General features: G+C 62.2%; 66 protein-coding genes, 1 tRNA gene and 1 other RNA gene (1 of these 68 running past the window's edge). 35 read left to right on the top strand and 33 right to left on the bottom strand.

Features of this window, described 5'->3' with window-relative positions:
• Positions 1–1146, top strand: a 1146-nt coding sequence (gene hflX, locus JWQ24_RS04050; protein ID WP_299804673.1) for a GTPase HflX, incomplete at its 5' end; no start/stop codon positions are given.
• A 169-nt stretch (positions 1147–1315) separates the two neighbouring features.
• On the opposite strand, the gene mazG is transcribed toward hflX, so the two are convergent.
• Positions 1316–2155: a nucleoside triphosphate pyrophosphohydrolase gene (gene mazG, locus JWQ24_RS04055; RefSeq protein WP_299804675.1), complete on the bottom strand. Its 840-nt coding sequence runs from the start codon at positions 2153–2155 to the stop codon at positions 1316–1318.
• A gap of 118 nt (positions 2156–2273) precedes the next feature.
• Here mazG and queC point away from each other — a divergent pair, with 118 nt between their 5' ends.
• Both queC and JWQ24_RS04065 read left to right on the top strand, forming a co-directional pair.
• Positions 2274–2990 (top strand): 7-cyano-7-deazaguanine synthase QueC, encoded by a 717-nt coding sequence (gene queC, locus JWQ24_RS04060; RefSeq protein WP_299804678.1) that lies wholly within the window; start codon positions 2274–2276, stop codon positions 2988–2990.
• Between the two features lie 137 nt (positions 2991–3127).
• A complete protein-coding gene (locus tag JWQ24_RS04065; RefSeq protein ID WP_366521410.1) occupies positions 3128–3832 on the top strand; it encodes a hypothetical protein in 705 nt (234 codons plus the stop codon).
• A 73-nt stretch (positions 3833–3905) separates the two neighbouring features.
• On the opposite strand, the gene JWQ24_RS04070 is transcribed toward JWQ24_RS04065, so the two are convergent.
• On the bottom strand, positions 3906–4595 hold the full coding sequence (locus JWQ24_RS04070) for a hypothetical protein (protein WP_299804684.1): 690 nt from the start codon (positions 4593–4595) through the stop codon (positions 3906–3908).
• Positions 4596–4948: 353 nt separating this feature from the next.
• The gene (locus tag JWQ24_RS04075; protein ID WP_299804687.1) at positions 4949–5719 is read right to left on the bottom strand and encodes an SDR family oxidoreductase; all 771 of its coding nucleotides are present in this window, start codon (positions 5717–5719) and stop codon (positions 4949–4951) included.
• Between the two features lie 218 nt (positions 5720–5937).
• Between JWQ24_RS04075 and JWQ24_RS04080 the strand changes: the two genes are divergently transcribed.
• The 3 genes from JWQ24_RS04080 to JWQ24_RS04090 all read left to right on the top strand — a co-directional run bounded on the left by JWQ24_RS04080 (position 5938) and on the right by JWQ24_RS04090 (position 10634).
• Positions 5938–6957 carry a TRAP transporter substrate-binding protein gene (locus JWQ24_RS04080; protein WP_299804690.1) on the top strand — a complete coding sequence of 340 codons (1020 nt, stop codon included), beginning with the start codon at positions 5938–5940 and terminating at the stop codon, positions 6955–6957.
• Between the two features lie 120 nt (positions 6958–7077).
• A complete protein-coding gene (locus JWQ24_RS04085; RefSeq protein ID WP_299804866.1) occupies positions 7078–8862 on the top strand; it encodes a TRAP transporter large permease subunit in 1785 nt (594 codons plus the stop codon).
• Positions 8863–8984: 122 nt separating this feature from the next.
• A complete protein-coding gene (locus tag JWQ24_RS04090; protein WP_299804692.1) occupies positions 8985–10634 on the top strand; it encodes an acyl-CoA synthetase in 1650 nt (549 codons plus the stop codon).
• 172 nt (positions 10635–10806) lie between these two features.
• On the opposite strand, the gene JWQ24_RS04095 is transcribed toward JWQ24_RS04090, so the two are convergent.
• The 7 genes from JWQ24_RS04095 to JWQ24_RS04125 all read right to left on the bottom strand — a co-directional run bounded on the left by JWQ24_RS04095 (position 10807) and on the right by JWQ24_RS04125 (position 18065).
• Positions 10807–11604, bottom strand: a complete 798-nt coding sequence (locus JWQ24_RS04095; RefSeq protein ID WP_299804695.1) for an MBL fold metallo-hydrolase — start codon at positions 11602–11604, stop codon at positions 10807–10809.
• Positions 11601–12392: a TatD family hydrolase gene (locus tag JWQ24_RS04100; RefSeq protein ID WP_299804698.1), complete on the bottom strand. Its 792-nt coding sequence runs from the start codon at positions 12390–12392 to the stop codon at positions 11601–11603. Before JWQ24_RS04100 ends, JWQ24_RS04095 begins: the two co-directional genes overlap by 4 nt.
• 7 nt (positions 12393–12399) lie before the next feature.
• Entirely contained in the window at positions 12400–13962 is a 1563-nt protein-coding gene (gene metG, locus JWQ24_RS04105; RefSeq protein ID WP_299804701.1) for a methionine--tRNA ligase, read from the bottom strand.
• A gap of 85 nt (positions 13963–14047) precedes the next feature.
• Positions 14048–15097 carry a DNA polymerase III subunit delta' gene (locus JWQ24_RS04110; RefSeq protein ID WP_299804704.1) on the bottom strand — a complete coding sequence of 350 codons (1050 nt, stop codon included), beginning with the start codon at positions 15095–15097 and terminating at the stop codon, positions 14048–14050.
• Positions 15094–15780: a dTMP kinase gene (gene tmk, locus JWQ24_RS04115; RefSeq protein WP_299804707.1), complete on the bottom strand. Its 687-nt coding sequence runs from the start codon at positions 15778–15780 to the stop codon at positions 15094–15096. Before tmk ends, JWQ24_RS04110 begins: the two co-directional genes overlap by 4 nt.
• A 2-nt stretch (positions 15781–15782) precedes the next feature.
• Positions 15783–17042, bottom strand: a complete 1260-nt coding sequence (locus JWQ24_RS04120; protein ID WP_299804710.1) for a D-alanyl-D-alanine carboxypeptidase family protein — start codon at positions 17040–17042, stop codon at positions 15783–15785.
• Between the two features lie 96 nt (positions 17043–17138).
• A complete protein-coding gene (locus tag JWQ24_RS04125) occupies positions 17139–18065 on the bottom strand; it encodes a septal ring lytic transglycosylase RlpA family protein (RefSeq protein ID WP_299804713.1) in 927 nt (308 codons plus the stop codon).
• 303 nt (positions 18066–18368) lie between these two features.
• On the opposite strand from JWQ24_RS04125, the gene JWQ24_RS04130 reads away from it, so the two are divergent.
• Positions 18369–18533 carry a Flp family type IVb pilin gene (locus tag JWQ24_RS04130; RefSeq protein WP_299804715.1) on the top strand — a complete coding sequence of 55 codons (165 nt, stop codon included), beginning with the start codon at positions 18369–18371 and terminating at the stop codon, positions 18531–18533.
• A gap of 111 nt (positions 18534–18644) precedes the next feature.
• Positions 18645–18851 (top strand): hypothetical protein, encoded by a 207-nt coding sequence (locus JWQ24_RS04135; protein ID WP_299804718.1) that lies wholly within the window; start codon positions 18645–18647, stop codon positions 18849–18851.
• A gap of 74 nt (positions 18852–18925) precedes the next feature.
• Here the strand turns inward: JWQ24_RS04135 and JWQ24_RS04140 are convergent, their stop codons facing one another.
• Both JWQ24_RS04140 and ssrA read right to left on the bottom strand, forming a co-directional pair.
• Complete coding sequence (locus tag JWQ24_RS04140) at positions 18926–19165, bottom strand: hypothetical protein (RefSeq protein WP_299804721.1); 240 nt, start codon at positions 19163–19165, stop codon at positions 18926–18928.
• Positions 19166–19319: 154 nt separating this feature from the next.
• Positions 19320–19643: a transfer-messenger RNA gene (gene ssrA, locus JWQ24_RS04145) on the bottom strand.
• A gap of 209 nt (positions 19644–19852) precedes the next feature.
• On the opposite strand from ssrA, the gene JWQ24_RS04150 reads away from it, so the two are divergent.
• The gene (locus JWQ24_RS04150) at positions 19853–20008 is read left to right on the top strand and encodes a hypothetical protein (RefSeq protein ID WP_299804723.1); all 156 of its coding nucleotides are present in this window, start codon (positions 19853–19855) and stop codon (positions 20006–20008) included.
• A gap of 101 nt (positions 20009–20109) precedes the next feature.
• A complete protein-coding gene (locus tag JWQ24_RS04155) occupies positions 20110–20688 on the top strand; it encodes a hypothetical protein (protein WP_299804726.1) in 579 nt (192 codons plus the stop codon).
• 134 nt (positions 20689–20822) lie between these two features.
• Here JWQ24_RS04155 and JWQ24_RS04160 read toward each other — a convergent pair whose 3' ends face one another.
• The gene (locus JWQ24_RS04160) at positions 20823–21170 is read right to left on the bottom strand and encodes a hypothetical protein (protein WP_299804728.1); all 348 of its coding nucleotides are present in this window, start codon (positions 21168–21170) and stop codon (positions 20823–20825) included.
• Between the two features lie 136 nt (positions 21171–21306).
• On the opposite strand from JWQ24_RS04160, the gene JWQ24_RS04165 reads away from it, so the two are divergent.
• From JWQ24_RS04165 to JWQ24_RS04225, 13 genes are all read left to right on the top strand, one after another.
• Positions 21307–21396 (top strand) — tRNA-Ser (locus tag JWQ24_RS04165).
• 165 nt (positions 21397–21561) lie between these two features.
• Positions 21562–22788: an integrase arm-type DNA-binding domain-containing protein gene (locus JWQ24_RS04170; RefSeq protein WP_299804730.1), complete on the top strand. Its 1227-nt coding sequence runs from the start codon at positions 21562–21564 to the stop codon at positions 22786–22788.
• Between the two features lie 493 nt (positions 22789–23281).
• Positions 23282–23575, top strand: coding sequence for a helix-turn-helix domain-containing protein (locus JWQ24_RS04175; RefSeq protein WP_299804732.1), 294 nt, complete (start codon positions 23282–23284; stop codon positions 23573–23575).
• A gap of 63 nt (positions 23576–23638) precedes the next feature.
• Entirely contained in the window at positions 23639–23980 is a 342-nt protein-coding gene (locus tag JWQ24_RS04180; RefSeq protein WP_299804734.1) for a hypothetical protein, read from the top strand.
• A complete protein-coding gene (locus JWQ24_RS04185; RefSeq protein WP_299804736.1) occupies positions 23977–24270 on the top strand; it encodes a PC4/YdbC family ssDNA-binding protein in 294 nt (97 codons plus the stop codon). The genes JWQ24_RS04180 and JWQ24_RS04185 overlap by 4 nt, the downstream gene beginning before the upstream one ends.
• Before the next feature lie 116 nt (positions 24271–24386).
• On the top strand, positions 24387–26042 hold the full coding sequence (locus JWQ24_RS04190; RefSeq protein WP_299804738.1) for an AAA family ATPase: 1656 nt from the start codon (positions 24387–24389) through the stop codon (positions 26040–26042).
• A gap of 750 nt (positions 26043–26792) precedes the next feature.
• Positions 26793–26963 carry a hypothetical protein gene (locus tag JWQ24_RS04195; protein ID WP_299804740.1) on the top strand — a complete coding sequence of 57 codons (171 nt, stop codon included), beginning with the start codon at positions 26793–26795 and terminating at the stop codon, positions 26961–26963.
• The gene (locus JWQ24_RS04200) at positions 26960–27667 is read left to right on the top strand and encodes a hypothetical protein (RefSeq protein WP_299804743.1); all 708 of its coding nucleotides are present in this window, start codon (positions 26960–26962) and stop codon (positions 27665–27667) included. Before JWQ24_RS04195 ends, JWQ24_RS04200 begins: the two co-directional genes overlap by 4 nt.
• Positions 27664–27876, top strand: a complete 213-nt coding sequence (locus JWQ24_RS04205) for a hypothetical protein (RefSeq protein ID WP_299804746.1) — start codon at positions 27664–27666, stop codon at positions 27874–27876. The genes JWQ24_RS04200 and JWQ24_RS04205 overlap by 4 nt, the downstream gene beginning before the upstream one ends.
• A gap of 155 nt (positions 27877–28031) precedes the next feature.
• Complete coding sequence (locus tag JWQ24_RS04210) at positions 28032–28367, top strand: hypothetical protein (RefSeq protein ID WP_299804748.1); 336 nt, start codon at positions 28032–28034, stop codon at positions 28365–28367.
• Positions 28364–28567: a hypothetical protein gene (locus tag JWQ24_RS04215; RefSeq protein ID WP_299804750.1), complete on the top strand. Its 204-nt coding sequence runs from the start codon at positions 28364–28366 to the stop codon at positions 28565–28567. The genes JWQ24_RS04210 and JWQ24_RS04215 overlap by 4 nt, the downstream gene beginning before the upstream one ends.
• Positions 28568–28685: 118 nt before the next feature.
• A complete protein-coding gene (locus JWQ24_RS04220; RefSeq protein ID WP_299804752.1) occupies positions 28686–29189 on the top strand; it encodes an HNH endonuclease in 504 nt (167 codons plus the stop codon).
• 51 nt (positions 29190–29240) lie between these two features.
• Positions 29241–30917 carry a hypothetical protein gene (locus JWQ24_RS04225; RefSeq protein WP_299804754.1) on the top strand — a complete coding sequence of 559 codons (1677 nt, stop codon included), beginning with the start codon at positions 29241–29243 and terminating at the stop codon, positions 30915–30917.
• An 80-nt stretch (positions 30918–30997) separates the two neighbouring features.
• Here the strand turns inward: JWQ24_RS04225 and JWQ24_RS04230 are convergent, their stop codons facing one another.
• Both JWQ24_RS04230 and JWQ24_RS04235 read right to left on the bottom strand, forming a co-directional pair.
• Positions 30998–31657 (bottom strand): hypothetical protein, encoded by a 660-nt coding sequence (locus JWQ24_RS04230; RefSeq protein WP_299804756.1) that lies wholly within the window; start codon positions 31655–31657, stop codon positions 30998–31000.
• A complete protein-coding gene (locus JWQ24_RS04235; protein ID WP_299804758.1) occupies positions 31654–31947 on the bottom strand; it encodes a hypothetical protein in 294 nt (97 codons plus the stop codon). Before JWQ24_RS04235 ends, JWQ24_RS04230 begins: the two co-directional genes overlap by 4 nt.
• Positions 31948–32085: 138 nt before the next feature.
• Here JWQ24_RS04235 and JWQ24_RS04240 point away from each other — a divergent pair, with 138 nt between their 5' ends.
• Positions 32086–32334 (top strand): hypothetical protein, encoded by a 249-nt coding sequence (locus tag JWQ24_RS04240; RefSeq protein ID WP_299804760.1) that lies wholly within the window; start codon positions 32086–32088, stop codon positions 32332–32334.
• Positions 32327–32806, top strand: a complete 480-nt coding sequence (locus JWQ24_RS04245; RefSeq protein WP_299804763.1) for a hypothetical protein — start codon at positions 32327–32329, stop codon at positions 32804–32806. Before JWQ24_RS04240 ends, JWQ24_RS04245 begins: the two co-directional genes overlap by 8 nt.
• Positions 32807–32823: 17 nt before the next feature.
• Here JWQ24_RS04245 and JWQ24_RS04250 read toward each other — a convergent pair whose 3' ends face one another.
• The gene (locus tag JWQ24_RS04250) at positions 32824–33237 is read right to left on the bottom strand and encodes a hypothetical protein (protein WP_299804765.1); all 414 of its coding nucleotides are present in this window, start codon (positions 33235–33237) and stop codon (positions 32824–32826) included.
• A 323-nt stretch (positions 33238–33560) separates the two neighbouring features.
• On the opposite strand from JWQ24_RS04250, the gene JWQ24_RS04255 reads away from it, so the two are divergent.
• A complete protein-coding gene (locus JWQ24_RS04255) occupies positions 33561–33767 on the top strand; it encodes a hypothetical protein (protein WP_299804767.1) in 207 nt (68 codons plus the stop codon).
• Between the two features lie 19 nt (positions 33768–33786).
• Here JWQ24_RS04255 and JWQ24_RS04260 read toward each other — a convergent pair whose 3' ends face one another.
• Positions 33787–34614, bottom strand: a complete 828-nt coding sequence (locus tag JWQ24_RS04260) for a hypothetical protein (protein ID WP_299804770.1) — start codon at positions 34612–34614, stop codon at positions 33787–33789.
• A gap of 372 nt (positions 34615–34986) precedes the next feature.
• Here JWQ24_RS04260 and JWQ24_RS04265 point away from each other — a divergent pair, with 372 nt between their 5' ends.
• Together JWQ24_RS04265 and JWQ24_RS04270 are read left to right on the top strand one after the other, a co-directional pair.
• Complete coding sequence (locus tag JWQ24_RS04265; RefSeq protein ID WP_299804772.1) at positions 34987–35766, top strand: hypothetical protein; 780 nt, start codon at positions 34987–34989, stop codon at positions 35764–35766.
• A gap of 542 nt (positions 35767–36308) precedes the next feature.
• Positions 36309–36554 carry a hypothetical protein gene (locus JWQ24_RS04270; protein ID WP_299804775.1) on the top strand — a complete coding sequence of 82 codons (246 nt, stop codon included), beginning with the start codon at positions 36309–36311 and terminating at the stop codon, positions 36552–36554.
• On the opposite strand, the gene JWQ24_RS04275 is transcribed toward JWQ24_RS04270, so the two are convergent.
• The 10 genes from JWQ24_RS04275 to JWQ24_RS04320 form a co-directional block, all read right to left on the bottom strand.
• On the bottom strand, positions 36513–36674 hold the full coding sequence (locus JWQ24_RS04275) for a hypothetical protein (protein ID WP_299804778.1): 162 nt from the start codon (positions 36672–36674) through the stop codon (positions 36513–36515). The two genes, JWQ24_RS04270 and JWQ24_RS04275, sit on opposite strands and share 42 nt — an antisense overlap.
• Positions 36675–36823: 149 nt before the next feature.
• The gene (locus tag JWQ24_RS04280) at positions 36824–37168 is read right to left on the bottom strand and encodes a nucleotidyltransferase domain-containing protein (protein WP_299804781.1); all 345 of its coding nucleotides are present in this window, start codon (positions 37166–37168) and stop codon (positions 36824–36826) included.
• A gap of 15 nt (positions 37169–37183) precedes the next feature.
• On the bottom strand, positions 37184–37369 hold the full coding sequence (locus tag JWQ24_RS04285; protein WP_299804784.1) for a hypothetical protein: 186 nt from the start codon (positions 37367–37369) through the stop codon (positions 37184–37186).
• Between the two features lie 1416 nt (positions 37370–38785).
• Positions 38786–39067: a hypothetical protein gene (locus tag JWQ24_RS04290; RefSeq protein WP_299804787.1), complete on the bottom strand. Its 282-nt coding sequence runs from the start codon at positions 39065–39067 to the stop codon at positions 38786–38788.
• Positions 39068–39516: 449 nt separating this feature from the next.
• A complete protein-coding gene (locus JWQ24_RS04295; protein ID WP_299804790.1) occupies positions 39517–40041 on the bottom strand; it encodes a carboxymuconolactone decarboxylase family protein in 525 nt (174 codons plus the stop codon).
• 13 nt (positions 40042–40054) lie between these two features.
• Positions 40055–40972, bottom strand: a complete 918-nt coding sequence (locus JWQ24_RS04300; protein WP_299804793.1) for a branched-chain amino acid ABC transporter permease — start codon at positions 40970–40972, stop codon at positions 40055–40057.
• A complete protein-coding gene (locus JWQ24_RS04305) occupies positions 40969–41829 on the bottom strand; it encodes a branched-chain amino acid ABC transporter permease (protein ID WP_299804796.1) in 861 nt (286 codons plus the stop codon). The genes JWQ24_RS04300 and JWQ24_RS04305 overlap by 4 nt, the downstream gene beginning before the upstream one ends.
• Positions 41829–42530 carry an ABC transporter ATP-binding protein gene (locus JWQ24_RS04310; RefSeq protein ID WP_299804799.1) on the bottom strand — a complete coding sequence of 234 codons (702 nt, stop codon included), beginning with the start codon at positions 42528–42530 and terminating at the stop codon, positions 41829–41831. The genes JWQ24_RS04305 and JWQ24_RS04310 overlap by 1 nt, the downstream gene beginning before the upstream one ends.
• Before the next feature lie 23 nt (positions 42531–42553).
• Positions 42554–43312, bottom strand: coding sequence for an ABC transporter ATP-binding protein (locus JWQ24_RS04315; protein WP_299804802.1), 759 nt, complete (start codon positions 43310–43312; stop codon positions 42554–42556).
• Positions 43313–43316: 4 nt separating this feature from the next.
• Positions 43317–44537 carry an ABC transporter substrate-binding protein gene (locus JWQ24_RS04320; protein ID WP_299804804.1) on the bottom strand — a complete coding sequence of 407 codons (1221 nt, stop codon included), beginning with the start codon at positions 44535–44537 and terminating at the stop codon, positions 43317–43319.
• A gap of 492 nt (positions 44538–45029) precedes the next feature.
• Between JWQ24_RS04320 and JWQ24_RS04325 the strand changes: the two genes are divergently transcribed.
• Positions 45030–46409 (top strand): LLM class flavin-dependent oxidoreductase, encoded by a 1380-nt coding sequence (locus JWQ24_RS04325; protein ID WP_299804806.1) that lies wholly within the window; start codon positions 45030–45032, stop codon positions 46407–46409.
• A gap of 163 nt (positions 46410–46572) precedes the next feature.
• Positions 46573–46830, top strand: a complete 258-nt coding sequence (locus JWQ24_RS04330) for a hypothetical protein (protein WP_299804808.1) — start codon at positions 46573–46575, stop codon at positions 46828–46830.
• Here JWQ24_RS04330 and JWQ24_RS04335 read toward each other — a convergent pair.
• Positions 46827–47141 (bottom strand): hypothetical protein, encoded by a 315-nt coding sequence (locus JWQ24_RS04335; protein WP_299804810.1) that lies wholly within the window; start codon positions 47139–47141, stop codon positions 46827–46829. The two genes, JWQ24_RS04330 and JWQ24_RS04335, sit on opposite strands and share 4 nt — an antisense overlap.
• A gap of 286 nt (positions 47142–47427) precedes the next feature.
• Complete coding sequence (locus JWQ24_RS04340; RefSeq protein ID WP_299804812.1) at positions 47428–47718, bottom strand: ribbon-helix-helix domain-containing protein; 291 nt, start codon at positions 47716–47718, stop codon at positions 47428–47430.
• Between the two features lie 292 nt (positions 47719–48010).
• Between JWQ24_RS04340 and JWQ24_RS04345 the strand changes: the two genes are divergently transcribed.
• Positions 48011–48256, top strand: a complete 246-nt coding sequence (locus JWQ24_RS04345; protein ID WP_299804813.1) for a hypothetical protein — start codon at positions 48011–48013, stop codon at positions 48254–48256.
• A 170-nt stretch (positions 48257–48426) separates the two neighbouring features.
• The gene (locus JWQ24_RS04350; protein WP_299804815.1) at positions 48427–49233 is read left to right on the top strand and encodes an outer membrane protein; all 807 of its coding nucleotides are present in this window, start codon (positions 48427–48429) and stop codon (positions 49231–49233) included.
• A 67-nt stretch (positions 49234–49300) separates the two neighbouring features.
• Here the strand turns inward: JWQ24_RS04350 and JWQ24_RS04355 are convergent, their stop codons facing one another.
• A complete protein-coding gene (locus JWQ24_RS04355; RefSeq protein ID WP_299804817.1) occupies positions 49301–49528 on the bottom strand; it encodes a hypothetical protein in 228 nt (75 codons plus the stop codon).
• 198 nt (positions 49529–49726) lie between these two features.
• Here JWQ24_RS04355 and JWQ24_RS04360 point away from each other — a divergent pair, with 198 nt between their 5' ends.
• Together JWQ24_RS04360 and JWQ24_RS04365 are read left to right on the top strand one after the other, a co-directional pair.
• Positions 49727–49915, top strand: a complete 189-nt coding sequence (locus JWQ24_RS04360; protein ID WP_299804820.1) for a hypothetical protein — start codon at positions 49727–49729, stop codon at positions 49913–49915.
• A 558-nt stretch (positions 49916–50473) separates the two neighbouring features.
• Positions 50474–51328 carry a LysR family transcriptional regulator gene (locus JWQ24_RS04365; RefSeq protein ID WP_299804823.1) on the top strand — a complete coding sequence of 285 codons (855 nt, stop codon included), beginning with the start codon at positions 50474–50476 and terminating at the stop codon, positions 51326–51328.
• 31 nt (positions 51329–51359) lie between these two features.
• On the opposite strand, the gene JWQ24_RS04370 is transcribed toward JWQ24_RS04365, so the two are convergent.
• From JWQ24_RS04370 to JWQ24_RS04380, 3 genes are all read right to left on the bottom strand, one after another.
• A complete protein-coding gene (locus tag JWQ24_RS04370) occupies positions 51360–51614 on the bottom strand; it encodes a hypothetical protein (RefSeq protein ID WP_299804825.1) in 255 nt (84 codons plus the stop codon).
• A gap of 124 nt (positions 51615–51738) precedes the next feature.
• Positions 51739–51933, bottom strand: coding sequence for a hypothetical protein (locus JWQ24_RS04375; protein ID WP_299804827.1), 195 nt, complete (start codon positions 51931–51933; stop codon positions 51739–51741).
• Between the two features lie 66 nt (positions 51934–51999).
• Entirely contained in the window at positions 52000–52722 is a 723-nt protein-coding gene (locus tag JWQ24_RS04380) for a Spy/CpxP family protein refolding chaperone (RefSeq protein WP_299804830.1), read from the bottom strand.
• Between the two features lie 189 nt (positions 52723–52911).
• On the opposite strand from JWQ24_RS04380, the gene JWQ24_RS04385 reads away from it, so the two are divergent.
• Positions 52912–53678, top strand: partial view of a hydroxyacid dehydrogenase gene (locus JWQ24_RS04385; RefSeq protein ID WP_299804833.1) — the 5' portion only. Its footprint extends 223 nt past the window's final position; only the first 767 of its 990 coding nucleotides appear in the window; its start codon is at positions 52912–52914; its stop codon lies beyond the right edge, outside the window.

The raw sequence follows: 53678 nt of genomic DNA on the forward strand, positions 1-53678 counted from the left end.
TATCTCGGCAAGGGCAAGGTCGAGGAGATCGTCGGCCTCATCGCCGGGCACGAGATCGAGCTCGTGGGGATGGATTGCGCGCTGTCGCCAATCAAGCAGCGCAATCTGGAGAAGGCCTGGACCACAAAAGTGCTCGACCGCACCGGCCTGATTCTGGAAATTTTCGGCCGCCGCGCCAAGACCAAGGAGGGCGCGCTGCAGGTCGAACTCGCACATCTGAACTATCAGCGCAGCCGGCTGGTGCGGTCCTGGACCCATCTGGAACGCCAGCGCGGCGGTTTCGGGTTCATGGGCGGCCCCGGCGAGACCCAGATCGAAGCCGACCGCCGCCTGATCGGCGACCGCATCAGCCGGCTCGAGAACGAATTGAAGAAGGTTCAGGCGACGCGGCGGTTGCACCGCGCCGGCCGGCAGCGGGTGCCGTATCGCGTGGTGGCGCTGGTCGGCTACACCAATGCCGGCAAGTCGACGCTGTTCAATCGCCTGACCCGCGCTGACGTCACCGCGGCCGACATGCTGTTCGCCACGCTTGATCCGACGCTGCGCGCGCTGCAACTGCCGCATGGCGGCAAGGCCATGCTTTCCGACACCGTCGGCTTCATCTCCAACCTGCCGACGCAACTCGTCGCCGCGTTCCGCGCCACGCTGGAAGAGGTGCTGGAAGCCGACATCATCCTGCACGTCCGCGACATCTCGCATGAAGACGCCGATGCGCAGCAGAGCGATGTCGACAAGGTGCTGCGCCAGCTGGGCATCGACACTGACGCCAGCGCGCGCATTCTCGAAGTCTGGAACAAGATCGACCGCTTCTCGCCGGATGAACGCGAGAACATCACCAACATCGCCGCGCGTCGGCCGCCGGAGAAGCCGTGCTTCCTGGTCTCGGCGGAAAGCGGCGAGGGTGTCGATGAACTGCTCAACGCGATCGAGGCCCGGCTGGCCGCAACCCGCATCACGCTCGACCTCTCGGTCGATGCCGCCGACGGCGCCGGTGTCAGCTGGTTGCACCGCAACGCCGAGGTTCTGGTGAAGGAACTGCACGAAGGTCAGTTCGATATGGTCGTCCGCGTCGACGAGACCAAGCGCGATATCGTGATGGCCAAGTTCGGTGCCGTGCTCCATCCCGTGGATGACGCCACGGCGTAACGATCAACGAACGCTGGCTTACATGTTCATCGTCGTCCCGGCGAACGCCGGGATCCATCCCCTCCGATGACATGCTTTGCAGAGCTTCGCCACAGGTTGGTTGTTGAAACGCCGGCGTTTCAAATTTGAACTCGGTGTGTATGGGGCCCGGCTCCGCGTTCGCTGACGCTCACTTGGCCGGGACGACAGCGGAGCGTTCGACGCGCTTTGCCTCGTCCCACAACTTATCCATCTCTTCCAAGGATGCCTCCCGCAGCGTGCGGTCCTGCGCGGCGAGCGCCTGCTCGATGTAGCCGAACCGCCGTTCGAACTTGGCGTTGGTGCCGCGTAGTGCGAGATCGGGATCGGCGCCGACGTGGCGTGCGAGGTTGACCAGCGCGAACATCAGGTCGCCGGTTTCGGCCGCGACTTCTTCCGTGTCGCCGCGATCGAGTGCGGCCTCGATCTCGTCGGCCTCTTCACGGATCTTGGCCAGCACCGCGCGGGGGTCGTTCCAGTCGAAGCCGACACTGGAGGCCTTGCGCTGCAGCGCCATCGCTTGCGTCAGCGACGGCTGGCCGGCCTTGATGCTTGCGAGCAGCGAGGAGGGCACCGCATCGCCCGCCGGCTGCCGCAATGCGCGCTCCGCCTTCTCCTCGGCCTTGATGCGCTGCCACGCGTCCTTGACGTCGGACGGCGTGAGCTTGCCGTCCTTGTCGGCGAACACATGCGGATGCCGCCGGATCATTTTCCGCGTGATCGCCTCGACCACATCGCCGAAAGCAAAGGCGTTCTGCTCCTCCGCCATGCGGGCATGAAATACCACCTGCAGCAGGAGATCGCCGAGTTCCTCACAGAGGTCGCCGAGATCGTGCCGCGCGATGGCGTCGGCGACCTCATAGGCTTCCTCGATCGTGTAGGGCGCGATCGTTGCAAAACTCTGCTCGAGGTCCCACGGACAGCCGGTCACGGGCGTGCGCAGCTGCGCCATGATGGCGATCAGGCCGGCAATATCGCGGGTAGGGGTCATGGCACACCAGAACTGAGGGACGACCGTTTCGGTATGCCGCAGGACGGTGCGGCAGCCCAGCGAAAAGGCGCGTCAGGCGCGCCTTTCACAGGCCCGGTGGGAATGCTATGGGCAGCCCATGAACGATACTTTTCACGACCAAACCGCGCTGGTGCTGTTCTCCGGCGGCCAGGATTCCGCGACCTGCCTGGCTTGGGCGCTTGAGCGCTTCGCGCGCGTCGAGATGCTCGGTTTCAGCTATGGCCAGCGCCACCTGATCGAACTCGACAGCCGCGCCAAGCTGCTCGACGGCCTGCGCGCGCTCAATGCCGACTGGGCCGGCAAGCTGGGCGACAGCCATACGCTGGATATTCCGACGCTCAACGTGATCTCCGACACTGCGCTGACGCGCGACGTCGCGATCGAGATGGGAGCAGGCGGCCTGCCCAACACTTTCGTACCCGGCCGCAACCTCGTCTTCCTGACCTTTGCGGCGGCGTTGGCCTATCGCCGCGGCATCACGCATATCATCGGCGGCATGTGCGAGACCGACTATTCCGGCTATCCGGACTGCCGCGACGACACCATCCGCGCCTTGCAGCAGGCGCTCAATCTCGGCATGGCCCGGGATTTCCATTTGCACACGCCGCTGATGTGGCGCGACAAGGCGGCGACCTGGGCGCTGGCGAACGAACTCGGCGGGCAGGGCCTGGTCGACCTGATCCGCGAACACTCCCACACCTGCTATCTCGGTGAGCGGGGCGCCCTGCACGACTGGGGCTATGGATGCGGCCTATGTCCGGCCTGCGATCTGCGCGCGAGGGGCTGGCGCGGGTTCGCGGCGACTGCCGTGTAGAACTTCGCCGTCGCCGCTGGTATTCGGGTCCACCGCGAATTCAGCTGTGGTGATTCCGGGACTCAGCTACTTCTAACGGCATGAACACTCCCGCTTCACGCTCTCAGGCGCTCGCGGCCATCACGGTGGCCGCTGCGATGCTCGTCGGCCCGGGTAGTGCGTTCGCTGCCAATGGCGCCTACGCCGTCGATGCCGCTGATATCTCCGACCTCAACAGCTGCAAGGTCGAAAGCTGGTTATCTGCGGCCACCAATACGGATTTTTCCGCAGTCGCCAATCCGTCCTGCGTGGTCGAGATCACGCGGCCGGTCGAGCTCAGCGTGATGACCAATCGCTATCGCAGCGATGGCGACTGGAGCACCAGCCTTGCGCCGAAGGCCAAGATCAACCTGATCCCGACGGGGATCGGCAAGTTCGGTGTCTCGGCGCTCGCCAGTGGCACCTTCGATGCGCTGACGGGGCAGAACACGGCGATCTTTGCCGAAATTCCGGCGACCTATCGGCTGTCCGAGGTGATGCGGATCAATCTCAACGCCGGCTGGCTATGGGACCGCACCGTGGACCGGCACTATTTCACTTACGGCGTGGGGTTTGACTGGAAGCTGACCGATCTGTTCCAGTACACGATCGAGATGTACGGGCAGGCCGGCCCGTCCGAAATCCGCAGCGTGGTACAGCCCAAATTCCAGACCGGAATTCGCTACCGGCCGAATGAGATCTTCTCGGTCGATCTGATCTACGGCCACAACATCACCGGCGAGAATGCCGACTGGATCACGCTCGGCACCACGGTCCGCTTCCAGCCCACCGACAGCAAACCCGATCGCTCCGGTCATCTGTGATCGTTCGGAAGAATCCGGGCAGGCGGCCTCGCCCCAATAGAAACGCTACCCACTCCGACAGTACGGCGCAGTCCTATATTTTCGTTGCCTGATCCGGCTGGCGTGCTGGAGGGGTGGCGTTCGGATCGAGCAAAGTTGCCCCGCAATCCTTCGGTTGAACGGCGCCGACCAGCGCAATCGCCGCCGCTTCATCCTGGTCGCTGGTGAAACGGAGCTTGTCCACCGTGCATGCGACTACCTGCGGGGATGCCTCTATCTGGTTCATCGAGCACACGAAACCTTTGACGTAGAGCTTGCCGGTGCCGGGGGTGTGAAACCCCGTGCAATACTTTCTAATTCCGTCAGCGGTCACGTCGAACACTACAGCCCGCAACGAACCGTACTTCGTCGTCAGTTCGTGGAAGCTCTCACGGTAAGAAACCTGCGAAGATTTGAGCGCGGACAGTTCATTCAGATCTTCGAGAATGCCACGGCGCAAAGTTCTGGCGACGGATCGACGCTCAATCACCACTGTAATGTTCGCGTCGCGCGTTGCCATCGACCCGGACTGGACCCAATCGCTGCGGGAAATGTCGGGCCGGGTGAAGGCCCGGTGATCTGATGGCCTGCTTGCAAACGCCGTTTGATGGAGGGTGAGCGCCGGCGGTTCTCCTTGCAGTTCGACTGCGCGGGCCTCCGACATCAAACCAATTTGCCAGCTGAAAGCGCCAGTCAACGCTGCAAGCGATAGCACCTGGCATATACGTGTGTTCAAGAAGATCACCGGAGACCGCTCCCATTTCGCATCAGAATAGGCTGCAGATGCTGATATTTTCTTGGTCTATTGATTAAAGGTCGATGGAACGTACCGGGTCGAGTTGGTTCAACACGTAGTTTGGCGGGATCAGGCTGCAGGGGAGAAAATGGAGGCGCAACGCTCTGATGGGATGCGTCGCGATCTTCGATTGGGGTGACAGGCAATGTTGTGCTGGGAGAGCGACGACGGCCTGGCTAGCCGCAGAGCTGAGCATCAATATCCCGGATTCGCATAAGGTATATTATGGAATATATTATCTCAAAATGATCTCAGGGACTTAGCTCAAATTGCTGTCAATTCTCAGCCGACGGTGCTTTTGCCTACGGATAAGCCGGCAGCAATCCATGCGCGGCGAAGCCGCCGTCGACATTGAGAATGTGCCCGGTGACGAAGCCGCTCTTGCCGCTGTCGAGCAGGAAGACTGCGGCGCCGGCGATCTCTTCGGGCTCGGCGTAGCGACGCTGCGGCACGGTCTGCAGCCAAGCCGCGCGGGTCTCGGCGGTGTGCATCGACTGCACCATCGGCGTTTCAAACGGGCCCGGCGCAATGGCGTTGACGCGGATCTGCAGCGGCGCCAGTTCGCAGGCCATCACCTGGGTCATCGTAACGACGCCGCCCTTGGAGGCGCCGTAAGCAGCGCGGCCGATATTGCCGCGCAGGCCCGAGACCGAGGCGATGTTGACGATGGCGCCGCCGCCGTGCGCCCGCATCAGTAATCCGGCTTCGCGTGCCACGGCAAAGCTTCCGACCAGGTTGATGTCCAGTATCTCGCGGAACAGTGCCACCGACGTTTCGAAGAACGGTACGTCTCGGCCTATTCCGGCGGAATTGACCAGGCCGCGGACGGGCCCGAAACCATGCTCGCAATCCCGGATGCCGGCGATGACGCTGGCCTCGTCGGCGACATCCATCACCACGGACCGGGTAACGCCGGGCCGGATCGCATCGATCTGGGCTTGGGCGGCGTCCAGTGCGGGCCGGGTGAGGTCGGCAATCAGCACCTTCCACCCCTCGCCCACCAGCGCCTTGGCGATCGCCAGGCCGATACCTGACGCGCCGCCGGTGACGATCGCTACGCCGTGATCCTTCATGTGGTTTCATCCCGTTCAGACCGCCGGTCTTGCTGCCGGCGACGCGGCGTTGTCGCGCAATGGCTGCCGAAAAACAACGCTGTAAAAGCAGCCGTGCGGCTCGTCACAGGTACCCGCATGGCCGAAAAGGCTTGACCGGGCAGCGATAGCGTGATGACCAGACGGCAAGGGACCTTAAGGTGATCCTACAAGAACAATAGACGTCAGGGAGAGATCGAATGAGCGTTTCACGTCGTACCTTGTTGAAGGCGTCGGCTGCAGCAACCGTATTGGGCGGCGTCGGCATGCCGTTCGTAGCGCGCGCGCAGAGCGCCGAATTTGTCTACAAATACGCCAACAACCTGCCCGACACGCACCCGATGAACATCCGCGCCCGCGAGATGTCGGCCGCGATCAAGACCGAAACCCAAGGCCGCGTCGATCTGCAGGTTTTCCCGAACAACCAGCTCGGCTCCGACACTGACATGCTGAGCCAGATCCGCTCCGGCGGCGTCGAGTTCTTCACGCTGTCCGGCCTGATCCTGGCCACGCTGGTGCCGGCCGCCTCGATCAACGGCATCGGCTTTGCGTTCCCGGACTACGACACCGTGTGGAAGGCGATGGACGGCGAACTCGGCGCCTTCATCCGCAAGGAAATCACCAAGGCCAATCTCGTGGTGATGGACAAGATCTGGGACAATGGCTTCCGCGAGATCACGTCGTCGAGCAAGCCGATCACCAGCCCGGATGACCTCAAGGGCTTCAAGATCCGCGTGCCGGTGTCGCCGCTGTGGACCTCGATGTTCAAGGCATTCGACTCCGCGCCCGCTTCCATCAACATCAGCGAAGTCTATTCGGCGATGCAGACCAAGGTCGTCGAAGGTCAGGAAAATCCGCTGGCGATCATCTCGACCGCGAAGTTCTACGAAGTGCAGAAGTACTGCTCGCTGACCAACCACATGTGGGACGGCTACTGGTTCCTCGCCAACCGTCGTGCCTGGGAAAAGCTGCCCGCCGACCTGCGCGAGATCGTGGCGAAGAACATCAATGCCGCCGGCATGAAGGAGCGCGAGGACGTCGCCAAGCTGAACGCCGGGCTGCGCAAGGAGCTGGAAGCCAAGGGCCTCGTATTCAACGACCTCAAGCCCGAGCCCTTCCGCGACAAGCTGAAGTCGGCTGGTTTCTACAAGGAATGGCAGGGCAAATATGGTGACGAAGCCTGGGCCTTGCTCGAACGCTCGGTCGGCAAGCTAGGCTGATCGAACGCTATGAACGTGAATGACATCGCCGTCGCCGACGGCGCGCCGGGTGTGCAGGAGAGGGGCCCCCTCTCCCGCCGCAACGCCCTGCTATCGACCGTCGAGCATGCGCTGGGCCGCATGGTTGAAATCCCGGCCGCGCTGCTGGTGGTGGCGGAGATCGTCATTCTGTTCATCGGCGTGGTCGCGCGCTACGGCTTCCATCGGCCGCTGATCTGGTCCGACGAGTTGTCGTCGATCCTGTTCCTGTGGCTGGCGATGCTGGGCGCTACCGTCGCGTTCCGGCGCGGCGAGCACATGCGGATGACGGCGCTGGTCGCGACCGCGAGCCCGGCGATGTGGGCGTTCCTCGATCTGATTGCGACCTGCTCGGCGCTGGCCTTCCTGCTGATGATCGTGTGGCCGTCCTACGAATACGCCTACGAGGAAAGCTACATCACCACGCCGGCGCTGCAGATCGCCAACTCGTTTCGCGCGGCCGCACTGCCGGTAGGCATCACCATCATGGCGCTGTTCGCGCTGTTGCGGCTGGTGCGGTTTGGCAATGTGCGGACGGTGCTGACGGCGCTTGGTACCGTGGTCGCGATCATCGCCTTGTTCTGGCTGGCACAGCCGGTTCTGCGGACGCTCGGCAACCTCAACCTGATCATCTTCTTTGTCGGGGTCGTTGGCCTCTGTGTGTTCGCCGGCGTGCCGATCGCATTCGGCTTTGGTCTGGCGATCTTCGGCTACATGGCGCTGACCACCAATACCCCGATGATGGTGCTGGTCGGCCGCATGGACGAGGGAATGAGCCATTTGATCCTGCTGTCGGTGCCCTTGTTCGTCTTCCTCGGCCTGCTGATCGAGATGACCGGCATGGCGCGGGCGATGGTGGCGTTCCTCGCCAGCCTGCTCGGCCATGTTCGCGGCGGGCTGCATTACGTGCTGCTCGGCGCGATGTATCTGGTCTCCGGCATTTCTGGTTCCAAGGCCGCCGACATGGCCGCGGTGGCGCCAGTGCTGTTTCCCGAGATGAAGGCGCGCGGCGCCAAGCCCGGCGATCTGGTCGCCCTGCTCGCCGCCACAGGCGCGCAGACCGAAACCATTCCGCCGAGCCTGGTGCTGATCACCATCGGTTCGGTCACCGGCGTCTCGATCTCGGCGCTGTTCACCGGCGGCCTGTTGCCCGGCGTGGTGCTGGCCTTCACGCTGTCGGTGCTGGTGTGGTGGCGCTACCGCGGCGAGGATCTCAGCCATGTCCGTCAGGCCAGCGGGCGCGAGATAGGCCGCGCCTTCGTGATCTCCCTGCCCGCGCTCGCCTTGCCGTTCGTGATCCGCTTTGCCGTGGTCGAGGGCATCGCCACTGCCACCGAGGTCTCGACCATCGGCATCGTCTACGCCCTGATCGCCGGCATCCTGATCTACCGCCAGTTCAACTGGCGGCGGCTGATGCCGATGCTGATCGACACTGCCTGCCTGTCCGGCGCGATCCTGCTGATCATCGGCACCGCCACCGGGATGGCCTGGGGCCTGACGCAATCCGGTTTCTCCAAGGCGCTGGCGGCGGCGATGACCGGCCTGCCCGGCGGCGGCGCCACCTTCATCGCGGTGTCTATCGTCGCCTTCGTCATCCTCGGCAGCGTGCTGGAGGGCATCCCGGCGATCGTGTTATTTGGCCCGCTGCTGTTCCCGATCGCCCGCCTGGTTGGCGTGCACGAGGTGCATTATGCCATGGTGGTGATCCTGGCGATGGGCATCGGCCTGTTCGCGCCGCCGTTCGGTGTGGGCTATTATGCGGCTTGTGCGATCGGCCGAGTCGATCCAGCGGAAGGCATCCGCCCTATTCTCGGCTATCTGCTGGCGTTGCTGGTCGGTCTCATCATCGTAGCGGTATTTCCGTGGATCTCGATCGGATTTCTGTAAATTGCCTCAGATCAGAACGTTAACCCAAACTTAGGCGAATCTCGGAAACCTCTTTCTCCTAAGTCCTTGCTATATGAGGACAAGGCCACAAGCCTTTGAAAATACGATGGAAGAGTTGACTGATGACAGAATCCCAAGGGCTCTACAGTGTCGGCCTCGACCAGAACCCCGCCAATTTCGTGCCGCTGTCGCCGCTGAGCTTCCTGGCCCGCAGCGCCGCCGTCTATCCTGACCACCTCAGCGCTGTCTATGAAGGTCGCCGCTTCACCTGGGCGCAGACCTATGAACGCTGCCGGCGCTTCGCCTCGTTCCTCGCCGCCCGCGGCATCGGCCGTGGCGACACCGTGGCGGCGATGCTGCCGAACCTGCCGGCGATGAACGAGGCGCACTTTGCGGTGCCGATGGCCGGCGCGGTGCTCAACGCCCTGAACATCCGGCTCGAGCCGGCCTCGATCGCGTTCCAGCTCGATCATGGCGGGGCGAAAATCCTGCTGGTCGATCCCGAATTCTCGGCCGTCATCTCCGATGCGCTCGCGCTGATGACCGGACCGGCGCCTTTGGTCATCGACGTCGACGACGCCGCCTACTCCGGCGGAAACCGGATTGGCGAGATCGAATACGAGGACGCCGTGGCGTCCGGTGATCCCCTCTTCACCAGCGCCTATCCGCTCGACGAATGGGACGCCATTGCGCTCGGCTACACCTCGGGCACGACGGGCAATCCGAAAGGCGTGGTGACACATCATCGCGGCGCCTATCTCAATGCCGTCAGCAACATTCTGGCCGCCGGCCTCGGCCAGCATCCGGTGTATCTCTGGACGCTGCCGATGTTCCATTGCAACGGCTGGTGCTTCCCCTGGACCATCGCCGCCTCCGCCGGGGTCAACGTCTGCCTGCGCAAGGTCGATCCCACCAGGATCTTCGCGCTGATCGCCGAGCACGGCGTCACCCACATGTCCGGTGCGCCGATCGTCTACGGCACGCTGGTCAATGCACCCGATGCGCCGGCCTATGTCGGCGGGCGGATGGTGCAGGGTTCGATCGCCGGCGCGCCGCCGCCGATGGCGGTGTTGTCGGGCGCCGAGGGCATCGGCATCAAGCTGACCCACGTCTATGGGCTTACCGAGGTCTATGGGCCCGCCTCGGTCTGCGCCGAGCAACCCGGCTGGGACGACCTGCCGGCCGATGAGCGCGCCAAACTGAAGCGCCGGCAGGGCGTGCAATATCCGCTGCAGGAAGCCGTCACCGTGCTCGATCCCGCCACCATGCGCGAGGTGCCGCGCGACGGCGAGACCATCGGCGAGGTCATGTTCCGCGGCAACATCGTGATGAAGGGCTATCTGAAGAACGAGAAGGCGACGCGCGAAGCCTTTGAAGGCGGCTGGTTTCACACCGGCGACCTCGGCGTGCTCGATGAATACGGCTACGTCATCATCAAGGACCGATCCAAGGACATCATCATCTCCGGCGGCGAGAACATCTCGTCGGTCGAGGTCGAGGACGTGCTGTACCGCCACCCCGCGGTGCTGTTCGCCGCCGTGGTGGCGCAGCCCGACGCCAAATGGGGCGAGGTGCCCTGCGCCTTCGTCGAACTGAAGGCCGGCGCGTCAGCGACCGAAGCCGACATCATCGCCTTCTGCCGCAGCCAGATGCCCGGCTTCAAGACGCCGAAGTCCGTGGTGTTTAAGGAAATCCCGAAGACATCGACGGGCAAGATCCAGAAGTTCATGCTGCGCGATCAGGCGAAATCGAAGGCGGCGATTTCGGAGTAGCATTCGCCGTGCCACATTCTGTCATTCCGGGGCGCGGCGGCGCCACAGGCGATGACGCGCGCCTCCGGAACCTCGATGTGTGAATCACCTCTGGATTCCCCGCCACTCCAATTGGAGTGGCTGAGGCTCGCTTGCGCAAGGATGCGCTCGCGCCCCGGAACGACAGCGTGGGCTACTCGATCACCAGCCGCATCCCGTCAAACGCCGGAATGACGCCATCCGGCAGTTGCTGGCGCACCGCTTCGTAATCCACGTCGGCGGTCATGTTGGTGATCACGGTTCGCTTCGGCTTGAAGCGCGTCGACCACGACAGTGCGTCGTTGATGCTGAAATGGCTGGGGTGCTGGGTGTAGCGCAGCCCGTCGATCACCCAGAGATCAAGCCCCTGAAGCGCCGGCCAGCTTTCCTCGGGGATGTCATTGACGTCGGGCGTATAGGCGGCATTGCCGATCCGGTAGCCGAGCGCCGGAATGTTGCCGTGCTGCACGAGAAACGGCGTCAGCGTCAGCGCGCCGCCGTTGCCTTCGATGGTGCGGCTCTGGCCTGCCTCGATCGACATCTGGTCGAGGATCGGTGGGTAGTCGCTGCCTTCCGGCGAGACGAAACAATAGGAGAAACGTGGCAGGATATCTTTGGCCGTCGAGGCGTTGAGATAGAACGGAATCCGGCGGCGCTGATGCAGCACGACCGAACGCAGATCGTCGATGCCATGCGTCTGGTCGGCGTGTTCGTGTGTCAGGAACACCGCGTCGATGTGATATACTTCGGCGTCGATCAACTGCTCGCGCAGATCCGGCGATGTATCGATCACCACGCGGGTGATGCCGTGTTCGGATTCCCGCTCGACCAGGACTGAGCAGCGGCGGCGGCGATTTCTGGGGTTGGTGGGGTCGCAGGCGCCCCATCCCAGCGCCGGACGCGGCACGCCGGCCGAGGATCCGCAGCCGAGAATGGTGAGCGTCACCGTCATGCAGCGGCATCCATCGGCGGCACCTTGCTGAACAGGCGGAAGAAGTTTTCCGTCGTCTGCTTTGACAGCTCTTCCAGCGAGACGCCGCGGGTTTCCGCCAGCACCTTGGCGGTCTCGATGACATAGGCCGGCTCGCAGCGCTTGCCGCGAAATTTCCCGGGCGCGAGGTACGGTGCATCGGTCTCGACCATGATGCGGTCGGCGGGAAGCTCGGCGGCGAGGTCGCGCAGCTCCTGCGATTTCTTGAAGGTCAGGATGCCGGTGAAGGAGATCGACAGGCCCAGATCGATCGCCAGCATCGCGAGGTCGCGGCCGCCGGTGTAGCAGTGCAGCACCGCGCGGAAGGCGCCCTTCCCCATCTCGTCTTCGAGAATGCGGCCGCATTGTTCGTCGGCCACGCGGGTATGGATCACCAGCGGCAATCCGGTCGCACGCGCCGCTGCGATATGCGCGCGAAAGCCACGCTCCTGCGCGGCATTGAAGTCGGTGCCGTAGAAATTATCCAGCCCGGCCTCGCCGAGCGCGACCACCTTCGGATGCTTCGTGAGTTCGATCAGCTCTTCCGCGGGAATGCCGTCTTCCTCGTCGACGTGACCGGGATGCGTGCCGACCGAGCAGTACACATTCGGAAAGCGTTCGGCGATCGCCAGCAGGCCCGGCAGCCGCTTCACCCGCGTGGAGATCGTCACCAGGCGGCCGACACCGGCGGCTTCGGCGCGTGCGACAATGCCGTCGAGGTCGTCGGCGAAGTCCGGAAAGTCGAGATGGCAGTGGCTATCAACGAGCATGGGTTTCTCAGGCGCCCGGTGTCGGTTCGACGTAGCGCGGAAACACGCCGGTCGGTGTCGGCAGCTGCGTGCCGGCCTTGATGCGCGTTGCTAGAGCCGCGAAGGCACGTGCGTCGGCTGCAATGCCGAGCACGTCGAGCAGCTTGGCGCATGATGCCGGCATCACCGGCTGCGCCAGGATTGCGACCTGCCGCACCACTTCGGCGGTGACGTACAGCACGGTGCCCTGCTTCTTCGGATCGGTCTTGGCCAGCGCCCACGGCGCCTCGCCCGCAAAGTAACGGTTCGCTTCCGCCACCACGTTCCACACCGCGTTGAGCGCCTGATGGATCTGCTGCGTCGCCATCGCCGTGCGTGCGTGCTCCAGCATACCATCGGCTTGCGCCAGGATGGCTTTGTCGTTGTCGCTGAATTCGCCGGGCTCCGGCAGCACGCCGCCGAACTGCTTGGCGATCATCGACAGCGAGCGCTGCGCAAGGTTGCCGAGATCGTTGGCGAGGTCGGCGTTGGTGCGGTTGACGATGGCCTCGTGATTGTAGCTACCGTCCTGCCCGAACGGCACTTCGCGCAGCAGGAAGTAGCGCACCTGATCGACGCCGTATTGCACAGCCAGATTGAAGGGGTCGACGACGTTGCCGACCGACTTCGACATCTTCTCGCCCTTGTTGAACAGGAAGCCGTGCGCAAAGACGCGCTTCGGCAGTGCGATGCCGGCCGACATCAGGAACGCCGGCCAGTACACCGCGTGGAAGCGGATGATGTCCTTGCCGATGATATGCGCATCCGCCGGCCAGTAGTGCCAGCGTTCGGCGCCTTCATCGGGGAAGCCGGCGCCGGTGATGTAGTTGGTCAGCGCATCGACCCAGACATACATTACGTGCTTCGGATCATTGGGGACCTTGACGCCCCAGTCGAAGGTGGTGCGCGAGATCGACAGATCCTTCAGTCCGCCTTTGACGAAGCTGACCACTTCGTTGCGACGGGTGTCCGGGCCGATAAAGTCCGGCTGCTCTTCATAGAGCTTGAGCAACTTGTCCTGATAGGCGGCGAGCTTGAAGAAATAGCTGCTCTCCTCGACCCAATCGACCGGCGTGCCCTGCGGTCCCCTGCGCACCTTGTCCTCGCCGACGACCGTTTCGTCCTCGGCGTAATAGGCCTCGTCGCGCACTGAATACCAGCCGGCGTAGCTGTCGAGATAGATGTCGCCATTGTCGGCCATGCGCTGCCAGATAGCCTGGCTTGAGCGGTGATGCTCCTCCTCGGAGGTGCGGATGAAGCGGTCGTAGGAAATGTTGAGGACGCGGTCCATTTCCTTGAACTGCGCGGCGTTGCGCGTCGCAAGGTCCGAAGGCGTCATGTCCTCCTTCTGCGCCGTCTGCACCATTTTTTGGCCGTGCTCGTCCGTGCCGGTCAGGAAGAACACATCCTTGCCGTCAAGCCGCTGGAAGCGCGCCAGCGCATCAGTCGCGATCGCCTCATAGGCGTGGCCGATATGCGGAACGCCATTGGGATACGCAATCGCGGTCGTGATGTAGTAGGAGCCGCGGGACAAATTGGTCGCATTCGCCATAGCTGCGAAAGCCTTTCATCGCATGTGAAGTCGTCGATCTTCAAGATATTGGCCGGAGCGCGGCTTGGCCGAAGCGCGGCTGACGTTAGCGCGTCGCTTCCGTGAGAAGCCCGAACACCGAGAAAACCAGCGGTTTTCGTTCGAGATTGTAGGATTCGGTCTCGCGCGCGGCACGGTTGATCTTTTCCCATACCTCCGCCAGCCGCGCAAGACGCGGCAGGTTGGCGTTGGCATTGGCGTCGTCGGCGCGCATCCGCTCCCCGATCCAGCGATCGACGCTGTCGACGAAGGCGCCGAGCACGGCGCGGTCGCTGCCGCCGAGCGCATCGCCGAGTGCGTGCAGCTCGCGCGGATCGACATGCGGCAGCGTATCGAGAAGTGCTGCGGTGCGCTGGTGCAGTTTCAGCGCGCCGCCGCCGAGCAGGTTGAGCGCGCGCGACACGCTTCCCTCGGAGGCCTCTGCTGCCTCCTCCAGCAATGGATCGGTCTCATCGAGACCGCCGGCCAGTGCGGCGGCATGGAGGACGTCGGAAGTCGCCAGCGGCCGCAGCGCCAGCTTGCGGCAGCGCGACTGGATGGTCGGCAACAGCTTTGCCGGCGAACTCGTCACCAGCAGGAACAGGGAGCGCTGTGGCGGCTCCTCGAGCACCTTGAGCAGCGCATTGGCGGCATTGGCGTTCATCTCGTCCACGGTATCGACGATGCACACCCGCCAGCCGTCCACCGCCGCGGTCGAGCCGAAGAACGGCACCGTCCGGCGCGTCTCATTGACGGAGACGAAGGTCGGCATCACGCCCTTTTCGTTGACCGTGCGCTCCAGCGTCAGCAGCCCGCCGTGGGCGCCAGAGGCGACCTGACGCGCCACGGGATGCGATGCATCGATCTCCAGTGTCGCGGCCGATTGTACCTGCGCCGATGCGGGATCGCGATGCGTCAGCACGAAGCGCGCCATCCGGTAGGCCAGCGTCGCCTTGCCGATCCCCTGCGCGCCTGACATCAGCCAGGCATGCGGAATCCGTCCGCCACGATAGGCCTCCAGCAGCGTCTGCTCGGCGTCGTGGTGGCCGAACAAGGCTGTTGTCTCGCGCGGCAGCGGCATGGCCGACTGCGGTTCACTGGTGCGGGCGGCGCTCATGCGGATACGTTCTCGTGGTAAGGTTGTTCAGATAGCAGCCGCTTGTTCAGTGCTGCCCAGATCTGCGCTGCGACCTCGGAGGCGTCGATACTGGCGTCGATCAGCACGCAACGCTGCGGCTCGTCGTGCGCGATCTGCCGGAATGCGTCGCGCAGCCCCTGATGAAACGCGAGGCCCTCGGCCTCAAAGCGGTCCGGCGCGCTCTTGCCGCGACGCACCGCGGCGCGCGTCATGCCGATCTCGACGGGGATATCGAGGATCACCGTGAGGTCGGGCTTGAGCCCGCCGATGGTGACGCGCTCCATTGCATCGAGCACTTCGGGCGCGACGTGGCCGAGCCGCCCCTGATAGGCCCGCGTCGAATCCGAGAAGCGGTCGCACAACACCCAGACTCCTTGCGCCAGCGCCGGCTCGATCACCGCATGGACATGGTCGTCCCGCGCCGCCGCAAACAGCAGCGTCTCGGCTTCCGGCCCCAGCAACTTGCCCATGCCGGACAGCACGACATGGCGGATGATCTCGGCCCCGGGCGAGCCGCCGGGCTCGCGGGTGACGATTGCGCGGATGCCGGCCTCGTCGAGCCGGTCGGCGAGCATACGGATCTGCGTCGATTTGCCGGCGCCCTCGCCGCCTTCAAAACTGATGAAGCGGCCGCGCAATGCGGCATCAGGTGACAAGGTCATCGTCACAGCTTTGCGACGCCGGCGCGGAACAGGCCGACAACCAGTTCGCTGGCGCCATCGATCGCGCGCCGCATCGTCGATCCCTGGCCTATGGCTTCCGCGGCATAGAGCGGCGTTTCAACGGCGACATTGGCGCCACGCATCACCCGTACAATTCCAACCGGCCGGCCGACCTCGACGGGCGCACGGACCGGACCGTTGTAGACGATGCGCGCGATCAGCCTGTCGCTGCCGTTCTTCTGCACCATCACCTTGACCGGCTCCTTGCTGCTCAGCGCGACCGAGCCGCTGTCGCCGCCGAACACTTTTGCATAGCCGACCGGCTGGCCGGCTGCGAACAGGGTGCGCGATTCAAAATTCTTGTATCCCCATTCCAGCAGCTTCTTGGCCTCGGTGACGCGGTCGTCGGGATCATCGACGCCGTTGACCACCGCGATCAACCGCATGCCGTTCTGCACCGCGGTGCCGGCCATGCCGTAGCCCGCCTCCTTGGTGTAGCCGGTGACAAGGCCATCGGCGCCTTCGAGCAGGTTGAGCAAGGGATTGCGGTTGGTCTGCCGGATCTTGTTCCAGGTGAATTCGCGCTCGTTGTAGAGCTTGTACAGATCCGGATAGGTCTGGATCATGTGCCGCGTCAGCCGGCCGATCTCGCGCACCGGCATCCGGTTGTCTGGATCCGGCAGACCGTTGGAATTGGCGAAGGTCGACTTGGGCAATCCCAGCTCGCGTGCCCGCGCCGTCATCTTGTCGGCAAAGGCTTTCTCGCTGCCGGCGATGCCCTCCGCCAGGATCATGCCGGAATCGTTGCCGCTCTGGACGATCATGCCGCGCAGGAGGTCGCTGACCGCCACGCGGCTGTTGAGCGCGGCAAACATCGTCGCGCCGCCGGCGGGCGCGCCGCCCTTGCGCCAGGCGTTCTCGCTGACGCGGTATTCGTCGGTGAGTTTGATGTCGCCGCGCTGGATCATGCTGAACACCAGTTCGGCGGTCATCAGCTTCGCCATGCTCGAAGGCTGGCGCAATTCGTCGGCGTTCTTCTCGAACAGCACGCTGCCGGAGCTCGCTTCGATCAGGATCGCGGTCGGCGCATCGGTGTCATAGCCGCCGTCCTCGACCGGTTTCTTGGCGCCCTGCACGCTTTGATTGGCGGCATAGGCCACGCCTGACAGTGCGAGGCCGACGGCGACCAGCCCAGCCAGCAGGATGCGCCAGCGCGAGGCGGCGGTCGGGAGCGTGTGGAGCGCGGTGACGATCGGTGCCATGAGGTGTCCTGAGGGCCCCGAGTCATACCAGCATCACCCTGCGCAAACAACGCAAGCCGCCACAGCTGGCGGGCCTGCTTTGTCACGTCATCGGGATCAATACAGGCCGCGGCCGGACAGGATATCGCGGGCCTCGTCGGCCGGCGCCCTCTCGGCGTCGGGCTCGGGCGCCGCGTAACGGCTGTCATTCTCGTAGGATACCGCGCGGCGGTTTTCGACCATGCGGGGATTCTGCCGGACCCGGCCGGAGGCGGACATTTCTGATGTCGCGTTGATCGAGGCCATGTCAGCCGACGTGTTGCCGAGCGAGTACGGCCGTCCTTCGGGCATCGGCACATTGCCGTGGGCGACGCGATTCTGGGTCGGCATGTCCGGCACGAAAGAACGCGCCGAGGCGACGCGGACCATCGAAGGCGACGGCGCCGGTTCGCCGGTGCGCAACGTGGCCACCAGCTGGCGGTCGTCGGAGCCTTCCAGCGGCGCGCGTGCGACGTATTCGACGCGCACCTTGGCGATGCCGTTGCCCTTGAATTCAAGCAGTTCGGCGGCTCGGTTGGAAACGTCGATCAGGCGGTTGCCGTGGTACGGGCCACGGTCGTTGACGCGAACGATCAGCGATTTGCCGTTGCTGATGTTGGTGACGCGGGCATAAGAGGGAATCGGCAGCGTCGGATGCGCGGCGGTCAGCGAAGTCATGTCGAACACTTCGCCATTGGCGGTGAGCCGGCCATGGAAGGCGTCGCCGTACCACGAGGCCATGCCCTCGGCGCGGTAGTTGACGTCCTCTTCCGGCACGTAGGTCTTGCCGGCGACCGTATAGGGCTTGCCGACGCGGTAGGTGCCGCCGCCTTTCGGCACTGGCTCGCCTGCGGCGACGACGCGCGGACTGGTGGAAACGCCGTATTTCGGATCGAGGCGGCTCAACTTGCCGGAGGAACCGCAATTGGCCAGCGCCAGGCAGGCACCCACGGCGGCGGCCGCTCGCGCGGCACGGACCAGCCCGTATGATTCACGATTCCCCATAAGCCCCAATACCATTCCGGCGGCAGGCTGCCCATTCGGGCGATGCGCAAACCGCAAATCTCGATACAGCCCCACAACCGCACCAAGAGATGAAGATATCGCGGATCAATCGCGGCGGAAATGCGGCGACGGCCGGTATGGTTAAGAGGGCGTTGCCACGAAGGTACCGCAGTTCTCACTTGGAGAAAGCGCCCTAAGTGGGAATAAAACCTTACAAATTTGCCAATTTGTCGCAGGTCGGAACGAGCGTCTGGGTGCTGGAGTTTACAGACGTTTTATGTCCGCCAGATAAAACTACCACCCATGAGACACATCATCCGCAAGTTCATCGAAGACGAATCTGGCGCCACCGCCATTGAGTATGGTCTGATTGCTGCTGGCATCTCGCTGGTGATCATCGCTGCCGTCAACGGCATCGGCACCAAGCTGAACACCAAGTTCACCGCGATCAACACCTCGCTCAAATAGCCCCTCGATCCCAGACCTTGGCACGCCGGTGTCGCCGGACCGAATTGTCTCGCTATCGTCGTGTTGCGCGCGCATCACTGCCCCTTGATCCCACCCGGTCAGGAGCAGGCGATGAACGAACGGCTGACGACGCTGATCAAGGCGCGCGAGCGCATGATCGAGGACCGCGACGCTTTCGCCAAGGTCCTGGCGGCGCCGTTCGACCGCGACAAGGCCGAGCGTGCCCGCAACCGCTTTATCGAGATCCAGACACTGGTTGATGCGATCGACCGCGCTATCGCGGGCGAGCAGGCCGTCCCTGCCCCGTCGATCGGCTGAAAGCCGCTATCGAAATGCAAAACGCGCCGCCCTTCCGGGACGGCGCGTTTTCGCTGGGTTCGTGGAGGCTTGCCTCAAGCGACGTTCGACAACTCCACGCGATGGGTGCGCAGATAGCTGCCAAGTTCGCGCTCGATCGCATCGACTTGATTCAAATATGTCACGTCGCGCATCTTGCGCGCCAGTCGCCAGCCCACAAGGTCACAGCCGGCATTAATCGCGTGCTGGCGCAGCACATAGGCCCTGTCCTGCAGATAGCGCACGCGACGGCTGCTTGCGATGTCGGCGCGTATACCGGTGTGAATGTTCGGCATGAAAGGACTCCCGTTCATGGAGTCAACGGGCCGGGCCCGCAAAGGTTGCGTCGACCGGGCAATGTCGTTTTAGGTAGTGGTTGCAACTGTGCCGCGCGGGCTAGCGAGAGCCAAACCCAAATAAAAGCCGCGCCAACCCGAAGGTTGACGCGGCAATGGCCGTTCTGTTGCAAGGTGTACCTACCCCGAACGGTTACGCCGCGAGGCGCACTTCGTTCATGCGAACGTTATCGTTTGCATTTAGGTTGTGACCCGATAACGGCGGTATCATGCCGGGAACAATTCATACCTTCTTCGCGGCCATCGATCCTATTTCGCCCCCGCCCCAACAGCTGTCCGATGCCCTACGGCCTTGGAAGCTGCTGAGGTGGAGGCGCCGGGTACCGCCCCCGGGTCTGCCCGCAGTCCGCTATGAGTTTCAGCGCCATCGTCTTTCGACCACACAAATATAGGCGTTGATTTGGACAAAAGCTAGATGCCGCCAGGCCGTATGGCGTCATCACTCCTGCGGTCACGTCGACAGCCCTCCACGCTTGACATGACGGCGGCATCAACCGGTGCGCAAGCCCTGAAGCAAGCCCTGAAGATTGCGGTGGACCCGGGAGGGCGGCGGGTTTCCCTGTCGGCCTGGCTTCGTTAGTTTGTACATCTCGCCGACATGCCGCCGGCCGCAGCAGGGACCGCCCGATGTCGCTATCATCCGCCAAAAATTATGCGTTGCGGGCCGCCAAATCGCAGGACCAGAAGGAAGCGGCCGAACTGCTGTCGAAGGCTATCCTGGAGCTCGCAGCGTCGATCGAGGCGACCGACGCCAAGCTCAAGAAGATCAACAAGTCCGGCTAGTATAATTGCCCTGCCCGCGGTCTGCTGATTGAAAACGCCGCGGCAAGCCGGCAACCGGTAATTGACGTTGTCGCCGGGCAACGCACAAATTAAGACATGAGATGACCGAGATATCAAAGAGCGAAGTGAGCAATCCAGTGGCCAGCCCGATCGACGTTGGACCTCCGCCCGTACGCCTGACCGGTGGTCGTTCCTACATGGGGATCGTCGTGGTTGCCGTGCTCGTGGTGCTTGGCGCCGGTGCCGCTTTTGGCTGGCTCAACTATGGCGATCGGCTTGCCGAGCTACCGTTCTTTAATGGCGCTCCCGGCTCGACGGCGTCCATTGCTGCCGCAGACAGCGTGTCCGCGGCGGACTTTGCGGCGTTTCAACAGCAGACGTCGGCATCGTTGCAAGCTGCCACGCAACTGCTGGCAACGCAGCAGGCCGAGCTAAAACGACTGTCCGACCAGATCGCCGGTCTCACCGCCCGGATCGATGGGCTGCAAGGCGCCATGACGCCTGCGGCAGCCGCGCCGGCACAGCCCGCCACGACGACGCTTGCCGCGCCAGTGCCTGAGGCGGCCGCGGCTGCACCCCGCCCCACGGCGCCGCGTAAACGCCCGGCGCCCAGCCGCCCGGCAGGCGCCATCTCCATTGGCGGCGCGCCGCTGCCCGGCGCCGCGCCCGCGGTCCGCTAGGACGTCAACCGGCCGCGTCTGGCGGTGCAATCGCGATACGGGGGATGGTTTGGTGTGGCCAGATCTAAACTGCCACGCGCCCGCGGATGCGGCCTGCGATCGTTAACCGGTTGTGGACTATTTCGCAGAAGCGGTTATTTCTTTGAAGCTTTGGCCTTCTTGGCAGCAGCCTTTTTCGGCGCCGCCTTCTTTGGCGCTGCCTTTTTGGTGCTGACCTTGACGGCTGGTGTAGCGGCATCCGCCTGGGCCGGCGACGCGTCGGCCAGCATGTCGGCGGTCTCGGCAACCGCCGCTTCTGCAACAGCCGTCTTGGCGACCTTCTTCTCCTTGACCGGCTTCTCGACGGCGGCAGATGGCTCCGGCTTCCGCTTCGGCGCCTCGACCGGCCTGCCGGTTTCCTGCTTCAAACGCTTCTGCTCGGCCTCGAACTTGGCTTCGCGCATCTGCCGCAGGGCGTCGGCACGCGGAGTGGGGTTGGCCATGTCGGTCTCCTCTCGTTCAGAATCGTCATGGTCGCTTTAGCACAGCCCGCGCGTGGCATAGCCGGGCCAAATTCTGCATCCCCAGCAACATCGCCGCTTTCCCTCCGCCCTGCCCTTTGCTATGCGCTTGAGCGCTGGAAGGGTGTCCGAGTGGTTTAAGGAACCGGTCTTGAAAACCGGCGTGCGGGAAACCGTACCGTGGGTTCGAATCCCACCCCTTCCGCCAGTACACTGTTCTCCCTTGTTCGCCATCGTTCGGAATCCACAGCAATCGCAATGATTTGCGCCGGAATACTGTACTTCGTTGTTCTCCGGTGTGCTCCCTAATCAAAGCGCAAACCGTGGTTTTTGACCGTGAGTTTGGCGGACGGTTTCAACGGGAGAGATCGCTATGGCTGGAAAACTGAAACCCCTCGACGTCGCTCGGCAAACTACCCCAGGCAAGTATCCGGACGGCGACGGCCTGTACCTAGTCGTCGCCGGCGCGACCTCGCGCAACTGGTCCTATCGCTATTGGATCGGCGGCAAGGAGCGCTGGCACGGCCTGGGCTCGCTTCAGGAAGTCTCGCTCAAAGACGCGCGCGTACGGCGTGACACAGCCCGCCAGCAGGTGCGCGCCGGCGTCGACATCGTGCAGGCCAAGCGATCTGCCCGAGAGGTTGCAAACGCCGTAGAGGCAGCGACCACCGCGCCGACGTTCCGGCAGTGCGCCGATCGATACATCGAGGACCATCGCGCCGGCTGGAGCAAGAAGCATGCGGATCAGTGGCCCTCGTCGCTGGCAAAATACGCCTACCCGACCATCGGTCATCTGCGAATCGACGAGATAATGCCGAGCCACATCTACGAATTGCTCGCCCCGATCTGGATCAGCAAGCGCGAGACGTCGAACCGGGTCCGCGGCCGCATCGAAACCATCATCGCCAAGAATGTGGACATCGACGACAACGAGTTTCGCAATCCGGCAGAACTGACAAAGCAGTTGCGCGAGAAACTGCCGAAGCGGCCGAAGCACAAGCCCCGACACCACCCGGCGCTGCCGTACGCCGAGATGCCCGAGTTTATGACGAAGCTGAGCGCCGCCGAAGGCAGGGCCGCGAAGGCGCTGCGATTCGTGATCTACACCGTCTGCCGGACCAATGAAGTGCTCGGCGCCGCTTGGGACGAGATCGACCGGCCGACTACGGCGTGGAGGATTCCAGCCGTCCGGATGAAGATGGGCGAGGAGCATAGCGTTCCCCTCACGGCGCCGGCGTTGGCGATCCTCGATGAGGCGCGCGACGGCACCCAGGGCGACCTGATCTTCCCGAGCGAGGGCGACCAATCGTTTTCCGACATGGCTATGCTCGCCGTGCTCGATCGGCTTGGCTACAGCCACATCACCGTGCACGGCTTCCGGGCGACTTTCGGCACCTGGGCGGAGGAATGCACGGACTACCCCGACGGCGTGCGCGAGGCCGCGCTGGCGCACAAGTACAAGAACGACACGGTCGCCGCCTATCAGCGAGGCGCCAAGCTCGAGAAGCGCCGCGCGCTCATGGCCGATTGGGCTCGTTTCATTTCGTCGCCAAGCATCTCGGCAAGCATGCCTGCAAGCATGGCGATGCTGACCGCTTAGCATCACGCTGAGCATCGACCCAAAAATGCAAGTTGTGGCTGCGCTGCAGCCACTTCTAGGCCCTCGCAAAAACCATGCTTTCATGAGAGCATCTGTGGATAACTGGCGCTGATTTGGCGATACGCTGCTTTCAAGCGAGCAGCGTATCAGGCCCCGCTCGCAGAGCAGAATGCGAGCGCCCGCCGGCGGGCCTCAAGAATGCTAGCTTGCCGGCAAGCTACGATCGCCCTCGACGCCGGGCACAACGCGCGAAACCCCTTGTAATAAAGGACTTTGCGAAGGTCGGAGCCAAGGCCAGCGGAGCGATGCTTCCCGGGAAGCATGCCAGCAGAGCGCTCTGCTGGTAACGCCAAAAGGCGGCAAATCACGCATGGAGCGCCGAGAATTGGCCGCGATTCCTCGGATATCAGGCGACTTGCACGGCGTCCGCGCCGCCGGCTGCGATCATCCCCCGGGCGTATCTCGGTGCGTTGTTCAGAATAGCCGCCCCGTCATGGTGGCAGACATCAGGAAACAACTGGATGTTCACACCATGACGCAGCCCCAGGGAATTACCATCGACGCCCCCCTCGTCGCCTCGCCCAACCAGGCGATGAAAGCGCTCCTCGTCTCCCGCGCCACGCTCTACTCGCTAATCAATGACGGCGAACTCGAGAGCTACACGGAAGGCCGATCCCGCCGGATCACGGTGGATTCGATCAACGCCTATGTGAAGCGCCGCCTCGCCGCTGAAGCCGCGCGCCGCGCCCGTCCGGCAAAGGACAAGGCCGCAAGCGCAGCCGCATGAAAAAGCCGCTTCGGCCAGGAAGCGACTTTCTCAGTTTCGATCAGCAATTTCAGGATCAGCACCATGGAAATAGGGCAAAACGCCTCGGCTGACAAGCCAGCGCTGCGAACGCGCAACATCCTGCCGCACCGCCGCGCCTCGCAGACGATCGAGTTTGTGCTCGACGGATCGCGCTATCAAATGACCGTCGGCAGCTTCCCCGACGGCAGCGTCGGCGAAATATTCCTCAATGCCGATCGCGCCGATTCCCTGCTCGACGTGCTGGCGAGCGACGCCGCGATCCTGGCAAGCCTGGCGCTGCAATACGGCTGCCCGCTCGACGCCATCCTGCACGCGGTGAAGCGCGACGGCCGCGGCGTGCCCGCGAGCCCGATCGGTGCGGCGCTGGATCGGATCACGCCATGAGCGCCCGCCGGCCGACGCTCGATGAGCCGATCGAGATCACGAAATTCTGGAAGAACCGCCGCGGCGATGCGGTAATCGTTTCGCTGTCGACCTACGAGGGTCACAACCTCATCAACATCCGCACCCACAGCACGGACCGGGCCGGCAAGCTGGTGCCCACGACCAAGGGAATCGCCGTCGCGGTGCTGCGACTGCCGGAGCTGGCCGCCGCCGTCACGAAGGCGCTGGTGAAGGCCCGCGAACTGGGCCTGATCGAAGAAGGCGCCAGCACCACGGAGCAGCCCGAATGACGGCGCAAGCTGCAGTATCGCCATCGACAGAAGCCTTCCGAGCGATGGCAATCGCCGCGCGCACTGTCGCGCTGGCTGAACCGGACGATCGCCGCGCATCGCTGTGTGAAGTCGCCATGACCCTTCGAAGATACGTCGCCGAAGGTCAACTCGACTCGGTGACTGTCAAAGATCGAATTTTGGAAGTTGCGGAATTGCACGAGATCGACGGCGATCCAGCAATTGCGCTGCTCGCATCCGATGCGCCCGACGCCCGACCGGCCGACAGCCAGCCCGCCGCGGACGAAACGTTTCCAGAGGACGACGAGCCGATCGAGGCCGGCCACGTCTATATGGTTTCGATCTCGCCGGTGATCGACCAGGCGCTGGAGAGCTGGGACCGAGTGCTCGCCAACGTCGATCGCCAATTTCTCGCTCGCCAATTTACCCGGGCAGCGACCGAGATTTTGCGCCTCAAATCCCGGCAAGACGAGCCTGAGAAATGGCTGCAACTCATCGACGCCTTGCACGCGATGGGACAGCGCCACGGCCTGAGCGTCGCTGTTGTGCAGGGCTTGATGGCGGCAGCAACGTCGTCGCCTCTCGATGAACGGCCCGGCGCTGCCGCGCAGCCGATCGAAGAGCCGCGGCCGCCCGAGGAAGACCGCTGGGCGCCGGCAGAGGCCCCCTACTTCGATGATGGCACCACCGGCCCGGCAATCGATCTGGTAACGCCGCAGGAATGGCGCGACGTGCCGCTGCCGCCCATGCAGTGGCTCGCAACCAACCGGATCCCCGCCGGCGACGCCACGATCCTTTCCGGCGACGGTGGCGGCGGCAAGACGACGGTGGCGCTGCAGCTCGCCATTTCGGTCGAGCGTGGCCTGGGCGATTGGCTCGGCACCACCTGCGAGGCCGGGCCGGTGATCTTTGTCAGCGCCGAGGAACCGGAGAACGAGATGCGCCGGCGCCTGGAGCGCGTCGCCCGAAAGCGCGGCATCGAGCCCGACGAGATCACAGACCTGTATTTCAACTTTGCCAGCCCGGAAAATTGCCTGCTCGGCACCGCGCTCGCCACCGGTGCGATGGCGCCGACGCCGCTGTTCACGGCACTGGCAGCCGCCGCTGCAGCAATCCGTCCGGTGCTGATCATCGTCGACAGCATCGCCGGCACCTTCGGCGGCAACCAGAACGACCGCGTGCACGCCCGGACCTTTGTTGGCATGTTCCGCCGGCTCGCTCAGGACGTCGAGTGCGCCGTGCTGCTGCTCGACCATCCGAGCCTGTCCGGCATCACCAGCGGCAGCGGTCGCGGCGGATCAATGGACTGGCAGAACGCGACCAGGGCCCGGCTGCATCTCGAGACCGTGACCGCCGATGACGGCACGACCGGGCGCGTGCTGGAGGTTAAGAAATCAAACTACGGCCCTGTCGGCGACAAGGTCTCGCTTCGATGGGAGGAAGGCAGCTTCGTGATGGAGGGCAGCGAAGGCAGCCAGGCGTCGCCGGTACGCGCCGCGGCGCAGCGCGACCTCGACGACCTGTTCGTCCGCCTGCTGGAGGAGCGCAACACGCAGGGCCGCTGGGTCACGCCCAACAAGGCTGCCGGCTACGCGCCCAAGGAACTCGCCACGATGCAGGGCGCCAGCAACGTCACCGCCACCGCCCTCGCCCGCTCGATGGAGCGGCTGCTGACCGCCAACCGCATCACCACCGAGACCTTCGGACCGCCTTCGAAGCAGCGCCAGCGCCTCGTCGTCACCCCTTCCAACCGCCTTCCAACCGGCGAGTGACGCTTCCAACCCCACTGCTGACCGCCATGCGAACCGCCTTCGGACCGCTTCCAACCGCCTTCGGACTGCCTGCTTCCAACCCCCTTATAAACCCCCGCGGTTGGAAGCCCGCTTTCGGCCTGGGTGGCCGAGCGTGCCACCACCGCGAAGAAAGGGCAGATGGGTGAAGGGGCGTATTGCCTGGATCATCGGCATGAGCGACATAACGACAGCGAAAGAGCGACCGACCAGGCGAAGGGCCAAACACCCGGCAACGATAGGCCGAGCGGCGATCGGTGGCCCATAACGGCGTTACCAAGGCGCGCTAACCGTTACTACGTGAGCTGGAGGAACGCCCATCCTCCACACATCCTCTCGCCTGCCCTTAAAAGCATGTGGATTTTGGCTGCGATCGGCTTGGATAGCCGGCAAAACCACGGTCGAAAGCCACGGCGGGACACTTTTCGCGCGCGCTATCTGCTGACCTCTCCAAGAACTCAGAAGACCCGCGTGCGTGGTCGCCTGCATATGCGAGCACACACGCGCACGCTTTGGCTCGCCGTTGCAGCATCGGAACGCCAGCCGACCAGGCACAAAAGGGGTCCCACGAAGGGGGGTACCAAGCAAACCCGAACCCAATCGCTAAAAGTCACCAACCTCGCGCTTTCGCGGCGGCTCCAAAAAAATCCGGCGGCTCTCCCAGCGGCAACTCGGTGCGTTGTTCGGCTTGTCTCTCCGGTGTGATGCTTCGGTCAACCACGGAGATGGCCGATGTCGAAACTTGAACTGATCAGTACCCGGGTCGAGCCCGAGTTGGCGGCGCGGGTGAAAAGCGAAGCCGATCGCGACCGCCGGACGGTTTCGTCTTTCGTGAAGATCGTGCTCGCCGACGCGCTGGCTGCGCGGCTCGCGGCGGCGGAAAAAGAAAGGGCCTCAGCATGAGCGCAAAGCCGACGCCACCCCGCGCACCGCCGATCGCCACCAAGCTGGAGGTCGCCCGCGAAGTTCTCCGGGATCTCGAACGGGACGTCGGGCAGTTTGTCCTTGATGCTACCGAAGGCGTCCCGGGCGCCGCAAAGCGGTTGGCGGACCTCCGAACGACGATCTCGGCCGCACAGCGTGACGTCGGCGAGCTTGAACAGGCGCACGCGCTGGCTATGAAGCTGGACCGCCAGGCAGACGCCGCCCTTGCTGGCGCGATGCGCACCGAACAGTTCGCTATCATGAAGCGGCATGCCGACGCGCGGCTGAAGGCGGTTGCGACGATCATGGAAGCGATCGGCACCGCGGCTGCGGCCTATGGCGAATATGTCCGCTCGACGAACGACATGGCCGTCGCCCTGCCAACCGGCACGCGAATGGGTTTCGTCGCGCTTGGTCGGAATGGCTACGGCGGGCCCTGGGCCGGCGACCTGAAGGCCTTGATCGCCGCGGAGGCGTGGCGGCTGATGCCTACCCTGCCCGGCGGCGAGAAGTGCCTTCCGTTTGCCAAGGCCCCCGACCTTGCCAACGACGACCACACCAAGCTGCAGGCGGGCCTCGACGTGATGATCGAAGCGCAGACGAGCGTTTTGCGAGACATCGAAATTCAGATGGACCGGCTCAACGCAGAAAGCGCGGCGCTGGCGAAGGGCGAAGCAGCATGAGCGACCTTTCCGGAATGACCCGCGACAACTGCGGCAGCGCGTGCAGTGAAAGCGGCTGCGCGATCACTGGCCTGCCGCGGTGCTGCCATCCGCTCAAAGGCGGCCTGCCGCTGAGCCACTTACAGGATCCGGAAGTCATGGCGGCCTTCGGCGAGGCGTGCGCGGCGATCGGCGTCGGCAATGTTTACACAGGGGAGAAAGCATCATGACTGATCAGCAGCAGCAGACCGCGCCACCGGCGCCACCGGCACCGCCGACGAATGCAGCAGAGGCGTCAACGCGCCTTGACGCGCTGAAAGCAGACACCGGATGGCGCGATAGGTTTCTTGCCGGTGACGGCCCCGCGGGGAAGGAATTCGGCGAGTTGCAGGAGATGATCGACAAGGCTGATCCGGTCGACCTTGCGATCGCCGGCGTCGTCACCGGCGGCGACATGCCCGACTCCACGTCCAAGCTCATGGCAGAGACCGCGGCATGGCTGCGCGATATCGGCGTTTCTACCGACGTCACGCGCGAAACGCTGTCCGGCCGCGAAATGACGAAACAGGAATTCGAGACAGTCAAGGCGTGGAAAGATCAGAAGATGCGCAGCCCTGAATTTACGAAGCGTTTTCTCGCCGGCGAGCCGGAGGAAGTGAAGCAGATGACTCTCGCCAACATCGTGCTGTCCAGCAGCATTAAAGCGGAGACCGAAAAATGAAGTGCAAATTCCGAGCAGTGAACCCGAAGACCAACGCTGAGCAGGTCGTTGAAGTCGACCTCGAACCGGGCGCCGTGCTGCCGTTCGCCGAAATGTTCCGGCACGACGAGGGCTTCCTCGATCTTCTCACGCCGCATTATCCGGCCGACATGCTGATGATCGGCGGCACGTTCGAGGTCGCCGCAAGCAAGGTGAACTGACATGCCCAGCCACAACGCGAAGCAGGTTTCCGCTGCCGGTTTCGACATCAAGGGTTGATGCCTGCCACGCGCGGATCCCGGTCGATAATTCTTGCGACAAGTAACAAGGATAGCGAACATGCTGACGCAACATCGCTTGAAATTTCTGTTCGAGTATAAGCCCAGAAAAGGGATATTCATTCGACGCTTCGATGTCTTGCCCTATCGCAAAGGGGATGTGGCCGGAACAATCAGCGGGCCTGAAGGTCGGCGGTCAGTTCAGATTACAGTTGACGGAAACGCTTGTCGCGCAGGCCGTCTCGCAATCCTCTATATGATCGGACGATACCCAAAGCATCTGGTCACGTTTAAGAATGGCGATAGCACCGACATTCGGTGGAGCAACTTGCTGGAGGTTGATCGGTCTCAAAAGATGATGAGGGTTCGGTCGCGCCGGAAAGATCGTTCGAAGGGCGTGTACCGGATGGACAGCAGGATTCCGGGACGGCCGCCTCGATGGCGGGCGCTGATCCACAAAAAGAAGAAGCGCTTTGATCTAGGGCGCTTCGCCACGAAGATTGAGGCGCAGGCCGCCTATGATGCTGCGGCAAAACAGCTTCATGGCTCATTCGCTGCGAGGTAATAGCGAGTCGGTGCGTTGTTGCGGATTCGGCCGGGCAGCATCATCCCGGCCATGAGCAACCCGATCAAAACTCTCGTCGCCTTCGTCGCCATGCTGCCGGCGCTCGCCGCCGCTCAAGGGGTGCCGAGTTATCCCCAGAACCTGCCGCCGAACTCGGTGGTGGGCCGGCTGGGCGTCGGGCCGGGTCCATCGCAGGCGATCCCGTTCTCGCAACTGCAGCAGATACTCGGCAAGAATACCGTGCCGAACAGCCAGCTTGCGCAGTCGCCCGCGGCCACGCTGCTTGGCAACCCGACCGCGGCGACCGGCAACAAGACCGACTTCACGATCCAGGGCCTGCCGAACAAGGTCGCCCCCGATCCGGCCGTCGACCGGATGATGATCTTCGATGTGTCGACCGGCACATTCAAAAACTGCACGGTCGCTCAGTGCGTCTCGGGCCTGCCAGCGCCGCCGTTCTACGCGGAGAACTTGCTGTCGAACAGTGGCTTCCAGTTGATGGCCGGAGTTGGACTTGTTACCAAACAAGCAGCGGAGGGCACCGGAGGGTTGCTTCCGTTTAACGTCAACAGCATCTCGAATGTCGGCAGCATAGTTACGATCAACATCACGCCGAGTTCGCTTAATCAGATCAAACCGAACTTTCTTGTGCAGCTTTATACGGGCTGTGCGGCAGGAATATTGCCTATTCAGGCTGGATCAACGGGAATTTTCTCCGCGCTTCGCGTGCTGACCATTACAGGAAATCCAGTATCTTCATTTACCGTGATGGCGCCGCTTGGCGTCACGAGTTTTGCTCCGAGTTCTTGTCTCGGCACGGTTATGACGACAGGGGATTACACAGCCTCGAACGGCAACGGGCCAAGCCAATGGACCAAAACTGCCCAAACATGGATGTGGGCAGAAAATGACCCGGTTAACTTCGACACGATCGGCGGCTCTACCCAAGTCATCGGCCTGAAGCAAACTTCGTCGAGTCTTCAGTACCTGTACCAAACCTTGCCACCCGCGCAGACGGTTGCCCTGCAGGGGCAGAAGTTCACCTGCGCTGCTCGCATCAAGCAAAAGATCAAAATTTCGTCGACAGCAAAAATGGGAATTTTTGCGAACAGCGTATGGAACTACGGTGCGCTTATCGGTGGCGCGCTGGACACTTGGCAATGGGCGTCTGTCACCGTTACCATCAACTCAGCAGAAACCCAGATCGTCCCGGCTATCGTCCTATCCGACGACAATGGCGGCGTGTTCTACGTGACGAAGCCCATTTGCGCGCAAGTGGCATCTATGCCGACGAACTACTATTCGGCGCCGATCAATGAAACAATTTTTGCACCAGGAATCTTCAATGTCTGGTCGATATACGGCAAGACGTTCACGATGCCATCGACGACTCTCGGGACGTCACCTTTGTACGGCTTCTATATCGATTTCTTCGGTGAAACCGCCGGTCAAATTCACTGGACCGCTACCGGGCTGATCGGGGACATTGAGGGCGACGCGACCGCGCTTCCGACGACCATGATGATGGGCAACAAGGCCACAGGAACGGTTATACCGGGATGCGCCAACATGGTTTCGCAAGTTGTAAATGTCACCATGTCGATGTCCTGTCGACCGCCGCTTTTCAACGGACAGGCCTTCATCGCGACCGGCCAACCCAGCCGAACCTACAATAACTTCAATGTCGATCTTTTCGGCATCACTACAAATGGACCTCCGCTGCAGTAGGTTACGCCAACTCCAGCAGTAGGTCGGCGATCCATCTCGATGGACGAGCGCACGTCGGACCTCTGAGGCCTTCGAACTGGCTACTTCAGAGGGGCTGGCGGAATGTCGATCTCTGGGCCGTTGGGATCTGGAAGCGAAAAGGTTAGCTGGTCGACGTCCGAGCTGAGCTTTTGCAAACTAACGACGGCTTCCCGGAGTTCGTCCAAGGTAAATCGCCTCGTTTCCGGGACGCCTTTTCTTTGTTCCGGAAGCAATGCTCGATCGACAAGATAAGATTCCGTCCATTCCCATTTCTTAATATTGATGGCGTCCTGACCTTCCGCTCTCGGTGTCATTGATATAACGCCATGAGCCAAAGCATTTCGTAGATCGATCATTTCGTCGAAGGCAGTGATCAGTTTGGCCACGTTCGAAACAGCCTTTGGATCGTGATCCCAAAGCGTGCAGTACAGTTTCCGCCAATATCGCCGGCGCAGTTCGAATTTTTTAACCGGCGTCTCAAGCTTCAATGGATGTCGGAAGGTAAGCTCGCGGCGATGCTCCTGCCACTCAGCCATCCGGGCTCGAAGTCGCCGGACGCGAAAGTGCGTTTGCATCTGCCTTATCTGCTGGCAGACCTCATTCTCGATCCCGCTCCAACCACGAATTATCTGGCCGACAAGCAAGGATACTTCGTCATCATCGGATCGATGCACCACAGTCTGCGGGTCATCGTCGGGGGCGGCCGGTTCAGAAGTCATCGATCTCTCACCAGCTTGTAATTGCTGCGCCACTTGACGTCCTTTTTTGCCGAAGTGTAGCTCGGCGTCGGCTTCGGACGCAACGCCTTCTCCATCGCCAGCCGGGCGAACTCGACCGGCCCGCCTTTGTCGGCCGCCAGCGGCAGGCAGTCTATTGCGGTCTGCCAAGAGGGGGTGCTGTGCGTTTCGGCAGGAAGGGCGGTGATGTAGGCCCCGGCGTCGCACAGCGTCTCCAGCGGCTTCCTACCAGAGACGGGGATGGGGTCGGGAGACCTGAGATCCCAGGACATGATCGCGGCTCCGAAACGCAACTGCACAGATCGGCGGACTCAAGCCGAGCAGGTCGGATTCGTTTCGACATTAAGAACTTCGGGACATAATCGCGGAGATCGCCTACATCCCTGACCAACTCGAGCAGGAGCCTTAGCGTGCCTCTATCCCTTTCCTCCATCGAACGCATCAAGCTCGGGGCCACCGCCTGCAATACCCTTGGCACCGCGTTGATCACGGTCGGGGTTTTCACGCCGTTGGCGCTAAAAGCGACGTCGATGGAGGTAATTTCGCCCGAAAGATGGACTTTGATCTATTGGTGGATGGGGATTAGCATCTTCGCGGCACTCCTGCTGCTCGTTGTCGGGCAGATGGTGCTCAAGCTCTTGGAGCTGAACGATGTCTAGCAATGACTATTTTCTTGTATCCCTGCCGCTACTTGCAGCGGTCCTGGTCGCCAGCATGGCATGGATCGGCGCTAAGGCGGCGATCCATCGCTCGAACAAGGTCTTCCGGCCAGCACCCGCAGCCTTTGCCGGTGCGACCGCTGAAACCTATACCGCCGACCGAGCGGCGGCGAACCTCACCGAAGCCATTATTGGAAGCAGGCTATACTCGCTCGATCCCAAAGATGTCCAAATCGGCAAGACGGATCTCGCCCAGAGCACCTCCGTTTCCTCGCGGGTTTACGCTGAGATGAGGGAGAGAATTAGCGGCGCTGTTAAAGCGGCGAAGCCTTACAACGTGGTTGTCGGCAATCTGACGGGTTTGCGAAGCACGGAGAACTTGACGGGCACGGCAGGCAGTGAGCGCGCGGTATCGGCAAAGCCCAGCACTCGGAAGAACACCCGTCGGTCCAAGCCCAAGGCACAGACCTAAGTGAAAAAGCTAAAGGCTTACCGCTCTCCCGGCCACCACACTGCCGGCGGGTGCATTGCGGAGATTTTCTGCTGCCGCAGCGCTACGAGGTGGCTGCGTTTGTAGGGATACCGCCGAACCGTTGTGCAGTCCTTGCAGCGCATATACCTTTCCAAGTCGTAGACCGGGGTCTCTTTCGGCCGACGGATGATGTCGAGCGCAACCGTCTGGTGAGTGTCGCAGCCGTGGCACCGGACCTCCAGATAGCCGAACCCGGCGTTCAAGGCGTCGCCGATCGTTGGCGATGGCTGGGCCGGCCCCCTATAGCCGAGCATGCGGTAGTTCCAGGCCTCGCAGGCCAGCACGTCTGCATGGCGCCGGGCGATATTGGCGCGTTCCGCCGACGCCCGGATCGTCGGCCCGAACAATGTCTCGCGTGCCTTTGTGCCCATGAAGGCAGGGTACGGTGGAATCAACGGTGTGGACCAGTCGCAAGGATTAGGGCCGGAAAGCTGAAGCACACCACCCGTCGGTCAAGAGAGAATCGGCAACGTGTGATCATCTCTTGCAGGCTAGGGGGCGGTGGAGGATACGGCCCCAGACCCACAAGCCGAGAGCGAAATAAACGATAACTGCGGCGACGCCGGCTGCGATGACGACCATTGGCAACCCCTTGTGCGAAATCCCGGCGGGATGCCGGGAAGTCTGGCAAAGGTTGCATTTATAAACGATGCCGTTTATCCGTCAATAAGCGGCACCGTTTATGGAGGGGAGTTTGACTCACTTTACGGCACCGGATAGTTCCGGTCGTATGGGTCGGCCACCACTGGGCAACAAGTCAACGAATGTTCGGATCTCTGATGAGGTCAAGGAACGGATTCGTCAGTTGGTGGGAGACAAGGGCATGGCTCGCTTTATCCGCGAGGCGATCGAGGCCGAGCTCGATCGGCGCGAGCAGGCGGCGAATCTAAAGAAGCGCTGACGGTACCGCTGGGCCGTGTTCAGCACTCATCCTCGGTCGGTGACGTTGGCGGTGGTACAAAATCTTTCTGCCAAGACCCTGGATCGGTTGGTTTTGCTTCTTCAATCCAGTTTCCTCCATCAGGAGCTAAGATAAAAACCCATCCTGGTTTGTGGAACGTCCGCTTATTTAGCGGGCTCTTCATGTAAGCGTCCCAGTACTCATCCGCCTTTCGACCGCGTCTCGGCGGCGGCGGCGCAAGCTTTCGCTTTTGGACTATCGGCTTCACAGCCGGAGAAGGCTCTAGTCGCGATTTCCCAGCGTCGTTCGACCTCGTTTGCTCCAACCGACGGTTCGCCAACCATACTTCGGCCTTTTCCATGCTAGGTTGGCGCCTGCCGCCATTTGATCGACGCGCATCGTCATCGATCAGGAAACGTTGAAGCTCAGGATCAGACGCAAGCTCCGGGTCCAATTCACGGCCAAGCCGCTGCTCTAACGCCCTCAACCTTTCCAAAGGCTCGTCCGGCGGGGCAGCAGGATCGGTGCGCACGGCGCTCGCGCGGCCATTCCATGCGTCGAGGAAGTCCACCACCGACGGCCAATAGCGCCTGCCACCGAATGTGCGCGGCGGGAATTTGGGGTGCAGGCGCAATTGCTGGATGGCCTTTCGCCCTGCCTTGACCCCGACGCCCATGCGCCGGGCGATCTCGCCGTCGGTTACGTAAAGCGGGAGCTGGTATCGGCCATCGGTCCAGCGCGGTGGGGTTTCAGTCATGACGCCATGGCACCACGATTTCCCCGGACGGGGAATTGCTAATTGAAAATTCAGCAAATCAGGTGCAACATCGCCGCTGGGTTTGATCACCCGGACCAGTGACTATCCGCAATCCACCTAAGGATCTGTGCTCTCGATTGGCGTCGAGGGCCGCGGACTATGCAGAAGCCGTTTTCGGTCTCTGCGACGGACGCGCTTGGCGGCGCGGCTCCGATCGGCCGAATTATGGCCGGGGGCGAGCGTGCTGTCCAGAGGGTTTCGGCCCTTAAAAGCGTCTCGACCAGTCTCACTGGCTGGTGATCAACCCCCGGCTGCTCGGTCTGTCACCGAGCGCGGCTTTGATCAGCCGAACCAGTGAGCACGAATATGAAAACAACCATAATCCCGGAATCCCCACCACCAGCCCCTCCGTGTTGTGTATCTGCCGCGCCATCGCCGATCTCAACCCGAAGGAGCTTTCTCATGAACGCCATCGTTTCTCTGCCGCTCGCCGGCGCCCTCGTTTCTTCACCCTCAATCTCTTCTGCCCTGTCGCCAGAAAATGACGACGTGGTGCTAGATAAATTGTGGACACAACGGGAGGAACTGATCCGGGCGGAGCGCGAAATGTATCAGCACTGCGATGCGATCGAAGCGACGTTGCCAGCCTGGGTGTTGCAAGGACCGGTCTACATCAACAACAAAAGCGAGCGATGCGGGGCCATTTGCGGCTGGCCGGAGATCGAAAAACTACCGGAGCCACCACAGCATGCCGATGCATATCGAAGAATTCGGATATCTCCGTACGATTTAAAGCGGGATTATGAAAGCTATGTTTCGATGTTTGCGTCGATGAAAGATCTCAACGCGCCAGGACGCCGGCAAGCCCGGGCCGACTATAGGCGAAAGATGCGCGCGCTTATTAAGCGCCTGCGCGATGCACGGCAAATTCGACAAGCAGCAGGTCTTCCAAGCGCGGTATCCTCAGCGTCCCGCATATCAGACGAGCGCTGGGACGCGGGCGATGCGATCTGCAAACTTACACCGTCGCTAAACCAGACACTCGCGAGATTAATCATCGAGACAGGCTATGAGGTAAAAACTGGATCGACGGTCGATGATCCAGATGAACATGCGAAGCTGCCGTTGATGGTGCTTAAGAATCTCCGCCACCTGGCTTCCGGCGCTGTACGTGCCACGATCGACCGCATGCTCGACAACCCGACGACGCCTCTCGAAAATCTGGACGTATTCCCCACCTAAATCCGTTCACCGTTCGTGCGACAAGACACTGAACGGGTTCGTTGCGATGATGAACTGGTGCGAGCGAATTCAGCGGCTTACGGGGCGGCGGCATTCATAGCTCGTGAGTGGCGCGGTGCTTCGGTCCCGCGCCGGAATCCTTTTTTAAGGATTGCCTGCCACCTTTGCCGCAAGCGGGCTTCGTAACTCATACCGCGACTAACTACAGACCCGCCGGCTTCTCACCGGCGGGTTTTTGTTTAGCCACACGTTAAGGTGTTGTTGGCAAGCTTCTACCTTTAAAAGTAGGAGAATTTCGTGGTTGAGGAAAAAATTAGGATCAAATGCACAAAATGTAACTCTGTGTTCCGTGAGAGAGGCAGCCGGATCCGCAATGGATTCCAGGCAAATTGCCCTCAGTGCAACAGGTTGATCACCTTTGATACCAACTCAGAGGACCTGAATGTGCGCAAGGCATTCAAGGCAGCCCGAGACCTGCGTTATGCTTTGGAATTGCAAGCCCGGCCCGCCGGTCCCCCGCCTAACTCCAATGGAGGCAGCAGGTGACTTCAGCAATCAACCAAATCATCATGGCCTATGTGAAGCTCGGTAATCGTCAGGCGCTGCTAGATCTCATTGCTCACCGCGAGGGGCTAGCGCGTCAGATGAGTGATCGAAGCGGCTTCGATTTCACCGCGGCGCTTGATCATCTAAATGTCGAGATCGCAGCCGCCAGAGGTGGGTTGGAGCAGATCGAGGACGGCGCATTAAAAACTTTCGGCGCCGGCCAGGCCGAGCCACCCGAATAGCATTGCCGCGAGCGATAAAAGCAGGCCGATCCCGCAGAAAATGATGATGCCGGAATCGAACTCCACGCGCCGCTGTTTAGCCGGTGCGCGGGCTGTCGAAAGCCATTCGAGAACGGTCATGACACCCTCCGAAGTTGCAGACGTGACAGTTTGTCGCAGGGCTTACAGAAAGGTTCACGGCGGAGGCAACCGCGGGGGCTTCGGTTCCGCGCTTCACACGGATCGGGGCGGCTGCCCAAGCGCGTGAAGCTTCCACTCGGCTTCCTTAATCAGCTTCCGTATAGTTGATGGTCGCGACGCCAAAGGACCGTGCCTGTGGTACGGACTTCTGCATCGCCAGGCGTGTTGGGCACGATCGCCTCAAGGCTTACGTCGCGCCCCACCAATTGTTCGAGGTCTGTCTTCCATTTAGATGCGAGCGCGAAGAATTCCCCCAGAGCCCAATCATGGGCTCCGTTTGCCGGCATAAGCACAAGCGCGATGTCGACGTCGCTGTCAGGCCTCGCTGTTCCCTTTGCTCGACTTCCAAAAAGCCAAAGTTCGCGGACGGCCGCTTGAGAGGCTGCCCAGCCTTGAAGTCGAATAATCTGTTCGTCAGTCAAATCTGCAGCCATGCCGCGTCCGCCTAGCTACCGCGCTTGGCAGTTGAAGCGACCGGGCGTGGTGTCGGCTTGGGCACACCACACGACCTCACCGGTCCACCGGTTCAGTAGAACTGTGCCACCGCCAAGGCCTGACACGCTCCAGCGCGATGTGAGAGCGATCGAGGCGCCGATGATCAGGGCGTCGGCGAGAATTTCGGTGGGAATGTTCATTGGCCCCTCCCCCATTGACAGCAGCTCACACTGCACAGCAACGGAAGAACACGCAACGGAATCGAGGTGACGACCGAACGCTTCGCCAGTTATGAACACCGTAGCTCAGACCGTGGCTTTTGCTTTCTAAGTAAAATAAAAGGCAGTCAAATCAATACTGTTGACCGGACACCCCTTCCGCCAGCCCCGTGAGCTGGTCAAATCGGACCTCGACCCAATCGTCGAGCGGGACCGGAAGGCGAGCCGGCCAAGGGCCGCGCCACCACATTCGAAATTGCCGCAAAGCGTTACATCGCCACGCACGAATCGGAGTGGAAGAATGCCAAGCACAGACAGCAGTGGCGTAACTCTCTGGTGACTTGCGCCTTCCCCAAGATCGGCAGCACACTGGTGAGCGATCTCACCACAGACGACGTGGCCGAAATGCTTTTTGGATACCTGCAGTCGTCTTTGGCAGCTTCGCAATCTCAGTCCCGCTCTCATGGTTCATCGCGCCGTGGATGATGATGCGCTTCATGCGGGCGCCGATCGTCTAAGGCTGGCCAGCACTTGCTCATATCAGTTGACGACTGCGCCGCTGAGGCGGGAACCATTGCCTTCGCGTTGACTTGTCGATGTACGACCGGAAGCCATTCGTCCAAGGCGTCTGATGAATAACGGCCTCGGCATCCCCTTGCTGAGGCCGGTTCTTTAAGCGAGCCTGCTTGCAAGCTTCGACATTGTGAGCGTCGGGTCACTCCCTTTTCTTGAATAGCCTGCGAAGGGATGCGGCGCTGAAGGACTCGACGGCAAGATCGTGCTGCTGCCATGGTCGGCGTCGCAGGTAGCTGTGTGACCACCCGCCTCGCGCGGCTTTTGGGACGCGCTCGGCAACAACCCGACCGCCGGATCACCTGTTCGGCTGAACGCCACAGCGTCGATATGGCCTTCCTTGCGGGACCATGCCTCGGGGAACTCTAAGCGTCCTCAGAACTTCCTCTTGAGGTCGCGGATAGCGCGAGTTCAAGGAGGAAACACTTACATGAAACGAGCTTTGTTGATCGGATTCGCAGCCTGCGCCTTTGTGCTTGCTCCAACACTATCTGCGTCGGCTATGCCCGTCGCGTCGCCGGGTTTTATCGGCGTTTCCGAAGGTGCCATCATTCAAGTCAAGGGCGGCCACGGTCATGGACGCGGACATATGAGAAACGGCAACCGCGGCCGCCATCTTGGTTGGACACGCGGCCGCCATCGCGGCTGGCGATAAGTTTCAAGTATTATAGAGAGGCCGCCCGGTTGGCGGCCTCTCTCATTTTGAGCAAGTTAGAGATTTCTGTTGGGATCTGTGCGATTGCCGTGCGGTGGCTGATGGCAGTCGGCATCTGACGATATGTCCCAAGCGGGACGACGCTCGTGAGCAAAAACCGCGGCGACGGCTCAGACCTTGGTTTGGACAGTCCAGAATGATGCGTTAGCGCCTGCCAGATTATTGTGAACTGTGCCGTCGCTCGGAGCGTGCGGACGCAGCCGCCATGTCTGCAAATTAATCTCCACTTCGATTTCATTTGGTGAAGCTGAGATAACCGTGCCTGAAGCATGGCTGTTGTTCGGGTATTCGATTGAGAGAGTGTCGCTCCGCTCGACTGCTTTTGCCGCCATGGAGAGCACGCTGCCGGTTTTGAAATCGTTGCCACTGACATAGGCATTGTACGTTGGCATGTTCGTTTCCATCGCGTTTCGCAGCCAGTAGTGGCTGAATAGTGTGATGTTCGAACGTATGGCGGCCCGCTTTGTTCCTCTGCAGCGTCCTACCCGCCCTAACCGGCCGGTTTTTCTTTGCCAGTCTCTACTTAAATAGAAAAGAGAAGCCCGGGCATGGTGATGCGGCTGGGCCGGTATGACCGAAAACACCAAACGCAAGATTGGCCGTCCCGCGACAGGTCGCGACCCGTTGATCCCTTTTCCCCGTCCCGACCCATTTACGCGAGCGCGTAGCGGATGCTGCGCACTATACGAAGCGCCCCGCATCGGAAGTGTACCGGGAGGTCTTGTACCTCGAGCTTGAACACTTGCACGGTGAGCGCGTCGAACGAGGCCTGTTGACGGCCAATTCCCGTTCGGCGGCCATTGCAGCCGCTCGATAGACCGTGGCGGCGAATGGTCGCCTGCTAGATATCGATCTCGACCTGCAGGACGTCATTGAAGCGATTAAACGCGCCGCACAGCGCGATCCGCCAGGTCAGCTCGACAATCTGCGCATCGTTGAAATGCGCGCGCAGCCGCTCGAACATGGCGTCGCGGATGCGGTGCCAGTTGCTGGTCACCGCGATCGCGTATTCGACGACGAGCCGGTCGATCTCGGTAAGCTCGGGGTGCTTTTCCCAAGCGAGCAATTGTGCAGCGCCTTCCGGCGTGATGCCTTCGACCGCGAGCTTGGGCGTGTGCTGCGCGACGCAGAATTCACACTGGTTGACGAGCGAGACGGCGACGATCGCCAGTTCAAGATAGCGCTTCGGCAGCACGCCCTCGTCGGCAAGCTGGGTCAGCAACCGCCACATATGTTCGAAGATCGGCAGACGGTTCGCCATCGCGGCGGCCTGCCCCTCGAACGGGCCATAGCTGGTCATGCGATCCCAGAGCGCCCTGAGGTGCTCGGGGAGTTGATCACGTGTGCGCAGCGCGACGCGGGCCATGCTGAAACTCCGGTTATTGGAAATGCGAGGACGTCTTGTCGGCGAGCACAGAGCGGGGCTCGCGGCCGAAGCCGTCCGGCTTGAAAATCAGCAGCGCCACCAGCCCTGCGCCGACCAGGAACAAGCGAATGGCGGCGAGTTCGGATGCGCCGAGGCCGGGGACGAGATCGATCAGAAAGCGGCTGCCCTCCAGCAGAAAGATCAGCGTGAAGGCGCTGGCAACCACGCCCCGATTGCTGCCGCGCCCGCCCACCACTACGGCCATGAAGGCATAGGCGGTGATGATCGGGCCGAACTGCGTGGGATCGATATAACTGTAATAGAAGGCGTGCAGGCTGCCCGCCAGACCGAGGATGGCGCCGCCGATCGCAAACACCCGCACGCGGACGCCCAGCACGGATTTGCCGAGCGCCTCGATGACGCCGGGGTCGTCCCGCGTCGCGCGAACCAGACGCCCGAACGGCGAGCGGGCAAGCGCCTGCAAGACGGCATAGACGATCAGCACAGCCAGCAGCGCCAGCAGGAGGAAACCGGTGTCGGCCCAGCCGCGCGGCCACCAGGACTGGAACGGCCGCTCGATGCCGGCCACGCCCAACATGCCGTGCGTGAGCCAGGCCTCGTAGCTGATGACAAGACGCAGACATTCAGCGAAGCCGAGCGTGACGATCGCCAGATAATCCTCCGACAGCCGAACGGAGATCAGCGCGCTGACGGCGCTGAGCGTCGCCACGCCGAGCATCGCCATGCCGAGCGCGATCAGCGGTGGCAGGCCCTGCACCGCCAATAAACCAGCGATATAGGCGCCCAGCATGTAAAAGCCGAACAGGCCGAAATTGACCAGCCCGCCCATCCCCCATTGCAGGTTGAGCGCCAGACCGGCCAGCGCCGCGATGGCAACGACCGTCAGGGTAGCGACGAGATAGACCATCATTTGCTGACCCACCGCGTTCCGAACAGACCCCAGGGCCGCACCAGCAGCAGAACGACCATGACGAGGAACGTCACAACCATCCGGTAATGCACGGGCATCACCAGCGTCGCCAGTTCTTCGGCGATGCCCAGAGTGAGTGCGCCGGCCACGGCCGCCATCGGGTTGGCGATACCGCCCAGAATGGCGGCGGTGAAGACAGGCAGCAGATAGGTCCATCCCATCTGCGGCTCGACGTTGGCGTCCAGCCCGACGAGAACGCCGGACAAAGCCGTCAGCGTTCCCGAGATCAGCCACACATAAGCGACGACGCGCGACCGCGAGATGCCGCGCACCGCCGCCAGATCCGGATTGTCGGCCACGGCGCGCATCATCCGCCCAAGGCGGGTAAAACGAAATACCACCCACACCACGACAAGCGCGGTAATGACCGTCATGAGAATGGTGAGCTGTTCATGATTCAGACGGATCTCGCCAAAACGCATCGGCCGGGCGACCGCTACATTGTAGGCCCGCGGCGAATTGCCGGCAAAAAAGCGGATCACGTTCTCCAGCGCAATCGCCACGCCCATCGAGGCGACCAGCAGCGTCACACCCGAGCGATTGCGCAACGGTCGGAAGGCCAGCCAGTCGATGGCAACCGCGAGGACGGCAAACAGAATCGCGCCGGCAATGGCCGCCAGCCACAGTGGCAGGCCGAGCATGACGTTGCCGACATAAACGAGAAAAGCGCCGCAGGAGAGATAGGAGCCGATGGCATAATTGGCGAAGCGCAACACGCTGAAGGTGAGCGACAGCGCGAGCGCCGGTAGCGCCAGCAGCAGACCCGCCACGATGCCGTTGACAAGAAGCTGTGCCATCACGCGCCTCCGAGATAGAGGCGACGGATGTCGGGATCGGCGAGCACTTCGGCAGCCGGCGCAGCAAGGCGGATACGGCCGTTCACCAGAACGACGCCGTGATCGGCAGCGCCGAGGCCGAGGCGCGTATTTTGCTCCACGATCAGCAGCGTGACGCCGGAGGCGGCGACGCGTCCGATCACCTCGAACAGCATCTCGGCATTGCGCGGCGACAACCCGGCCGAGGGCTCATCCAGCGCCAGCACGGACGGCTCGGGCATCAATGCTGCGGCCATCGCTACCATCTGCCGCTGCCCGCCGCTGAGATGTCCTGCCGTGTCGCGCAATTTGCTGCGGATTTCCGGAAACAGGTCGAGCACAGCTTCCAGCCGCGCGGCGAAAGCCGAGCCGGAACGGTTCACGAACTCATGACCGACCTGCAGATTCTCCTGCACCGTCATGTTGCGAAAAATGTTGGATTCCTGCGGCACGTAGGCAAGGCCGCGCGACGCACGCGCGGGCGCCCCCAACGCCGTTACATCCGCCTGCCCCAGCAGAACGCTGCCGGAATATGGCCGCAGCAGACCGACCGCCGTTTTCATCAGGGTCGATTTGCCGGAGCCATTGGGGCCGACCACGACCAGCGTCTCGCCTGCACGCACCGAGAGGCTCACGCCATGCAAGATCGCGTGGCCGCCATAGCCGGCCACCACGTCGCGCATTTCCAATCCTGTTGCGAGCGTTGTTATGACTGCGCCCCCAGATAGGCCGAAGCCACCTGCGTATTGGCTATCACCTCGTCGAAGCGGCCTTCGGTGAGCACCCGTCCTTCCGCCAGAACGTAGATGTGATCGCAAAGCAAACGGACCATGCTCATATTGTGCTCTACCAGTCCGAAGGTGGTGCCCTCCCGCCGCAACGTTTGAACGAATTCCACGATCTCGCCGATGCGCGTCGGGTTCACGCCTGCGCTGGGCTCATCCATCAGCACGATGCGCGGATCGAGCATCAGCGCGCGGCAGATTTCCAGGAGCTTCTTCTGTCCGCCCGAAAGCGTGCCGGCCGGCGCATCTGCAAGCTTCCAGAGATCGACGCGGTGCAGCAGCGCGCGGGCTTTCTCGATCGCGGCGGCCTCCTGGTCCCGTACGGCGCGGCGGCTCCAGACCAGCGACAGCACGCTTTCCCCACGCATGTCGGGCTGCGCCACGAGGACGTTCTCAAGAACTGTGAGGCTGGATAGTTCACGCGACAGCTGAAAGGTGCGCGCCAGTCCGCGTCGGGCCCGCCACGCCGGGCCATGCCGCGTCACCGTTTCACCGGCGAGCCGCACCTCGCCCGCGACGGGCCGCACAGCGCCGGCCAGCACGCCGAAAAGAGTGGACTTGCCAGCGCCATTTGGGCCGATCAGCCCCGTAACGGCGCCAGCCGCCAGCCGCACGGATGCGACGTTCAAGGCCTTGAAGCCGCCTTCGTAGATGACACTAACGTCGTCGGCTTCAAGCATCGTCTCAGCGAATCTCGCCAACCAGCTTGCTTTCGCCGGCCTTGATCACGAAGTGCCCGTAAGTCAGGTTGGTCTGGTCGCCGTTCGGCGCAAAGCGGAAATCCGAAGCAGCTCCCGAGTAACGGAACGGCTTGCCTTCGCGCAACGCCTTCAAGGCCTCTGCCGGATCGCCGATCGACGGTGCATCGGCATTCACAAGAGCAGGAAACTCGCTGCCGAACCGTGTGGCATCGGTGCTCTTGGCTTTCTCGATGGCGAGCGCTGTCAGAACGATCTGGTCGAACACCTGCGCGCCGAACGTCATGATCGTGCCTTCCGGCTTGTCGATCTCTTTCAGATAGCGGCTGTAGGCGGCGGATTTGGCCACCGGCACCTGCTGGGTATGGTGCACGTCTTCGGCGACTTCGGCGCCGACATTCTTGACGAACTGGCCGTTGCTGCCGGCGGCATTACCGAAAGCATAGATCTTGCTGTCGTAACCCGACCGGAACGCCTCTTTGGCAATCGCGCTTAGCTCGTTGATATAGGCGGCCACGAACACGGCCTCGGGCTTCTTGGCGAAGATACGCTCCACTTCGACACGGTAGGACGGCTGACCGGCATTGAAGCTGACCTCGTCCAGCACCTTGCCGCCGGCATCCGTGAAGCTCTTGCGGAACGGCTGAAGGGTGCTCTGGGTGAACGGGGTCTGCAGCACGAGAATGGAGGCCGTCTTCACGCCGTCGCGGCTCATCGCCTTGGCGAAGGCGACGCCCCAGCTGCGACCGTTGGTCTGGAAGCGCCAGACCAGATTGCGGTTTTCGCCGTCAGTGATTTCATCGGCAGAACCAACGACGCTGAGAAGGACGCCCTTCTCCAGCGCTATCGGCTTGACCGCGAGCGCCACGGCGCTGCTCCACACACCACCGACGGAGACCACCTTGTCGATATCGATCAGCTTACGCACGGCGGCAACGCCGGCCGTCGGCTGGGTCTCGTCATCCGCCACGATCAATTCGAGGGGGCGGCCAAGAACGCCGCCGGCCTGGTTGATAACCTTCACTGCGGCGCGCGCGGCCTGCTCTTCTTCCTTGCCGTAGGGCCCGCCGGTCCCCGTCAACGGCGCCAGCAATCCGATGCGAACCGGAGCCTGCTGGGCGGCGACCATCGCTGGCGATGCGAGGCAGGCTGCCAACGCAACGGACGAAGCAAACAGCGAACGGCGAGACAGATACGAGGAAAACACGGTCATCTCCAAAGTGCGTACGGGCGAGCCGACGGAACAGATGACTGTCCCTGAAGCAGAGATGACATACATGTCAATGCAGTAACAAAAGAAGCAAGTTTAAACTCGTTTATCACCTGATCAAACCTTGGAGGCGCTGCCTTCTACAACAGCCGGGGATTTTTATTCTTGCACCCTGAGAGAGTGCCCACCCCGCTTCGCCACCCGGACAGGCGGGATGTCTTCCTCGCCGCGGCAAACAACGCCGGAGATCAGTGCCGCCTCTGCCAATCTCGGCACCAGTTTCGACGAGGCAGCTTTGCTGAACGCCCACCGCGTCGAGAACAGGGCTGCATGACCGAGAAGAGAAATTCTTCCCTCCAATCATGTGCCGGGAAGAACCGTCTTCCGAACAGAACCGGAGGATCTATTCCGGCTGGATTTGACGGCCGACTTTGCTAAAGCGGCTTTTGGACCGACCACCCGCACCTCGCCTTCCCGACCAGGATCACCATGCCCGCTCGCCGACAGCTTCGCTTCAACGCCTTCAACATGACCGCGCCCAGCCACAACTGGGCGGGGCTTTGGTCGCATCCACGCGACGCCTCCATCAACTACAACAGTCTGGATTACTGGGTGGACTACGCACGGATCGCGGAGCGCGGTCTGTTCGACGGCATCTTCCTGGCTGACGTGTTCGGTGTCTATGACGTCTTCGGCGACAGTCCGGACACTGCAGTGAACCACGGCGTTCAACTGCCCAATGCCGATCCCACGCTGCTTGTGTCGGCGATGGCGCTGGTGACGCAGCATCTCGGCTTCGGCATCACCTCCAATCTCTCGCTTGAGCATCCCTACCAGTTCGCGCGCCGCTTCTCGACGCTGGATCATCTGACCCGCGGGCGTATCGGCTGGAATATCGTCACGGGTTATCTCGAGAGCGGCGCGCGCGGCATGGGCTTTGCGGCCAACCGCGCACATGATGACCGCTACGACGTCGCCGAGGACTTTCTCACAGCGTCGTACAAATTGTGGGAGGGCAGCTGGGAGCACGACGCGGTTCGCCGGGATCGCGCCACCGGCATGTTTACCGATCCCACGAAAGTGCATGCCATTCACCATGATGGTCCGCATTATCGCGTCGATGGCATTCATCTGTCGGAGCCGTCGCCGCAACGGACGCCGCTATTGTATCAGGCTGGAGCATCGAAGCGGGGACGCGCGTTTGCGGCAAAGCATGCCGAAGCCGTTTTCCTCAATGGCCAGACCAAACCGATCCTCGCCGAGGCTGTGCGTGAGATCCGGAATCTGGCGAAGGACTTTGGTCGAACCCCCCACGACATCAAGCTGTTCGCCGGCCTGAATGTGATCGTTGCAACCACGCGAGCGGAGGCGAATGATCTCCATGCCGAATACAGCCGTCATGTCGATCAGAGCGGACAACTCGCCCTGCTCTCGGGCTGGACCGGCATCGATTTCTCCACCTACGACCCCGACCAGGCGTTGCAATATGTCGAGAGCAACGCGATCCAGTCGATGGTCGAAAATCTGACATTGCGGAGTGAACAGCCTGTCCGGATCGGCGATCTCGCCAGCCTCAGCCAGACCGGAGCAAGGGCGCCTTTCGTGATCGGTTCACCCCAGGACGTGGCCGACGAACTCGCCGATTGGGCGGAACAGACCGACATCGATGGCTTCAATCTCGTCCGTCTGGTCGCGCCGGAATCGCTCGAGGCATTCGTCAATCTGGTCGTGCCCGAGCTGCAATCGCGGGGCCTCTACAAGACAGAATATAGCCAAGGCACCCTTCGCGAGAAGTTGTTCCCGGGCCAAGGCGCGATGCTAAAGGCGACGCACACGGGCGCGCAGTTTCGACGCGCATCCATCGCTTAGTTTGCGGCCACTGGCCGCAACGCGCGACCGCTGTCGTCGCACAATCCGGAACTCCTGCCGCCAGGATACCTCTGCGTGCCCGGCGGCGCCTCGCCGGGCGTGATCGTCATCACCCCGCTCACCACCCAAGTTGCGCTGGCGGCCATCGGGTCGAAGATCACGCTTGATCGCTGCGTTGACCGCAGTTTCGCGAGAAGCACCTGCCGTCACCGGCGTTGAACCTTTGCGACAGCTGGCCGCACCCATTGGCGGGGCTCAACGTGGAGACGCGATCATGTCGATTGTTTCTGAACGCTATCAAAAGCGGGCAGCGGCTCGGCAAAGCCCGCTGATACACGTCGTCTGGTTTTGCCTGGCCGGTCTGTTCGTGTCGGTTCTGTTGGCGGCATATGGCCTCGATCTCAGTCCGGGATTTTTCTAGATCCCAAACGGTCCGACCGCGCCGCCGTATTCGGACACCGTGACGGCAGGGGCGAAGCGCAGCCTGCTTCCCGAAACGATCAGGCGGACTTGCCGCGCCTCGAATGTGCCGCGCTTCAGAACGGCACCGAGCCTCGGCCGCCCACCACGCAGGCGGTGACCTCGACCACGCTGACGGCTGGCATCGAGCAGATAAACTTCTTCTGACGACTCGAAGAACAGGCTGAAGGGTTCGCGCTCGGCGCCGACGAACAACGGTTTGCGCTGCAGCCGGACCAGGGTCAGTTCGACCAGCTCAGGAACGGTGGCCACGCGCACCGCGCGGTCGACCTAGGGCTCGAAATCTTCGGGCGTCATCAGATACACGGCTCACCCCGGGATGCATTTGAAGATCAAACGCCTCTAGCGTGCAGCCGTTTTTCCGTCAGCAGAAGTTCCGCGGGCGATTGTTGATATCGCACGAACGCGAGCGGCTTGTGATGAGATCCGCATTCTCGCCGCGGCTCTTGCAGCAGCGGGCGCGGCTCGCGCCGCGTCCGCCGATGGTCCGCATATCCTTGGATTCACGGATCTGCCGCGACTAAAGTGTAGTGCTGTGTTAGCTCAACGGAACGGGCTGTTGCCGATCGGATTCGAGCTTCTTGTAGTGCGCCAGTACGAACAGGCGAATCGCAGAGGACAGATTGCCGCGCGTTCGGCTGCCGTCGATCTCGGACAGCAATTCCGAAAGCGTTTGCTTTCGCGACGCGGCGATATCCTTCAGGCTCGTCCAGAATTCGTCTTCGATGCTGACGCTGGTCTTGTGGTTGTCGACGACAACGGAACGCTTCGCAACTGACGACTCACAGGTTTTCTGCGGCCGGATCGACCGTTCTTCAAATTCGGGCATGGCTCCAACTTTGTCTCAGCAGGAGCGCAACACTCCGGCAATTTTCAAATCATCTAATGGCTGGAGAGCCTATAACTTCGCAGTGCAGCAAAGTCGAGGAAAGTTGTGGCAACGCAGCAATGCTCGCAAACATCGCTACCATAGCACCCATGAATACGGTGATGGCGTCCTGCCCGCGAAACATTCCGGAAACACGATTCGCCACGTCGCCGTTGAACGAGCCCCCGAGAGGTCGCGACAGATGGCCAGGGACACAGCACGGCGCACCGCGCCAACCCAACGGAGAACGACCATGGTTCGCAAACTCACGATCGGACTGATTGCCGCCGCCTCGCTCGGCGCGGCAGCCCTCGCGCCCGGCATAGCTTCCGCTCACGGCATCGGCTGGAATCATCACGGCTGGCACGGCAGCTTCGGCGTCGGTTACTACGGCCCGACCCTCTATGTGAATGGCCTCTCGGACGACTGCATGCAGCGCCGCGTGGTCGAGACCCGCCGCGGCCAGCGCGTCCGCTGGGTCAATGTCTGCAGCTTCTGAATCTATTCAATTCATTAAGTAAAAGCCCCGGTTGCCTGCGCAATCGGGGCTTTTGACGTGGGAATCGGGCAATCGGGAACATGCTGTGGCCTTGCGGTGACAGCCATCTTCCGGCCATCCCGCTAAGAAGGCGTGTTCGTCCATCCCCCGTGGGCGCGAAAGGCCTTCCAATGAAATTCCTGGTTCTCGCCGCGGCCCTTGCAGTATCGGGCGCGGCTTCCGCCGCAGCTGCCGATATGCCGGCGCGCGCCTGGACCAAGGCGCCCGACGCGCAGGCTGCGAGCTACAACTGGGGCGGCTGGTATGTCGGCGGCAACGCCGGCGGCGTCTGGGGCCGCTCCGAGACCTCGAACGCCTTCGTCAACGGCACCACGCCGATCGCCAACCGGCAGGCCATCACGGCAGCTTCGCCCGGCCTCGATTCGGACGGTTTCACCGGTGGTGGACAGATCGGCTATAACCATCAAGTCGACCGCTGGCTGTTCGGCGTCGAAGCCGATGCCAATTACCTCGGGCTGAAGCAGACCCGCAACGTCACCGCTGCGTTTCCCATCGGCATCAGCACGTTCAACACGAGCAATTCGGTGACCACCGACTGGCTGGTGACGCTGCGTCCACGCGTCGGCTATGCCGTCGATCGCTCGCTGTTCTACATCACCGGCGGCCTCGCGCTGACCGAATTGAAGAGCAGCAACGGTTTCAGCGACTCGACCGGTCAGACCGAAACGGCCGGCCTCTCCAAGATCACTGCGGGCTGGACCGTCGGCGCCGGCATCGAGCATGCGTTCACCAAGAACTGGTCGGCCAAGGTCGAATATCTGTACTCGGATTTCGGCAAGCAGTCGGTTGCGGGCCCTGTCCTTGCCGGCCCGACGGCAACGACCGGCATGATCGCCCACGACATCGATCTCAAGACCAACACCGTGCGCGGCGGACTGAACTATCACTTCGGCGGCGCCCCGGTCGCGCGATACTGAAATTTCGCACACTCAATAAAAAGCCCCCGCACGCGGGGGCTTTTTATTGAGTGTGCGGTTGCGTGGCTCAGTCCACCAGCGCCAGCGCCGGCATTTCGGCCAGCTTCTGCTCGACGGTGATGGTCCAGCGCAGCGGCCAGCAGGTCAGATCGGGACTCACCATCTGGATGTAGCCTGAAACGTACACGCCTTCGGCGTCCTCGCGCTTGAAATGTTCGTCGACCATTCGGCCGTGAAGATGGGCCATCCGGCAGCGCCGCATCTGCGCGTAGTCGGTCGTCTCATACTTCGCCACGTCGGAATCTCCACGCATCCATCTCACCCGTGGGAGTGTCTGCGACTCACGGTTAACAAACATTGAACTGAGATTGCGGCGGTAGCACGATAAAACGAGCGTCCCAAATGCGCAGAAAGCCCCTGCTTTACACGATCGGATTCACCGACGTTTCAAGAGTTCGCAGTACTGTCCACGGAGTTTGATCGGGGGCTGCCGATGTTCTTCATTGCCGCCATACTGGCTTTCGCCGCCGCGATGTTTTATGCCGCCAGCGTCAACACGACGGGATGGGCGGTGCAATTATGCCGCCATGGCGACGTCTTCTGCGGCCACCCGTCCTGGCTTTTGATCGGGGCGGTGCTCTCGCTGATCTGGGCCTTCTTCCTGCGCGTTGACCGGCTGTAGATCAGCGATTGCCGAGGTCGCGTACTGAAGCCGCTTCCGCCGCGTCGGCGTCAGACGAGTGCAGCCGGAGTTTGGAGACGGCGTTGCAATGTTGGCACGCGAAGCTTCGCACTTCGGTGCCGTCCGCCTCGGTGTCGATCTTGGTGAGATGAACCCGCGTCCTGCAGTGCGAACATTTCAGATGTTCGGTACGAACATTATCGTTCACGAATTGTCCGTATCCGGCTACCATATACAATCTCCGAACCAAGGCGTACCGTAATGAGCGGCGGGCTTGCGCAAAAGGTTGCGAACGAAAAAAGTCTTGTAAAATAGGCAATCGAGAGCGGTGTCAGCAGACCCGTATATTGCGACAGGGGGCAGTACCCTGCACCATGCTACCAACCGGATTATACAACGAAATCGCCCCGTAATAAATACGACGCTGGTATATTGCGGGTCAATTCAGCAACATCATACGGTTGCGGTTGCGGAACCGCATTGATTAACGTCAATCTCGATAAGTTGATCCAAGTTTCCTTGATTCGGAATTTGATGATGCACAGGCGATACCAGCCATTGAATATTCCGATCGAGATCGTCCGCACCGTGCTTACCATCTCGGAAACCGGGAGCATGACCAAGGCGGCAGAGAAGCTTGGGCTGAGCCAGCCCGCCGTGAGTTCGCAGATCAAGCGCATCCAGGCCATGGTCGGCGGGGCGCTGTTTACCCGTACCGCCGAGGGGGCTACTGCGACACAGCTCGGCAGGCAGGTGCTGCACCAGGCCCGGCGCATCATCGAGGCTAACGACCAGATGTTATGCATGGGCGGCGCGGCGCATCTGCCGCGGCCGGTGCGACTGGGATTGAGCACCCTGTTCGTGCGCGATTTTCTCGGCCACCAGAACGCCGCGAGTCTTTCGGATGTGGTGATCCACACCGACACATCGGTGGGCATCACCAAGGGTCTGGTCGATGGCTACATCGACATCGCCTACATCCTGGAGAATCCCGAGCTGACCAGCGAAATCTCGCACCTGATCGTCAACGAAATCGACGAAGAATTCGTCTGGGTGCGGTCGAGCGACTTCGTGGTCAACCCGGGGGCACCGATCCCGATCCTGACATGGCCCGGCGACGATCTGATGGTCCGCACTCTGACGCGGAAGGGCCTCGCCTACAAGATCGTGTTCAACAGCCCCGACTACCATGCCAAGCTTGCCGCCATCGAAGCCGGCATCGGCATCGCCGCGATTCCGCGCCGCATGATTCCGCCGACGCTGGTTTGGGCGCAGGAACATTATTTACCGCAGTTGCCGCCGATCAAGGCCCTGCTCTGCGCGCGCTCGAACCTCGACAACGGCCAGAGCGCGAAGCTGCTCAACGATATTTCGACGCAGTTCTTCCAGGCGCCGCAGACCCTCCTGATCTAACGCGATCGCGGCACCGCAGCGGCGACTCCAGTCAGCCGATGCGGTCGAAAGTCAACAACTGGTGGAATTCGGAAGGGGCGAACTGACGACCGCCAAGGCCGGAAATACGAACCCGCCAGCCGGCGTCGTTCAACATCCGCGCTTGCGCAACAGCGACGTCGGGGATGATCCGGTGCGTGACCAGGCTCTGGTCGTCCCGCGTGGCATGGATGGTGAAAATGTCGCCGCGCGAAGGCCTGATGTCCGCAGGCAGTTCAAAGTCACCATTTGAGATCATCGTCGCCAACGGAGTTCTCCATCGTTCGCCGCATCTGACAATCATTCTGGGACGGCGTGGTTAATAAAAGTTTACGGCCGAGAGCGGTGCAGCATGGCGGCGCATCACTTGAAAAATGCGCACGATCCGTCGATCACTGCTTCTGTTTCTCGCGATCACCGTCCGGCTTTGATTTGGCCGGCTGAGTGGCGCTGACGGGATCGGACGCCGGAAATGAATCTTCCAGCCCGGACTTCAGCTCGGAGTGTTTTCTGGCGTCGGCCTTCAAAGCTTCCTTTGTGCTGACAGCGTGCTTGTCGTGCGGCGCGGGATCGAACTTGTCGGTCATGCCAACCTCCATTGTCGGAGGAAAAACGCAACCGCCCCCAATACGTTCCATAACGATCCGGAGGACTTAGTCGAGGCCGCGCTCGCGGCTCAACCGCACCATCTCTTCAATAAACAGCGTCTTCTGCCCGGCATCGAGACTGGCAAACAGCGGCTCGGCTGCATCCGCGACGTTGCGCTGGTCGACGGCGCGATCGTTGAGGAACTGGGCCTCGTTGCGCATTTGCTCGATGATATCGTCCGGCGGATCGCGTTTCGCGCGGGCGATGCGCAGCTTGAGGCGATCAGCGCCGTTATTGCCGAGGTAGTGCATCGCGCTGTTGAAGCCGGTCCAGTTCTTCTCCTGTTCGGGCGTCAGGTTCAGCGACGTCTTGATCCGGGCAATGTTGGCGTCGCTGTTGGCGACCACCTGCTCCGCCGTCAATTCCGGCGCGACAACCGATGCGACTTCCTGCCTGGGTTTTTTGAGGCGGGCGCTGCGCGCAGCCTTGGTTTCCCTGGCTCCCTTGGGCGGCTGCGATCCGGCCTGCGCCGGGGCCGGCGCAGTATTATTGTTGGCGGGCACGCCGAGCACGCCACCGACCACGCCGACAACACCGCCGATCGCACCACCCAGCACGCCGCCTATCGGACCGGCCGCCTTGTTGCCCTGCGCGGCGCCCTGCTGCACGCCCTGCACCAGACCCTGCGCCCGCACGGCGGCGGAGTTGGCCAGCAGGACGATGGCGCCGAAGCCCAGCGCAAGATGCCATCCGGCGCGCATGCGCATCGGCCATATCGGACGGGTCATTCGAATGCCTCCATCGCTATCGCAGTGCACTGGCCATCAACTGCGCCAACAGTATCGTCTCCAAATATGCAGAGTCCATCGCCGACACGTCGCACCCGGAAGGTGGACCCGGGCTGCACCCGCCTGTTAGAAACGCCGGGCGCGGCCGGCACGGCAAGACGCTCAAAAGCAAACACGGGACGGAATAAGATGACGACCAACAAGAAGAAACTGCTGATCACCGCATCGTTGTCGCCGCAGGGCCGGGCGTTGTTTGACGAGCGCGGCGATATCGAAACGATCGAATTTCCCAACCTGATTTCCACCGCCGATTTTGTGGCGCTGCTGCAGCAGCAGGCGCCGGTGCATGGCGTGGCGCTCGGGGCGACAGGGTTCGGCGAGGCGCAACTGGAGGCCTCCGGCGACATGAAAGTCGTGGCGCGGATCGGCGTCGGCTATGATGCAGTTGACGTCGAAGCGCTCAGCCGCCGCAAGGTGCCGCTGATGATCGCGGGCACCGCCAATTCGCCCTCGGTCGCCGAACAGGCGCTGTTCATGATGCTGACACTGGCCAAGCGCGCCGTCGAACTGCACGCGTTGGTGAAGGACGGACAATGGGCTTCGCGGTTCGCGTTGCTGCCGTTCGACCTGTTCGGCAAGACGGTGCTCGTGGTCGGCTTCGGCCGCATCGGCACCCGCACCGCCAAGCGCTGCCTGGCGATGGAAATGACCGTGCAGGTCTATGACCCCTACGTTTCCGCCGAGGCCATCCGGGAAGCCGGGTGCGAACCGGTCAGCGATCTCGATGCAGCCCTGCCCCACGCCGATTTTGTGACGCTGCACTGCCCGAAGACGCGGGACACCGCCGGCCTGTTCGACGCCGCCCGCATCGCCCGGATGAAGCCGTCGGCCTATCTCATCAACACCGCGCGCGGCGGCATCGTGGTGGAGTCCGCATTGTACGACGCACTGGTCGC

The organism is Tardiphaga sp., assembly GCF_028290495.1.
In the GTDB taxonomy this organism is placed as follows: domain Bacteria; phylum Pseudomonadota; class Alphaproteobacteria; order Rhizobiales; family Xanthobacteraceae; genus Tardiphaga.

Bases quoted from the DNA above. Each gene is read 5' to 3' on its own strand.
- mazG (WP_299804675.1), bottom strand. From the start codon at position 2,155: ATGACCCCTACCCGCGATATTGCCGGCCTGATCGCCATCATGGCGCAG.
- queC (WP_299804678.1), top strand. From the start codon at position 2,274: ATGAACGATACTTTTCACGACCAAACCGCGCTGGTGCTGTTCTCCGGC.
- JWQ24_RS04065 (WP_366521410.1), top strand. From the start codon at position 3,128: ATGCTCGTCGGCCCGGGTAGTGCGTTCGCTGCCAATGGCGCCTACGCC.
- JWQ24_RS04075 (WP_299804687.1), bottom strand. From the start codon at position 5,719: ATGAAGGATCACGGCGTAGCGATCGTCACCGGCGGCGCGTCAGGTATC.
- JWQ24_RS04080 (WP_299804690.1), top strand. From the start codon at position 5,938: ATGAGCGTTTCACGTCGTACCTTGTTGAAGGCGTCGGCTGCAGCAACC.
- JWQ24_RS04085 (WP_299804866.1), top strand. From the start codon at position 7,078: ATGGTTGAAATCCCGGCCGCGCTGCTGGTGGTGGCGGAGATCGTCATT.
- JWQ24_RS04090 (WP_299804692.1), top strand. From the start codon at position 8,985: ATGACAGAATCCCAAGGGCTCTACAGTGTCGGCCTCGACCAGAACCCC.
- JWQ24_RS04095 (WP_299804695.1), bottom strand. From the start codon at position 11,604: ATGACGGTGACGCTCACCATTCTCGGCTGCGGATCCTCGGCCGGCGTG.
- JWQ24_RS04100 (WP_299804698.1), bottom strand. From the start codon at position 12,392: ATGCTCGTTGATAGCCACTGCCATCTCGACTTTCCGGACTTCGCCGAC.
- metG (WP_299804701.1), bottom strand. From the start codon at position 13,962: ATGGCGAATGCGACCAATTTGTCCCGCGGCTCCTACTACATCACGACC.
- JWQ24_RS04110 (WP_299804704.1), bottom strand. From the start codon at position 15,097: ATGAGCGCCGCCCGCACCAGTGAACCGCAGTCGGCCATGCCGCTGCCG.
- tmk (WP_299804707.1), bottom strand. From the start codon at position 15,780: ATGACCTTGTCACCTGATGCCGCATTGCGCGGCCGCTTCATCAGTTTT.
- JWQ24_RS04120 (WP_299804710.1), bottom strand. From the start codon at position 17,042: ATGGCACCGATCGTCACCGCGCTCCACACGCTCCCGACCGCCGCCTCG.
- JWQ24_RS04125 (WP_299804713.1), bottom strand. From the start codon at position 18,065: ATGGGGAATCGTGAATCATACGGGCTGGTCCGTGCCGCGCGAGCGGCC.
- JWQ24_RS04130 (WP_299804715.1), top strand. From the start codon at position 18,369: ATGAGACACATCATCCGCAAGTTCATCGAAGACGAATCTGGCGCCACC.
- JWQ24_RS04135 (WP_299804718.1), top strand. From the start codon at position 18,645: ATGAACGAACGGCTGACGACGCTGATCAAGGCGCGCGAGCGCATGATC.
- JWQ24_RS04140 (WP_299804721.1), bottom strand. From the start codon at position 19,165: ATGCCGAACATTCACACCGGTATACGCGCCGACATCGCAAGCAGCCGT.
- JWQ24_RS04150 (WP_299804723.1), top strand. From the start codon at position 19,853: ATGTCGCTATCATCCGCCAAAAATTATGCGTTGCGGGCCGCCAAATCG.
- JWQ24_RS04155 (WP_299804726.1), top strand. From the start codon at position 20,110: ATGACCGAGATATCAAAGAGCGAAGTGAGCAATCCAGTGGCCAGCCCG.
- JWQ24_RS04160 (WP_299804728.1), bottom strand. From the start codon at position 21,170: ATGGCCAACCCCACTCCGCGTGCCGACGCCCTGCGGCAGATGCGCGAA.
- JWQ24_RS04170 (WP_299804730.1), top strand. From the start codon at position 21,562: ATGGCTGGAAAACTGAAACCCCTCGACGTCGCTCGGCAAACTACCCCA.
- JWQ24_RS04175 (WP_299804732.1), top strand. From the start codon at position 23,282: ATGGTGGCAGACATCAGGAAACAACTGGATGTTCACACCATGACGCAG.
- JWQ24_RS04180 (WP_299804734.1), top strand. From the start codon at position 23,639: ATGGAAATAGGGCAAAACGCCTCGGCTGACAAGCCAGCGCTGCGAACG.
- JWQ24_RS04185 (WP_299804736.1), top strand. From the start codon at position 23,977: ATGAGCGCCCGCCGGCCGACGCTCGATGAGCCGATCGAGATCACGAAA.
- JWQ24_RS04190 (WP_299804738.1), top strand. From the start codon at position 24,387: ATGACCCTTCGAAGATACGTCGCCGAAGGTCAACTCGACTCGGTGACT.
- JWQ24_RS04195 (WP_299804740.1), top strand. From the start codon at position 26,793: ATGTCGAAACTTGAACTGATCAGTACCCGGGTCGAGCCCGAGTTGGCG.
- JWQ24_RS04200 (WP_299804743.1), top strand. From the start codon at position 26,960: ATGAGCGCAAAGCCGACGCCACCCCGCGCACCGCCGATCGCCACCAAG.
- JWQ24_RS04205 (WP_299804746.1), top strand. From the start codon at position 27,664: ATGAGCGACCTTTCCGGAATGACCCGCGACAACTGCGGCAGCGCGTGC.
- JWQ24_RS04215 (WP_299804750.1), top strand. From the start codon at position 28,364: ATGAAGTGCAAATTCCGAGCAGTGAACCCGAAGACCAACGCTGAGCAG.
- JWQ24_RS04220 (WP_299804752.1), top strand. From the start codon at position 28,686: ATGCTGACGCAACATCGCTTGAAATTTCTGTTCGAGTATAAGCCCAGA.
- JWQ24_RS04225 (WP_299804754.1), top strand. From the start codon at position 29,241: ATGAGCAACCCGATCAAAACTCTCGTCGCCTTCGTCGCCATGCTGCCG.
- JWQ24_RS04230 (WP_299804756.1), bottom strand. From the start codon at position 31,657: ATGACTTCTGAACCGGCCGCCCCCGACGATGACCCGCAGACTGTGGTG.
- JWQ24_RS04235 (WP_299804758.1), bottom strand. From the start codon at position 31,947: ATGTCCTGGGATCTCAGGTCTCCCGACCCCATCCCCGTCTCTGGTAGG.
- JWQ24_RS04245 (WP_299804763.1), top strand. From the start codon at position 32,327: ATGTCTAGCAATGACTATTTTCTTGTATCCCTGCCGCTACTTGCAGCG.
- JWQ24_RS04250 (WP_299804765.1), bottom strand. From the start codon at position 33,237: ATGGGCACAAAGGCACGCGAGACATTGTTCGGGCCGACGATCCGGGCG.
- JWQ24_RS04265 (WP_299804772.1), top strand. From the start codon at position 34,987: ATGAACGCCATCGTTTCTCTGCCGCTCGCCGGCGCCCTCGTTTCTTCA.
- JWQ24_RS04275 (WP_299804778.1), bottom strand. From the start codon at position 36,674: ATGACCGTTCTCGAATGGCTTTCGACAGCCCGCGCACCGGCTAAACAG.
- JWQ24_RS04280 (WP_299804781.1), bottom strand. From the start codon at position 37,168: ATGGCTGCAGATTTGACTGACGAACAGATTATTCGACTTCAAGGCTGG.
- JWQ24_RS04285 (WP_299804784.1), bottom strand. From the start codon at position 37,369: ATGAACATTCCCACCGAAATTCTCGCCGACGCCCTGATCATCGGCGCC.
- JWQ24_RS04290 (WP_299804787.1), bottom strand. From the start codon at position 39,067: ATGCCAACGTACAATGCCTATGTCAGTGGCAACGATTTCAAAACCGGC.
- JWQ24_RS04295 (WP_299804790.1), bottom strand. From the start codon at position 40,041: ATGGCCCGCGTCGCGCTGCGCACACGTGATCAACTCCCCGAGCACCTC.
- JWQ24_RS04300 (WP_299804793.1), bottom strand. From the start codon at position 40,972: ATGATGGTCTATCTCGTCGCTACCCTGACGGTCGTTGCCATCGCGGCG.
- JWQ24_RS04305 (WP_299804796.1), bottom strand. From the start codon at position 41,829: ATGGCACAGCTTCTTGTCAACGGCATCGTGGCGGGTCTGCTGCTGGCG.
- JWQ24_RS04310 (WP_299804799.1), bottom strand. From the start codon at position 42,530: ATGCGCGACGTGGTGGCCGGCTATGGCGGCCACGCGATCTTGCATGGC.
- JWQ24_RS04315 (WP_299804802.1), bottom strand. From the start codon at position 43,312: ATGCTTGAAGCCGACGACGTTAGTGTCATCTACGAAGGCGGCTTCAAG.
- JWQ24_RS04325 (WP_299804806.1), top strand. From the start codon at position 45,030: ATGCCCGCTCGCCGACAGCTTCGCTTCAACGCCTTCAACATGACCGCG.
- JWQ24_RS04340 (WP_299804812.1), bottom strand. From the start codon at position 47,718: ATGCCCGAATTTGAAGAACGGTCGATCCGGCCGCAGAAAACCTGTGAG.
- JWQ24_RS04345 (WP_299804813.1), top strand. From the start codon at position 48,011: ATGGTTCGCAAACTCACGATCGGACTGATTGCCGCCGCCTCGCTCGGC.
- JWQ24_RS04350 (WP_299804815.1), top strand. From the start codon at position 48,427: ATGAAATTCCTGGTTCTCGCCGCGGCCCTTGCAGTATCGGGCGCGGCT.
- JWQ24_RS04360 (WP_299804820.1), top strand. From the start codon at position 49,727: ATGTTCTTCATTGCCGCCATACTGGCTTTCGCCGCCGCGATGTTTTAT.
- JWQ24_RS04375 (WP_299804827.1), bottom strand. From the start codon at position 51,933: ATGACCGACAAGTTCGATCCCGCGCCGCACGACAAGCACGCTGTCAGC.
- JWQ24_RS04380 (WP_299804830.1), bottom strand. From the start codon at position 52,722: ATGACCCGTCCGATATGGCCGATGCGCATGCGCGCCGGATGGCATCTT.